Origin of the sequence: Massilibacillus massiliensis, from assembly GCF_900086705.1 — a bacterium.
In the GTDB taxonomy this organism is placed as follows: domain Bacteria; phylum Bacillota; class Negativicutes; order FLKF01; family FLKF01; genus Massilibacillus; species Massilibacillus massiliensis.
In genome coordinates this window covers 1076735-1134405 of the sequence record NZ_LT575483.1, presented here as the reverse complement: position 1 = coordinate 1134405, position 57671 = coordinate 1076735, and the positions used below count along the sequence as shown (strand labels likewise).

The 57671-nt window shown below is 39.5% G+C and carries 50 protein-coding genes, 4 tRNA genes and 1 riboswitch (1 of these 55 cut by a window edge); of the genes, 41 read left to right on the top strand and 13 right to left on the bottom strand.

Annotation, left to right across the window (positions count from 1 at the left end):
• The 4 genes from BN6559_RS05785 to pfkA form a co-directional block, all read left to right on the top strand.
• Nucleotides 1-32, top strand: partial view of a mannose/fructose/sorbose PTS transporter subunit IIB gene (locus tag BN6559_RS05785; RefSeq protein WP_110953833.1) — the 3' end only. 445 nt of this gene lie to the left of the window's left edge; the window shows 32 of its 477 coding nt (coding positions 446-477); its start codon lies off the left edge, out of view; it ends in the stop codon at nt 30-32.
• Between the two features lie 91 nt (nt 33-123).
• Nucleotides 124-939 carry a PTS mannose/fructose/sorbose transporter subunit IIC gene (locus tag BN6559_RS05780; protein ID WP_110953832.1) on the top strand — a complete coding sequence of 272 codons (816 nt, stop codon included), beginning with the start codon at nt 124-126 and terminating at the stop codon, nt 937-939.
• Nucleotides 940-968: 29 nt separating this feature from the next.
• Nucleotides 969-1796 carry a PTS mannose transporter subunit IID gene (manZ, locus tag BN6559_RS05775; protein WP_110953831.1) on the top strand — a complete coding sequence of 276 codons (828 nt, stop codon included), beginning with the start codon at nt 969-971 and terminating at the stop codon, nt 1794-1796.
• A gap of 279 nt (nt 1797-2075) precedes the next feature.
• On the top strand, nt 2076-3035 hold the full coding sequence (pfkA, locus tag BN6559_RS05770) for a 6-phosphofructokinase (RefSeq protein WP_110953830.1): 960 nt from the start codon (nt 2076-2078) through the stop codon (nt 3033-3035).
• A gap of 52 nt (nt 3036-3087) precedes the next feature.
• Here the strand turns inward: pfkA and BN6559_RS05765 are convergent, their stop codons facing one another.
• The gene (locus BN6559_RS05765; protein ID WP_110953829.1) at nt 3088-3762 is read right to left on the bottom strand and encodes a hypothetical protein; all 675 of its coding nucleotides are present in this window, start codon (nt 3760-3762) and stop codon (nt 3088-3090) included.
• 200 nt (nt 3763-3962) lie between these two features.
• Here BN6559_RS05765 and BN6559_RS05760 point away from each other — a divergent pair, with 200 nt between their 5' ends.
• The 3 genes from BN6559_RS05760 (at nt 3963) to BN6559_RS19710 (ending at nt 5962) form a co-directional block, all read left to right on the top strand.
• Nucleotides 3963-4487, top strand: coding sequence for an ECF transporter S component (locus tag BN6559_RS05760; RefSeq protein WP_110953828.1), 525 nt, complete (start codon nt 3963-3965; stop codon nt 4485-4487).
• A 15-nt stretch (nt 4488-4502) separates the two neighbouring features.
• On the top strand, nt 4503-5018 hold the full coding sequence (locus tag BN6559_RS05755) for an isochorismatase family cysteine hydrolase (protein WP_110953827.1): 516 nt from the start codon (nt 4503-4505) through the stop codon (nt 5016-5018).
• A 149-nt stretch (nt 5019-5167) separates the two neighbouring features.
• Nucleotides 5168-5962 carry a 3D domain-containing protein gene (locus tag BN6559_RS19710; RefSeq protein WP_199883780.1) on the top strand — a complete coding sequence of 265 codons (795 nt, stop codon included), beginning with the start codon at nt 5168-5170 and terminating at the stop codon, nt 5960-5962.
• 232 nt (nt 5963-6194) lie between these two features.
• Here BN6559_RS19710 and BN6559_RS05745 read toward each other — a convergent pair whose 3' ends face one another.
• Nucleotides 6195-6728, bottom strand: a complete 534-nt coding sequence (locus BN6559_RS05745) for a hypothetical protein (protein ID WP_110953826.1) — start codon at nt 6726-6728, stop codon at nt 6195-6197.
• A gap of 71 nt (nt 6729-6799) precedes the next feature.
• Nucleotides 6800-8044: a diaminopimelate decarboxylase family protein gene (locus BN6559_RS05740; protein ID WP_110953825.1), complete on the bottom strand. Its 1245-nt coding sequence runs from the start codon at nt 8042-8044 to the stop codon at nt 6800-6802.
• 102 nt (nt 8045-8146) lie between these two features.
• Nucleotides 8147-8319, bottom strand: a riboswitch (Lysine riboswitch).
• 278 nt (nt 8320-8597) lie between these two features.
• Here BN6559_RS05740 and BN6559_RS05735 point away from each other — a divergent pair.
• The 4 genes from BN6559_RS05735 (at nt 8598) to BN6559_RS05720 (ending at nt 13921) form a co-directional block, all read left to right on the top strand.
• Nucleotides 8598-8969, top strand: coding sequence for a YkvA family protein (locus BN6559_RS05735; protein WP_199883779.1), 372 nt, complete (start codon nt 8598-8600; stop codon nt 8967-8969).
• A 30-nt stretch (nt 8970-8999) separates the two neighbouring features.
• Entirely contained in the window at nt 9000-11132 is a 2133-nt protein-coding gene (locus BN6559_RS05730) for a DNA topoisomerase 3 (RefSeq protein WP_110953823.1), read from the top strand.
• 15 nt (nt 11133-11147) lie between these two features.
• Nucleotides 11148-12374 carry a DEAD/DEAH box helicase gene (locus tag BN6559_RS05725; RefSeq protein WP_110953822.1) on the top strand — a complete coding sequence of 409 codons (1227 nt, stop codon included), beginning with the start codon at nt 11148-11150 and terminating at the stop codon, nt 12372-12374.
• A 134-nt stretch (nt 12375-12508) separates the two neighbouring features.
• Nucleotides 12509-13921 (top strand): hemolysin family protein, encoded by a 1413-nt coding sequence (locus BN6559_RS05720; RefSeq protein ID WP_110953821.1) that lies wholly within the window; start codon nt 12509-12511, stop codon nt 13919-13921.
• Between the two features lie 92 nt (nt 13922-14013).
• Here BN6559_RS05720 and BN6559_RS05715 read toward each other — a convergent pair whose 3' ends face one another.
• Nucleotides 14014-14208: a hypothetical protein gene (locus tag BN6559_RS05715; RefSeq protein WP_110953820.1), complete on the bottom strand. Its 195-nt coding sequence runs from the start codon at nt 14206-14208 to the stop codon at nt 14014-14016.
• Between the two features lie 661 nt (nt 14209-14869).
• Between BN6559_RS05715 and BN6559_RS05710 the strand changes: the two genes are divergently transcribed.
• The 10 genes from BN6559_RS05710 to BN6559_RS05665 all read left to right on the top strand — a co-directional run bounded on the left by BN6559_RS05710 (nt 14870) and on the right by BN6559_RS05665 (nt 26115).
• A complete protein-coding gene (locus BN6559_RS05710) occupies nt 14870-16144 on the top strand; it encodes a [FeFe] hydrogenase, group A (protein WP_199883777.1) in 1275 nt (424 codons plus the stop codon).
• Nucleotides 16145-16160: 16 nt separating this feature from the next.
• Nucleotides 16161-16472: an iron hydrogenase small subunit gene (locus tag BN6559_RS05705; protein ID WP_110953818.1), complete on the top strand. Its 312-nt coding sequence runs from the start codon at nt 16161-16163 to the stop codon at nt 16470-16472.
• A 30-nt stretch (nt 16473-16502) separates the two neighbouring features.
• Nucleotides 16503-17171 carry a cytochrome b/b6 domain-containing protein gene (locus BN6559_RS05700; protein ID WP_110953817.1) on the top strand — a complete coding sequence of 223 codons (669 nt, stop codon included), beginning with the start codon at nt 16503-16505 and terminating at the stop codon, nt 17169-17171.
• 166 nt (nt 17172-17337) lie between these two features.
• Nucleotides 17338-19230, top strand: a complete 1893-nt coding sequence (locus tag BN6559_RS05695; RefSeq protein WP_110953816.1) for an ABC-F family ATP-binding cassette domain-containing protein — start codon at nt 17338-17340, stop codon at nt 19228-19230.
• Nucleotides 19231-19296: 66 nt separating this feature from the next.
• Nucleotides 19297-19662, top strand: a complete 366-nt coding sequence (locus BN6559_RS05690; protein ID WP_110953815.1) for a VOC family protein — start codon at nt 19297-19299, stop codon at nt 19660-19662.
• A 162-nt stretch (nt 19663-19824) separates the two neighbouring features.
• The gene (locus BN6559_RS05685; protein WP_110953814.1) at nt 19825-21090 is read left to right on the top strand and encodes a hexokinase family protein; all 1266 of its coding nucleotides are present in this window, start codon (nt 19825-19827) and stop codon (nt 21088-21090) included.
• 21 nt (nt 21091-21111) lie between these two features.
• Nucleotides 21112-22476, top strand: a complete 1365-nt coding sequence (gene rpoN, locus BN6559_RS05680) for an RNA polymerase factor sigma-54 (protein ID WP_110953813.1) — start codon at nt 21112-21114, stop codon at nt 22474-22476.
• A gap of 423 nt (nt 22477-22899) precedes the next feature.
• Complete coding sequence (locus BN6559_RS05675; RefSeq protein WP_199883776.1) at nt 22900-24153, top strand: NAD(P)/FAD-dependent oxidoreductase; 1254 nt, start codon at nt 22900-22902, stop codon at nt 24151-24153.
• A 70-nt stretch (nt 24154-24223) separates the two neighbouring features.
• Nucleotides 24224-25495, top strand: coding sequence for an SGNH/GDSL hydrolase family protein (locus BN6559_RS05670; RefSeq protein ID WP_110953812.1), 1272 nt, complete (start codon nt 24224-24226; stop codon nt 25493-25495).
• Nucleotides 25496-25707: 212 nt separating this feature from the next.
• Nucleotides 25708-26115 carry a VOC family protein gene (locus tag BN6559_RS05665; RefSeq protein ID WP_110953811.1) on the top strand — a complete coding sequence of 136 codons (408 nt, stop codon included), beginning with the start codon at nt 25708-25710 and terminating at the stop codon, nt 26113-26115.
• Between the two features lie 300 nt (nt 26116-26415).
• Here BN6559_RS05665 and BN6559_RS05660 read toward each other — a convergent pair whose 3' ends face one another.
• Together BN6559_RS05660 and BN6559_RS05655 are read right to left on the bottom strand one after the other, a co-directional pair.
• Nucleotides 26416-28125 (bottom strand): putative bifunctional diguanylate cyclase/phosphodiesterase, encoded by a 1710-nt coding sequence (locus BN6559_RS05660; RefSeq protein WP_110953810.1) that lies wholly within the window; start codon nt 28123-28125, stop codon nt 26416-26418.
• A 60-nt stretch (nt 28126-28185) separates the two neighbouring features.
• A complete protein-coding gene (locus BN6559_RS05655) occupies nt 28186-28827 on the bottom strand; it encodes a YigZ family protein (protein WP_199883775.1) in 642 nt (213 codons plus the stop codon).
• A gap of 196 nt (nt 28828-29023) precedes the next feature.
• Between BN6559_RS05655 and BN6559_RS05650 the strand changes: the two genes are divergently transcribed.
• The 4 genes from BN6559_RS05650 to BN6559_RS05635 all read left to right on the top strand — a co-directional run bounded on the left by BN6559_RS05650 (nt 29024) and on the right by BN6559_RS05635 (nt 30907).
• Entirely contained in the window at nt 29024-30400 is a 1377-nt protein-coding gene (locus BN6559_RS05650) for an amino acid permease (RefSeq protein ID WP_199883774.1), read from the top strand.
• A gap of 265 nt (nt 30401-30665) precedes the next feature.
• Nucleotides 30666-30740: transfer RNA gene (locus BN6559_RS05645), tRNA-Gly, on the top strand.
• A gap of 4 nt (nt 30741-30744) precedes the next feature.
• Nucleotides 30745-30819: transfer RNA gene (locus BN6559_RS05640), tRNA-Ile, on the top strand.
• A gap of 11 nt (nt 30820-30830) precedes the next feature.
• Nucleotides 30831-30907 (top strand) — tRNA-Arg (locus BN6559_RS05635).
• Between the two features lie 230 nt (nt 30908-31137).
• Here the strand turns inward: BN6559_RS05635 and BN6559_RS05625 are convergent.
• The 7 genes from BN6559_RS05625 to BN6559_RS05595 all read right to left on the bottom strand — a co-directional run bounded on the left by BN6559_RS05625 (nt 31138) and on the right by BN6559_RS05595 (nt 39943).
• Nucleotides 31138-34251 (bottom strand): efflux RND transporter permease subunit, encoded by a 3114-nt coding sequence (locus tag BN6559_RS05625; protein ID WP_110953808.1) that lies wholly within the window; start codon nt 34249-34251, stop codon nt 31138-31140.
• Nucleotides 34248-35366: an efflux RND transporter periplasmic adaptor subunit gene (locus tag BN6559_RS05620; RefSeq protein WP_110953807.1), complete on the bottom strand. Its 1119-nt coding sequence runs from the start codon at nt 35364-35366 to the stop codon at nt 34248-34250. Before BN6559_RS05620 ends, BN6559_RS05625 begins: the two co-directional genes overlap by 4 nt.
• Before the next feature lie 45 nt (nt 35367-35411).
• Nucleotides 35412-35954 carry a TetR/AcrR family transcriptional regulator gene (locus tag BN6559_RS05615; protein WP_110953806.1) on the bottom strand — a complete coding sequence of 181 codons (543 nt, stop codon included), beginning with the start codon at nt 35952-35954 and terminating at the stop codon, nt 35412-35414.
• A 349-nt stretch (nt 35955-36303) separates the two neighbouring features.
• Nucleotides 36304-36831: a Fur family transcriptional regulator gene (locus tag BN6559_RS05610; protein ID WP_199883773.1), complete on the bottom strand. Its 528-nt coding sequence runs from the start codon at nt 36829-36831 to the stop codon at nt 36304-36306.
• Nucleotides 36832-37114: 283 nt separating this feature from the next.
• Nucleotides 37115-37573 carry a MarR family transcriptional regulator gene (locus BN6559_RS05605; RefSeq protein ID WP_110953805.1) on the bottom strand — a complete coding sequence of 153 codons (459 nt, stop codon included), beginning with the start codon at nt 37571-37573 and terminating at the stop codon, nt 37115-37117.
• A 290-nt stretch (nt 37574-37863) separates the two neighbouring features.
• Nucleotides 37864-39279 carry a sensor histidine kinase gene (locus tag BN6559_RS05600; protein ID WP_110953804.1) on the bottom strand — a complete coding sequence of 472 codons (1416 nt, stop codon included), beginning with the start codon at nt 39277-39279 and terminating at the stop codon, nt 37864-37866.
• Entirely contained in the window at nt 39263-39943 is a 681-nt protein-coding gene (locus BN6559_RS05595; RefSeq protein WP_110953803.1) for a response regulator transcription factor, read from the bottom strand. The genes BN6559_RS05600 and BN6559_RS05595 overlap by 17 nt, the downstream gene beginning before the upstream one ends.
• Before the next feature lie 214 nt (nt 39944-40157).
• On the opposite strand from BN6559_RS05595, the gene BN6559_RS05590 reads away from it, so the two are divergent.
• From BN6559_RS05590 to BN6559_RS05525, 16 genes are all read left to right on the top strand, one after another.
• Nucleotides 40158-40877, top strand: a complete 720-nt coding sequence (locus BN6559_RS05590) for a TVP38/TMEM64 family protein (RefSeq protein ID WP_110953802.1) — start codon at nt 40158-40160, stop codon at nt 40875-40877.
• A gap of 401 nt (nt 40878-41278) precedes the next feature.
• A complete protein-coding gene (locus BN6559_RS05585; protein ID WP_110956281.1) occupies nt 41279-42592 on the top strand; it encodes a hemolysin family protein in 1314 nt (437 codons plus the stop codon).
• A 454-nt stretch (nt 42593-43046) separates the two neighbouring features.
• Nucleotides 43047-45485 (top strand): heavy metal translocating P-type ATPase, encoded by a 2439-nt coding sequence (locus BN6559_RS05580; protein WP_199883771.1) that lies wholly within the window; start codon nt 43047-43049, stop codon nt 45483-45485.
• 254 nt (nt 45486-45739) lie between these two features.
• Nucleotides 45740-46015, top strand: coding sequence for a hypothetical protein (locus tag BN6559_RS05575; protein ID WP_110953800.1), 276 nt, complete (start codon nt 45740-45742; stop codon nt 46013-46015).
• Between the two features lie 111 nt (nt 46016-46126).
• Nucleotides 46127-46633: a DUF6803 family protein gene (locus BN6559_RS05570; protein WP_110953799.1), complete on the top strand. Its 507-nt coding sequence runs from the start codon at nt 46127-46129 to the stop codon at nt 46631-46633.
• Nucleotides 46634-46789: 156 nt separating this feature from the next.
• Nucleotides 46790-47485 (top strand): response regulator transcription factor, encoded by a 696-nt coding sequence (locus BN6559_RS05565; RefSeq protein WP_110953798.1) that lies wholly within the window; start codon nt 46790-46792, stop codon nt 47483-47485.
• The gene (locus tag BN6559_RS05560) at nt 47478-48623 is read left to right on the top strand and encodes a sensor histidine kinase (protein WP_110953797.1); all 1146 of its coding nucleotides are present in this window, start codon (nt 47478-47480) and stop codon (nt 48621-48623) included. Before BN6559_RS05565 ends, BN6559_RS05560 begins: the two co-directional genes overlap by 8 nt.
• A 215-nt stretch (nt 48624-48838) precedes the next feature.
• Complete coding sequence (locus BN6559_RS19205) at nt 48839-48997, top strand: hypothetical protein (protein ID WP_199883770.1); 159 nt, start codon at nt 48839-48841, stop codon at nt 48995-48997.
• Nucleotides 48984-49253, top strand: a complete 270-nt coding sequence (locus BN6559_RS05555) for a DUF2933 domain-containing protein (RefSeq protein WP_199883769.1) — start codon at nt 48984-48986, stop codon at nt 49251-49253. Before BN6559_RS19205 ends, BN6559_RS05555 begins: the two co-directional genes overlap by 14 nt.
• 129 nt (nt 49254-49382) lie before the next feature.
• Entirely contained in the window at nt 49383-49559 is a 177-nt protein-coding gene (locus BN6559_RS19200; protein ID WP_199883768.1) for a hypothetical protein, read from the top strand.
• A 191-nt stretch (nt 49560-49750) separates the two neighbouring features.
• Nucleotides 49751-51055 carry a TolC family protein gene (locus BN6559_RS05550; RefSeq protein WP_110953795.1) on the top strand — a complete coding sequence of 435 codons (1305 nt, stop codon included), beginning with the start codon at nt 49751-49753 and terminating at the stop codon, nt 51053-51055.
• Between the two features lie 30 nt (nt 51056-51085).
• Entirely contained in the window at nt 51086-52348 is a 1263-nt protein-coding gene (locus tag BN6559_RS05545; protein WP_110953794.1) for an efflux RND transporter periplasmic adaptor subunit, read from the top strand.
• 11 nt (nt 52349-52359) lie between these two features.
• The gene (locus BN6559_RS05540) at nt 52360-55554 is read left to right on the top strand and encodes an efflux RND transporter permease subunit (protein ID WP_110953793.1); all 3195 of its coding nucleotides are present in this window, start codon (nt 52360-52362) and stop codon (nt 55552-55554) included.
• 131 nt (nt 55555-55685) lie between these two features.
• The gene (locus BN6559_RS05535; RefSeq protein WP_110953792.1) at nt 55686-56246 is read left to right on the top strand and encodes a C40 family peptidase; all 561 of its coding nucleotides are present in this window, start codon (nt 55686-55688) and stop codon (nt 56244-56246) included.
• A gap of 178 nt (nt 56247-56424) precedes the next feature.
• Entirely contained in the window at nt 56425-56991 is a 567-nt protein-coding gene (locus tag BN6559_RS05530; protein WP_110953791.1) for a biotin transporter BioY, read from the top strand.
• Nucleotides 56992-57365: 374 nt separating this feature from the next.
• Nucleotides 57366-57440 (top strand) — tRNA-Gly (locus BN6559_RS05525).
• Nucleotides 57441-57671 lie beyond the last annotated feature (231 nt).

Genomic DNA, 57671 nt, shown 5'->3' with positions numbered 1-57671 from the left:
CAAAAGTAGATTTAATGAGTGTATTAAAATAGTTTATCTTAAGTGATAAATGATTCTGATGTTTCATATGAATTAAGGGTTCTCTAAAATGTATTTATAAATTCTATATTGGAGGGGTAACTTATGGAACTTAGTACTTTTCAGATTATTGCAGTTTTTTTAATGTCTTGTATTTGTGGGATGGGAAGTATATTAGATGAATTTCAAACGCATCGTCCACTGATTGCATGTACGTTAACAGGTCTTATTTTAGGTGATATAACCACCGGTATTATCATTGGCGGTACATTGGAAATGATTGCACTTGGCTGGATGAATATCGGAGCGGCACTTGCACCAGATGCGGCGCTGGCTTCTGTTATTTCGACAATTCTGGTCATCGCTGGTAAACAAAGTATTGGTGCTGGGATAGCAATTGCAATGCCACTTGCAGCAGCAGGGCAGGTACTTACAATTCTCGTAAGAACAGCAACGATTTTTTTCCAGCATAAAGCAGATGAGTATGCACGAGAAGGCAATCTAACAGGAATCGATGTATGCCATTTACTAGCTTTGGGAATTCAAGCATTACGCATATCTATTCCTGCTGTTTTAGTTGCAATGTTTGTCGGTACTGGTGCAGTACAGTCCATGCTTGCGGCAATTCCGCCTGTAATTACTGGTGGTTTGCAGGTCGCTGGCGGATTTATCGTAGTTGTTGGGTATGGAATGGTGATCAATATGATGGGGGCAAAATATTTAATGCCTTTCTTCTTCTTAGGTTTTGTTTTTGCGGCATTTACAAATTTCAACTTGGTTGCTTTTGGTGTGATTGGACTTGTCATGGCGATTATTTATATCCAATTGAACCCTAAGTATCAAGCTCCAAGTATTGCTGCGGCAACTGCTGCAATTGCAAGCACAAAAGATGATGATTTAGACGACGATTTAGACGACTAATAAATTAATTTTGGAGGAGGAAGATAAAAATGGCAAATCAAACAAAAAAATTAACCAAAGGTGATATGTTGAATGCATTTATCCGGTCAAATTTTCTACAAGGTTCCTGGAACTTTGAAAGGATGCAGGCATTAGGGTATTGTTTTGGCATGGTTCCTATCATTAAAAGACTGTACGAAGGACAAGAGCGTAAAGATGCAATGAAACGGCATTTAGAATTTTATAACACGCATCCTTTCGTTACAGCGCCAATCATTGGCATTACTGCAGCAATGGAAGAACAAAGAGCAAATGGTGCCGATATTCCTGATAGTGTCATTAATGGAGTTAAGGTTGGTATGATGGGGCCTTTGGCCGGCGTGGGAGATCCGATTTTCTGGGGAACTCTTAGACCAATGACAGCGGCATTGGGCGCATCCATCGCATTAACGGGCAGTATATTTGGTCCGATCCTTTTTTTCCTATTATTTAATGTAGTTCGCTTAGCTGTGCGTTGGTATGGCATACAGTATGGGTATGTGAAAGGTACAGATATTGTGAAAGACGTTGCAGGAAATAGACTGCAAAAAATCACAGAAGGTGCCTCAATTCTAGGATTGTTTGTCATGGGTGCGCTGGTTTGTAAGTGGACTTCGGTTAATATCCCCTTGGTAGTTTCGACAATTACGATGCAGGATGGTTCGGTTGCTGTTACTACAGTACAAGATATTTTAAATCAATTAATGCCAGGTTTGGTTCCATTGATTTTGACGTTTATTTGTATGGATTTATTAAAAAAGAAAGTCAATGCACTTTGGATTATTTTTGGATTGTTTGCTGTCGGTATTGCAGGATTTGCAGCAGGTGTGTTAAAATAATATCTATAAGCATGAAGTAGAAGCTTTATAAAATCATATGGTAAGACTGTAAAGGAAACAGGCTATTAATAATGAACGTATATTAATAGCCTGTTATCTATTTTTAGATCATTTAAAGACTGGCCATTTTTAATTTTGTAATATAATGAACAGCTTTAAGATAAGCTATACTTATCGTAGATGGTACTTTACAATAATTCACCTAGTAGATAAAATAAAGCTAATAGTCTATGTTTTTATTTTCACAAATATATTTACTTGGTAAGGGGAAGTGACTACATGTTAAATTGTATTGCAGTAATGACGAGTGGCGGAGATAGTCCGGGAATGAATGCAGCAGCTCGTGCTGTTGTTCGAACAGCGTTATATGAAGGTGCAACAGTGTATGGGATTTATAATGGTTACCAAGGGATCTTAGAAGACGATATGAAAAAATTAGAATCACGTGATGTCGGTGATATTATTCAGCGCGGCGGTACTTTTCTTGGTACAGCACGTTGTGAAGAATTTAAAACTCCGGAAGGTCGCCAAAAAGCATTGGCACAATTAAAAAAACGTGGTATTCAAGGTTTGGTAATCATCGGTGGTGATGGCAGTTTAACCGGAGGCAAATTATTAAGTGAAATGGGAATGCCTGTTGTTGGTCTTCCCGGAACGATTGATAATGATGTGTGGGGAACGGATTATACGATTGGTAGTGATACTGCAGCGAATACAATTGTAGATGCAATCAATAAATTACGTGATACTGCTTCGGCACATCGTCGTATTATCATTATAGAAGTTATGGGGCGCAAGTCCGGTTGGCTCGCAATGCAAGCGGGGATTTCCGGTGGTGCTGAACATATACTTGTACCAGAAGCAAAATTTGATATTGATGAAATGTGCCATGAACTTAAGGAATCTTACGAAAGAGGCAAACGTTACAGCATTGTAGTAGTTGCTGAAGGCGCAGGCAGTGGGGTTGAGATCAGTAAACTCGTGGCGGAAAAAACAGGAATCGATACGAGAGTTTCCGTACTTGGGCATATCCAACGCGGTGGTGCACCAAGTGTTGAAGATCGCATTAAAGCAAGTATTCTTGGTGAAAAGGCAGCCCTTGCACTACTGTCTGGTTTATCAAATGTTGTCTTTGGTTTTGATGCGGGGAAACCTGTGAGTATCGATCTAAACGATGCAGTGAATAATAGCAAAACTCTTGATCCGGAATTGATTCGCTTAGCGAAAGTTTTGGCATAAAGAAAAATAGGACAAGCGAAGGTTTTTCGCTTGTCCTATTTTTGAGTTGTTATTACAATTTTATACCGTACATTACGGCAATACCTGTCATTTTATAGTCGATTTTATTTGTATAATTTACGGCAGGGATTTTTACATCCATATCATTTACACGACGATCGATATAAGAAATAGCGAGTGCGCTTTTTTTATCTAGGTCGATGTTGAAACCGATTTCATTCGATCTCATTTTGTTGCCGTAAATATGATTTGTAAACAAAGCCGTTTTTTGACTTAATGGGTAAGTAGTATTAAGTCCGATATGCATACCGGATCGTGTTGCTTTAGTTACGTAATCATCATATGTGATTTTATTATGTTCATACCCGACGATCAATTTCGCATTTTTATTGAGCTTATAGAGCAAATTATAATCAGATAAATCTGCATTTGCTTGCGTTGTTAAATTATATCCTCCTAAAGAAACCGTTTTTTCTTCAGATGTAAACATATTTTTGCGATATTGTATCGAAAGGTTATCGTCAATTGCATAGGTAATTGCGGATTTGAACCCGGATTCTCCGCCGGCTTCTAAAGGTAGAGCACCTTCGCCCTTTACTTTGGAATTGAGTGAAGAGCCGATTTCTAACAAAGTTTCTCCTTTGCCCAAGTCCGCTCCAGCCCAAGCCGCAGGCATTGAACTCATCAATAATGTACTGCATACTAAAATTTTAATACTGTTTTGCATGAATCCTCCTAAAAATGATTTATAGCGATATTTCTACATTCTATCATAAAAAACAACAATGTAAATGGAGACTATGCAGTCTCTTCTGCAAAAAAATTTAAAGATTTTTAAGAGTATAAAGTAAACAGTAGGAAATAAAAAATAAATGACGAATATTATAAGCCTATATAGTAAGGGAATTGAAAGTGGAGGCGTTTGAAATGCAGAAGAAGAAAAGATTAGAGTTACGTGATATGGCGATGATTGGGATGCTGGCTGCCATATGTGTAATTGCAACATCGATTAAAATACCATTTGGAGTAGGCGCAATGATCCACTTAGGAACAGCGGCAGTTTTTTTGATCGGTATCTTGTTTGGCGGGATTTACGCAGGTCTTGCTGCGGCGATTGGATCAGCTTTTTTTGACTTGTTATTAGGATTTTCTCCATATACGTTGTGGTCGTTTGTGATTAAAGGAGCAGCAGGATTTACTGTAGGTTCTGTTGCGCATGGTTTATGGCCGGAAAAAATGATAGAGGAAAAGTGGGTGTTTCGTGCAGTATTAGGAATGGCACTCGCTGCATCTTGTACGCTGGGGGGTTATGTGATTGCTTGGTGGGCAGTGAGCGGCAGCATCAGTGTAGCACTTGGCAATATGCCGGGATCTTTGATGACCTCAGGGGTTGGTGCGGTGATTGCCATGCTGCTTGCTCCAAAATTGCGGAAAATTTTAACTAAACGATGATTGGGGAGAGGTTTTATGCGCAAGGCTTTATTAGTCGTTGATATGTTAAAAGATTTTATTGACTGTGATGGTGCTTTGTTTTGTGGAGAGCAAGGACAGGCAATTGTACCGTTGATCAAAGAAAAAATTGCAGAATTTCGTGCAGCGGGTGAAATGATTATTTTCATTTGTGATCGGCATAAAGAAGATGATGTGGAATTTCATCGTTTTCCAAAACATTGTATTGCCGGAACAAATGGGGCAGAGATCATTGAAGAATTACGTTTTGACGGATATGAGGAGAATATCACAGGAAAACAACGGTTCAGTGGTTTTTATAACACCGATTTAGAGGAGCAGCTTGAAGAAATTGATGAAGTGACTGTAGTCGGTGTTTGCACAAATATTTGCGTGTTATTTACAGTCGAAGAACTTTGTAATCGTGATAAAAAGGTGATCGTGTATCGTGGCGGTGTTGCTAGTTTTGATGTTGAGGCGCATCAATTTGCCCTCAAACAGATGGAAACAGTACTCGGTATCGAAATTCGATAAGGTTATTGCATAGTTTCATAGGATAAGGACAAACTAAAAATATTCGCTAGGCGGCGATGGGAAATTCGTATCACTTATGTACGAGTATGAAGATGGGCTGACAATTCATAGCTTGTCCGTCCTTATTTTTGTGAAAAGAGTGTGATGATATGGAACGTCGAGGATATAAAAAACCAAAAAGAAAATATGGTCGTGTTATGGCCTCTTTGACGGGGGCGATTCTTGCATCTTCTGCAGTACTTGCGGCGCAGACACCTGTAGCAGATGCTAGTCCAAGTCCAGACAGTCTGATGAAATCTCTGCCAGATGCTGTGACAGATGCGGTGTTCAATTCAAAAGGCGACATGAGTGAGACCTTGAAGGATAATATCACCGAGAAGATTAAAGACAGTGTGAATGAAACGTTAAAGTCTAAAACCGGCATAAATTTCAAAGATAGTGTGGATGAAACGGTTAGGGAAACCATCAAGGACAAAATCAAAGACGGTGTGAATGATAAACTTGAAGGTAATGTGAATGATAAGTTAAAGGACCGTATTAATAAGGAATTAGATAAAAAGCTGGTCGAAAAAGATGACGAATTGGCAAGCGCGATCAGCGAGAGACACAGACCGCATAAAAACAATGCGAATAAAATCATGCATAGTGTGGCTACGGCTTATGCATCCGGATATGAGGATAATGGCAAATGGAATGATAAAACCCATATTGGGACGAAAGTTCGTCCGGGGGTTATAGCCGTTGATCCGGATGTCATACCACTTGGCAGTAAAGTCTATATTGAATTTGAAGATGGCCGAGGGATGTATGCCGTTGCTGAGGATACAGGCGGTGCGATTAAAGGCAATCGTATTGATATCGTGATGAGCAATCGGGATAAAGCAAAAGATTTTGGGATTCAAGATGTGAAAGTTCATGTTTTAGATAAAGTCATTGATGTGTAGGAAAGAGACAACAGGCTGTATTTTTGTTACGCTCACCAATGATGTCAGATCGCATATACTACATTAATATAAGCCGAATGGAAGAGGGTGCGATTGGTGTTATGGGAGAGAGAAAATAGCCTTGTATTGTTTGTTGTTTTGCTGTTTTATATAGGCAATGATTGTTGTAATCATGCAAGCTCGTATGATGAATGAAATGATGAAAAGATGGGCGTAGGTTTACGCCCATCTTTTATGCTTTCACCGTATTTTCGTTTGTACATAACATAATAGCTTTCCACAGTTCAGCAAGATGGACTTTTTCATCGTTGGCATTATCACAGAATAGGACTTTTACATCTTTATTTTTCGCACATGTGTAACTTTCCTGATACTGATTGATCGCGGCTAGTTCATTGTTGATTGCCTGTGTTAAGAGCTCAAGAACTTCGAAGTTACAGCAGTTTTTGTTGCTCTTACGGAAACTATCAATAGATGGTAAGTTTATCTCAACATCATTAAAAGCACAGTTTTGAACAGGATCTAAACATGCCAACACTGTCATTGTACGACGAAAATGAACCATTTCGTCTTGTGCAATTTCGGTAAATAACTTACAAAGTTCACCGGAAGTCTGTTCTGCAGCGCATAAGTAAAAGTAAATGGCCATGCGTTCGCCGATTGCATTTTTTCTAAGTAACAGCAAGTCTGGATCTGTTGGACACATGCAAGAAGAATCCGGTTGATTTGGATATAATCCTTTATAAGGAACATGTCTTTCATCCATAATAAAAAGCCTCCCATATTCATTTTTATATAATATGAATATGGGAGGCGAGATGTGCGCAAGAAAAAGTATTAGAATTTCAATGTTGCAAAATAATCTTCCATTGTTTCAGCACGGCGAATCATTTCTACATCGCCATCTGATTTTAATAATAATTCCGCACTGCGAAGTTTACCGTTATAATTAAAGCCCATTGCGTGACCATGTGCGCCAGCGTCGTGAATGATGAGGACATCGCCGATCTCGATTTTTGGCAGTGCGCGGTCTACTGCGAATTTATCATTGTTTTCACAAAGTGAACCCGTAATGTCATAAATCTGATCACAAGGCGCATTTTCTTTTCCAAGAACCGTGATATGGTGATAAGCACCATAAAGTGCAGGACGCATTAGATTTGCCATGCAGGCATCTAAGCCGATATAATTTTTATAGATTTCTTTTTTGTGAAGTGCTGTGGAAACAAGGTATCCGTAAGGGCCAGTGATGGAACGTCCTAATTCAAGGGCAATCGTAAGTGGCGCAATACCGTTTGCTACAATGATTTTTTCGTATGCTTTTTTGATGCCTTCGCCAACATACTCTAAATCTACGGCTTCTTGTTCCGGGCGATAAGGAATACCGACACCGCCGCCGAAATTGACAAACTCTAATTGAATACCGAGTTTTTGATGGATTTCAACAGCTAAATTAAACATAAGCTCGGCTGTGCCAATGAAACAATCCGGATTGAGTTCGTTGGAAATTACCATTGTATGCAGACCGAATCTTTTTACGCCTTTTTCTTTGGCGATTTTATAAGCCTCAAAGATTTGTTCTCTGGTCAAGCCATATTTTGCTTCTTCCGGTTTGCCGATAATCGTGTTGCCATTTTCGAGTAAAGGACCAGGATTATAACGGAAGGATAGAATTTCTGGGAATCCAGCATGTTTTTCTAAGTAGTCAATATGTGTAATATCATCAAGATTGATCACAGCACCAAGCTCAATTGCTTTTTGAAATTCATTTGCAGGTGTGTCATTTGACGTAAGCATAATGGATTCACCACGAATGCCGGACATATCAGCGAGCAGTAATTCCGGAAGGGAACTGCAGTCCGCGCCGACGCCTTCTTCACGAAGAATTTTTAGTAAAGCTGGATTTGGTGTTGCTTTCACTGCAAAATATTCTCTGAAGCAAGGTGCCCATTCAAATGCTTTAAATAATCTGCGTACATTGTTTCTGATTGCTTGTTCATCATAAATATGAAAAGGGGTTGGATATTTTTTTATAATTTCTTGTAATTTACTGCGGTCAATAGGAAATACTTTTTCTGCCATGACGATACCTCCGTATTTTGAAGTTAAATCTTATTTGGGAAAATAAAAAGCGATTTGGAAGTTTCGATACCTCGCAAATCGCTAAATCAGTTTAAACTAGCAATGCAAGATAGCACTCCACACCTAAGTATGACAGTCTTGTGTTTCTTCAACCCAAGACCAACGATCGTTTTCTGCCTGAAACAAATCGTTTCGGCGACGATCCCTTTGAATACACATCTACGCTGGCAACTCCGTGTAGCTACTCTTGATCAGCCGCAACCTCTATCTGTAATTATTAAGTTTGCAACATTATATCAATATTAAGATAAAGTGTCAATTGAAAAAAGTTCTCAATCGACAAAAAATTAACAATTTTTAATTGAATTACGTAAGAAAAAAATATTTTTGTAACTTGCTTGTTGCGTAAAAAGGTCAAAGCATCATAAAGCAGCTAGAACCGAATTTTGGTTTAATGGATTTTTTGTAATAATAAATAATATTATGGAAGTAAGATAGAATATGGTACAATAAAGGTTAAATAAGTTTTAGAGCGTAAAGCGGGGTGATGTTTATGTGGCTAAAATTATGGACATGGATGCGTTTATTCAGAGAAAATTTTGTGCTCTTATATTTTGCATGGAAAAATCCTGCGACACCGCGATATCTGAAAACGCTGCTGCTGATTGTGATTGGTTATTTGCTGAGCCCAATCGATTTGGTGCCAGATTCGCTGCCTGTGATTGGCCTGCTAGATGATATGACGATCGTTCCGGCTGCACTTTATTTATTAATGCGCGGCTTGCCAGAAGATGTTCGGATAGAGTGCCAGCGTGATATGAAGAAGTTAGAAAAAAGAATGCCATATATTTTAACTGCCATTGCAGTGATAGGCATACTTTGGGTGGCATTTTTGATATGGGGCGTGTATTCGTTATGGAAATGATTTTGTTTTGATTGGTATGGGGTGTAAAATTTGAGATTATATATTGCCGAAAAGCCTAGTATGGGGGCAGAAATTGCGAAATGTTTGACTGGTCCGATTCAACGTAAAGATGGTTACTTAATAACGAAAGATGGTGTAGTAACCTGGGGATTTGGTCATATTTTAAGACAAGCCGAGCCAAATGAATATGATAGTAAGTATCAGAAATGGCGTATGGAGGATTTACCGATTATCCCGCAGGAGTGGAAGCTTTTAATTGATAAATCTTGTGAGAAACAATTTTATATTATCAAAGGATTAATTGATCAGGCGACAGAGATTGTGCACGCAGGTGACCCGGATCGCGAGGGTCAGTTGTTAATTGATGAAGTGCTTGATTATCTTCATAACGCTAAGCCGGTAAAGCGTATTTTACTCAATGCATTGGATGAAAAGAGTATCCGGAAAGCAATTGCGAGTTTACGTGATAATCAAGAATTCTTAAATTTAAAGCATTCCGCATTGGCGAGAGCGCGGGCGGATTGGTTGATTGGAATGAATTTATCAAGGGCATATACACTGGCTGCCCAGCGTGCCGGACATCGGATTACTTTACCGATTGGCAGAGTTAAGACGCCTACCCTTGCCTTGGTTGTTAGACGTGAGCGTGAACTCAAAAATTTTGTTCCGGTGGATTATTTTACGATTAAAGTTGATTTTGCCCATGAAAATGGCACAGTCACTGCAAATTGGAAACCCAAGGATGAGCAGATCGGTTTGGATAGTGAAGGCAGACTGCTGGATCAAAAGATTGCGGAAGCGTTGGCACAAAAATTTGCCGAGCATGAAACGCAAGGCGGACAAGTTGCTTTATACGAAACCGCAGAGAAGAAAGAATCACAAAGACTACCTTTTTCCTTATCTGCACTGCAGGTGCTCGCGGGAAAACGGTTTGGCTATGAACCGCAGCAAGTATTGGATACGGCACAGCGTTTGTATGAAAAGAAAATCACGTCTTATCCGCGTTCAGATTGTGATTATTTGCCGCAGAATCAATTTGATGATGCTAAGATTATATTGAGAAATTTAATAGAGATTTCTGATGCAAAATTGGCAAAATTGGCGCAGCAGGCAGATCCAAAGATTAAAAGCCGCGCTTGGAATGATAAAAAGATTTCAGCCCATCATGCAATTATTCCTACGCAGGAAAAATGCAATTTAAACACATTAACAGAAGTTGAGAGGAATATCTATTTTTTAATTGCACAAGCTTATATTGCACAGTTTTATCCCATCTATATTTATGATCAGACTAAAATTGAGCTTCATTATAAAGAAGAAACTTTTACGGCAAGCGGCAGGGTGATGAAGCAGCTTGGGTGGAAAGAAGTTTATGGTGCTGAGGCAGACGATAAGAAAGAGGAAGCGCAGGAAGTATTACCGGCAATGTCTAAAGGGGATTTGGTAGAATATATAAAGACGACGATTGATAAAAAATCTACCAAGCCGCCAACTCGATTTACGGCAGCAACATTGCTGGCAGCGATGAAAGAAATTCATAAATATGTTAAAAATCCTGAGCTAAAGAAAAAGTTGAAAGATGTGTATGGCATCGGGACGGAAGCGACACGTGCCACAATCATAAAAGAATTGATGTCGCGTGGGTTTATGGTGACAGAAGCAAAGAAAAAATTCTTGGTGCCTACAGATGCGGCATACTTGTTAATCGATGCTTTGCCTGATGAGGTGATTTATCCGGATTCTACAGCGATTTGGGAGAATAATCTGCATTCAATGGCTGAAGGCGATGCCGAATTGGAGCAGTTTGTGAGTGAACAAATTGGTTTTACTAAAATGCTTTGTGAAAAAGCAAATCAAACGAGTTTACCTTTGAATGGAGAACATCCGTGTCCGCGTTGCAGAAAAGGCGTATTGCAATTGAAAAATGGTAAGAACGGACCCTTTTGGGGCTGTAGCAATTTTCCTCGTTGTCGGGCGACTTGCGATGATGAAAATGGAAAGCCGAAGGAGATGGAGAAACTCGCATTGTGTCCGCGCTGTAAAGAAGGCAGTTTACGATTGATCAATGGGAAAAATGGCTCTTTCTGGGGTTGTACAAATTATCCGTCATGTACGGCTACATATAATGATCTAAATGGTAAACCTAATATAGGGACCACATGATAAAAGGAGAAATTTATGAGTGAAAAATTTTTGCATTTAGGGATTAGCCCGGTGTTAGAACAATCTTTAGAGAAAATTGGTATTGTCGAACCTACACCAATTCAAGCGAAAGCGATACCGGAGGCATTAGAAGGAAAGCATGTGATTGGGCAGTCCGCGACTGGCACGGGGAAGACTTTGGCGTATCTGTTGCCAATGCTGCAAAATATTGAAGCAGCGAAATCAGACGTGCAGGCTGTTGTTTTAGCACCCACTTATGAATTAGCCATGCAAATTTATCGTCAATTGGAAATCGTACTGAAAAATACAGAGCTTATGATACGCTGTACTTCTTTAATTGGCGGAGCGAATATTGCGCGGCAAATTGATAAATTGAAAAGTAAACCGCAAATTATTGTTGGTTCGGCAGGTCGTATCATTGAATTGCAGAAAAAGGGTAAAATAAAATTACAAAATGTAAAAACTTTGGTGCTGGATGAGGCCGATCGATTGTTAGACGATCAAAATTTACCGAGTACGCGTACAATCTTGAGCAGTGTGGCAACAGATTGTCAGCATTTATTGTTCTCCGCGACGATTTCTCCGCGTACAATTCGCAGAACTGATTTTATGAAAAATCCAGTGTTTATGAATTTGAAAGAGGACGTTATCGCAAAACCTAATATTGAACATTTGTATTTTATTGCTGATTTTCGTGATAAAATAGAGGTACTACGTAAATTAACACGAATATTAAATGTAAATCGTGGCTTGGTTTTCGTAAATCGCAGTGATGATATTGCGATTACAACGGAAAAATTAAAGTTTCACGGGCTTAAAGTGTCTGGTTTAAATGGAAGTGCCAATAAGCTGGAGCGGAAAAAAGCATTGGATGATTTCAGCAAAGGGCGGATTCAATTGTTGGTTGCATCTGATGTGGCTGCACGTGGATTGGATATTCAAGATATTGATTTTGTTATCAATCTTGATTTGCCGGAGGATGAAAAAGTATATTTGCATCGTGTAGGCAGAACTGGACGTGCCGGTAAATCTGGTTCGGCAATTTCTCTGGTTTCACCAAAAGAAGTCATAAAGTTAGGTGAATATGCAAAGAAAATCAAAGTTGATTTACAACCAAAGAAAATGCTGCATGGGGAAATTGCGGATTTTTTAACGAAACCAAAACCTAAAAATCGTAAAAATCCATTTCGTAAGACCGATGCAGCGGATGGATCACCGATGAAGAAAAAGGACAGAGTATAAGAAGGACTGTGTTGAAATAATACGTGAATCGCAGGTGGAGACATTTTTATCAATTATACTTACAAATATAGCAGAAGAAGAAACAAGTATAGGATGTTATTGAATTTAGGAGGTGAACTTATTACTCAACTTAGATGGGTAATGAGGAATTTTTGGAGTCTTCGTCAGTAGTGTTTAATTTATTTTTGGTGTTTATTTTAGTGTTGTTGAATGGTTTTTTCGTTGCAGCTGAGTTTGCAATTGTAAAAGTACGTGCATCACGAATTGATATTTTATTACAAGAGGGCAACAGCAAAGCAAAATATGCAAAAACTTTAGTGGATAATTTAGATGCTTTCTTATCTGTAACACAGCTTGGGATCACCTTGGCATCTCTTGGTCTTGGCTGGATTGGTGAACCGGCTGTTGCAAGACTTATCCATCCATTGATTGTGGCATTTGGAATATCTCCGGAAATCGGGCATACGATTGCCTTTGTTGTAGGATTTTCTTTGATTACTGCGCTGCATATTATTTTAGGGGAGCTTGCGCCAAAATCACTCGCTATACAAAAGGCAGAAGCAGTTGTATTATTTGCGGCTGTACCAATGATCGGTTTTTACAAACTGATGTATCCTGTCGTATGGTTTTTGAATCATGTTGCGAATTGGATTCTAAAGCTTGCAGGAATTCAAGTAGCGACTGAAGGTGAAGTGGCACATACCGAAGAAGAGATCCGCATTTTAATGGAAGAGAGTCATAAACAAGGGTTTATCGATAAAACAGAGTTGACTTTTGTAGACAATATTTTTGATTTTGCTGAAAGAAATGCACGTGAAGTTATGATTCCGCGAACGGATATGATTTGCTTATATATAGAAGATTCTTTTGAAGAAAATCTGAAAGTTGCTTTAGAGGAACATTTGACACGTTATCCGATCTGTGACCAAGATAAAGATAATATTATTGGATTTTTGCATATGAAAGATTTATTACGGGCACTCGCAAATGGAGAAAAGCCCGATATTCGTACACTGGCAAGAAATGTTGTAGCTGTACCAGAGTCTATGCCGCTTAGCAATTTATTAAAAATGCTGCAAAAGCAACGCGCGCAGATTGCGATTGTTGTAGATGAATATGGCGGAACTGCCGGTATGGTAACAGTCGAAGACATTCTCGAAGAGATTGTAGGAGAAATCCAAGATGAATTTGATGAGGAACGTCCATTTGTAGAAACCAGAGAGGGGAATATGTACTCTGTCGATGCGAGACTGTTATTAGAAGAAATTAATGATATGCTGGAAATGAAACTTGATTCGGAAAGCTTTGATACGATTGGCGGATGGCTTTATTCTCAGATTGAAATACCTCCCGTCGTCAATGAAAAAGTCGATTATGACGGTGATGAATTCATTGTAGAAGAAGTCGATAATGTTCGTATTACACGCGTTTTAATCAAGGTCAACCACCAGTTCTCCGAAGAGCATGAAGAATTAGAAGAATTAAAAGATGCAACTACGCAAGAAGAAAAACAAGAAAGTGAAAATAACATCAAACAGACGAATTAACATAAAAGATAAAAAAGACCGATGGCGTTACCGCAGTTCATGCGGCAACACCATCGGTCTTTTTTTATCTTTTGGAGGGGGGAGCTCCATAACTACAAGTTCTTATTTGCATGTCTGATTTCTAATTCGGTAACAAGATCAAGTGCTTGAATTTTACAAAGTAGTTCTTGTTTATTGATTATATTTTTGTCACAGAGGAGCTCAATGAAACTTGATAACACCAAATTCGTTTTATAATCGACTTCTTTTAAGTCGGCAATTTGTCCTAAAATATCAACTTCAGTCATAAATTATAATGACCTCCTTTGTTTTAGTATATCCAAAATTTTCAATTGCAATGCATAGAAAAGAAAAACGTATAAAAAATACAATTAAGTTTATTTATTAAAATATTATTAATTTTTATGCATGATAGAACAAGAGAAATACAATTAATTTATTTAATTATTTGATAAATATAAACTATGATAAATATTTCACATTATCTATAAAATTTATTCATAAGTATGTACTTTGTAAGAATTAAATTGTATAATAGAGTCGAATAGTGGAGCGCAAGTACTTGAAAAAGGCATATTTTATTGATAAATAGCTTCGAAGGCTGAATGTAAACAGATTGATTTTGCCAAGAAGATATTTTTTTTGTGTGAGCATCGAAAAGTATCGAATTTGGTATCTGTCTTAAATGATCAATGTGCTTAAGTTTATGCAAGTCAACGGAAGACTTTTATTTTTTTGAATGACGATCGTATTTTATATTGCAATTATTTTTTTATGAAGCGGATGTTGTTTTATATAAAAGCAAAGTGGACTCGGAATATTCGGCTTTGTTAGCTGCGCTGAACTGTTAGGTGTATTATCACAATGTTTAAGTGAATCGCTGTTGTTTACGGAGTGAAGTTTTTCATTTTAGATTGCTTAACATTCAATTTTTAGATGTATGAAGGATTGGGGGAGATTACTATTAAAAGTTATCAAGCAAAAGAGTTGAGTGAGATCATTCAAATCGATGCAAAAGAATGCAAAGGTTGTGATTCATGTAAGTCTTTTTGTCCAACTGGTGCAATCAATGGTAAGTATGGTGCCACACACAGTATTGACAATTCAAAATGTCTGCAGTGTGGACAATGCTTAGTAAATTGTCCGTTTGGTGCAATCAAAGATATTGTGGATCCTGTAGAAATGATTGAGCAAAAATTGAAAGACAAAAAAATAACCGTTGTTGCAACAATGGCTCCTGCAGTACGTGTAGCTCTTGGTGAAGAGTTTGGCATGGAACCTGGCACAATCGTTACTGAGCAAATGTATGGAGCCCTTAGGAAGTTAGGCTTCAAAATTATTGATACAAATTATGGTGCGGATAATACCATTATGGAAGAAGGCACTGAACTGATTGAAAAAATCAGACATTATGTTTTAGGTGAGCCTACGCAGCATCATCTTGGTGCACTTCCGCAATTTACTTCTTGCTGTCCGGCATGGGTACGTTTTGTGGAACTTGAATATCCTGATTTAATACCGAATTTATCATCGGCGAAATCTCCGATGCAAATGGCCGGACCGGTTGCGAAAACTTACGGGGCTACAAATGTTTGGCAAACAGAACCGGAGAATATTTTTGTTGTCGGCATTATGCCTTGTACTGCGAAAAAACTAGAGGCTTCGCGTCCGGAATTTAATAGCGCGTCTACCTATTGGAAAACAAAAGGCAGAAGTGCAGATTACCCAGATATTGATACTGTTATCACAACAAGAGATTTAGCACGTATGATTAAAAGTGCCGGAATAGATTTAAACACAGTAGAACCATTCACTGACAGCGATAATCCTTTGGCAGAATATACTGGTGCGGGTACGATCTTTGGTGTAACAGGCGGTGTTATGGAAGCAGCGCTTAGAACAGCATATTTTGTTATTACCGGTAAGGAATTAGAGGGCGTTGATTACAAGCCGGCACGTGGTCTGCAAGGTGTAAAAACGGCCGAAGTTCCAATGAAAGATGCAAAGACTGGTAAGGAAATCGTATTGAAGATCGCAATTGCCCACGGTACGAAACAGAATGTCAGACCACTTCTTGAAGAAATCAGAGCTGGTAAATCACCATATCATTTTATTGAAGTGATGAACTGTCCTGGTGGCTGTGTAAACGGCGGCGGACAACCAATTAATCCAATGGGGACTTCTTGGATTGATAAAACAAAAGCAATCTTCCCATGGTCTTAAGGAGGCGTAGTAGAGAATGGCAAATTATAATTATGTCGAAAAAGCAGTAGAAGTAACGCGTCGTGAATTCATTGCACTCGCTGGTGTAGCTGGTGCGATTCTTTGGACGGGCGCGTATGCGGTTACAGATGTTGTACAAGACCGTAATAAATATATTAAAATGCGTACAGCGGGGCTTTATAGAGACGATGCGAACGCTAAAAAACGTCAAAGCCATAACAATGCAGGATTACAAGATATGTATGATAAATTAGCCGGCAGACCTTTAAGTGATTTGTCTGAACACTTATTTCATACAAAATATGTTGATAGAACAAAACTCGGTTAATTGAAAAACATAATAAAGGGGGCCGTTTGAATGGCACATCATGAATATGATGATCAAGCAGTTGTACTAAAGCATGGTTTAAGTACACGAATCTTTCACTGGGGCTTGGTTCTAGGCTTTTTACCAGCTGCGTTAACGGGAATTATTATTTGGTTAAAACCAGGCAGTGAGGATTTTGTTAATTTAGCGATGAAAATACATATTATTGGCGCGTGGATTTTGTCAGTGTCTTGTGTATATTTCTTTCTTTTTTGCTATAAACGTGTTGTTGCGTTTTGGAGAACTGCATTTCAGTGGGATGCGGATGATATAAAATGGATGTCAGTATCAGGCGGATATCCGCATAAAATTTTCTTAGGTAAAACAATTCCGGTTCCACCTATGGGGAAAATGAATTCTGGTCAAAAAATGCTTGGAATTATGGTGTTTTTCGGCACGATTGTTGTAATTGTCACGGGGTGGCTTTTATATGCCTTCCTTCCGATGCTTCCAAAACAAGTTGCGCAATATGCAGATTTACTGCATTTGTTTATCGGCCTTTTCTTAACCTTAGCAATTTGCTTCGGACATATTGTACTCAGTGTTTACAACTGGGGTGAATGTGTATGTATGTTTGGTGATGGAACAATGAAGGTTTCTGAAGCCGCACATCATAACGAATTATGGGTAAAAAATGAAATTGAGCCTGTGAAAAAATAAAGCTAAGCGGACTCGCTTAAAATTAAATCGCCTTTTTATCAGTATTTTTGCTGATAAATGGGCGATTTCTTTGTATAATAAAGAGAGCATCGTTTGCAGAGAAAATAAAAAAGCGGAGACGCAGATTGCACTGCAGCAATTGTAGATGGAAAATGAGGATACAGATATGATTTTATCAATTGAGCATTTAACAAAAACTTATGGTGAGAAAACCTTATTTGAAAATATTAGTTTCGGTATCGAAGAAGGAGATAAAATTGGTATTGTAGGTGTCAATGGGACGGGGAAATCAACGTTTATTAAAACGGTAGCGGGTTTTTTACCAGCAGATCATGGAACCTTTATAAAGATGAAGAGTATGCGGATTGAATATTTATCGCAAGAAAATGAATTAGAACCGGAGCATACTGTTTTAATGGAAGTTTTCAAAGGGAATTCACCGATGATGCATGCACTACGTGAATATGAGCTGGCATTGGAGTTGAGTCAGTCAGAACCGGAAAATCAAGAATATCAGATGAACATTCTCCAATATAGTCAAAAGATAGATGCATTAGATGGCTGGAAACTGGAGAGTGATGCAAAAACTATTTTAACAAAATTGGGAATTTATAATTTTTCAGCGAAAGTAGGCGCTTTATCAGGCGGACAGCAAAAACGTCTGGCTTTGGCAGGGGCCTTAATTCAGCCTTGTGATTTGCTAATTTTGGATGAACCAACAAATCATCTCGACAGCGAAACGATTGCATGGCTTGAAGAGTATTTACATAAGATAAAAGGTGCGTTGCTTATGGTCACGCATGATCGTTATTTTTTAGATCATGTTGCGACAAAGATTTTAGAATTAGATAAAGGAAAAGCATATACCTATACAGGCAATTATACCAATTTCTTGGAGCTAAAGGCGGCACGAGAAGAACGAGAAGAAGCGAGTGAACGTAAACGACAGAATTTATTGCGTACTGAATTGGCGTGGATGCGTCGCGGTGCGCAGGCGAGATCGACCAAACAGAAAGCACGGATTGAACGATTTGAAGATCTGCGCAATCAGAGCAGTGATTTGACGAAAGCGAAAGTTGAGATGGGACTTGGTGCCGCGCGATTGGGCAGAACAGTGATTGAGCTTGAGAAAGTGTGCTTTACGATTGATGATAAAACCATTCTTCGTGATTTTGATTATGTCATACTTCGTAGGGATCGCGTCGGTATCCTTGGCGCGAATGGATCGGGTAAATCGACATTACTCAATTTAATTGCCGGTAAATTAAAACCGTCGTCAGGCAATATTTTGGTTGGTCAAACGGTGAAAATCGGTTATTTCTCGCAAAGTAATATGGATATGGATGAACGTCTTCGAGGAATCGAATATATTCGTGAAGAAGCACATTTCATGACCATGGCAGATGGCAGTAAATTGAGCGCGTCTCAGCTCATGGAGCTTTTTTTATTCCCAAGTGATTTACAATGGACACCCATTGCGAAACTATCTGGCGGAGAAAAACGGCGGCTTTTTTTACTGCGTATTTTGATGAGCGAACCAAATGTGTTATTACTTGATGAACCAACCAACGATCTTGATATTCAGACATTAGGGATTTTAGAAGACTTTATTGATCAATTTCAAGGGGCGATTATTTTTGTATCACATGATCGTTTTTTTGTAGATCGTTTGGCACAGAAAGTTTTTGTGTATCAAAAAGATGGCAGTCTGCGGCAATATGTTGGTGGTTATTCAGATTACCAAGCAGTTGTAGCACTTGAAGAAGAGCAAAATAAAGTAAACGAAGAACCGCAAATTGAATCATCAGCGAAAGAAAAGCCGCGTCTTAGCTCAAAACGTAAATTATCTTTTAAAGAACAGAAAGAATACGAAGAAATTGAAGGCGTAATTGCAAGTGCTGAAGGTGAGTTGGAAGTCGTTCGTAAACAAATCAATACGGCAGGGGCTGATTTTACGTTATTACAAGAGTTGACGAAACAAGAAGAACTGCTGAGCCAAAAAGTTGATGCATTAATGGAACGGTGGGCGTACCTAGAGGAAATTGCACAAGGTAATTAGCAGGAATCTGCAGAGATTTCGTAGAATAATTTTCTTTGAGAACTGAATCTATGAGGAGTGAACATAATGAAATTTAAATTTTTGCATAACAACTTAAATGTATTAGACTTGAAAAGAAGTTTAGCGTTTTATAAACAAGCATTAGATCTTGAGGAAGTACGTCGATTGGAGAGACCCGAGTTTACCTTAGTATATCTTGGCGATGGAATTACGCCGCATCAACTAGAGCTGACCGAAATTAAAGGACGCAAGGAACCTTATAATTTGGGGGAAAACGAAATTCATCTTGCTTTCAGTGTAGAAGATTTTGCTGCTGCATATAAATTGCATGAGGAAATGGGCTGCATTTGCTACGAAAATAAAGAAATGGGTATTTATTTTATTTCCGATCCAGATGGGTATTGGTTAGAAGTTTTACCGGCAAAAAGATAATTGTAAAGAACAAGGCTAAAAACTGCTGCCAACCATGAACACAGTTTTTAGCCTTATTTATTAACCGATTTTATGATTGCATAAATTAACTAGTTTATGCTTTGTTTTTTTTGTGCTACAATATGAGTATTGGTAAAGTAAAAGTAGGAGATGACTATTATTTTGAATAACAAGAATTTTCAGGATATTATAGATGCATTTACTGTGAAAAAAGAAGAACTAGATCAGATTGCTGCAGCTTTTAGACGAGATATTGTCTTAGGCTTAGAGGAAAAAGATGTATCTTCTTTTAAAATGCTAAAATCTTATTTACAATTACCGACTCGTGATGAAAAAGGTTTTTTTATTGCACTCGATTTTGGCGGAACCAATATTCGTGCTTTGTTAATTGAGTTACTTGGCGATGGAAAAGTAAATATTGTAAAAAAAGCTGCAAAACAACTTGTCACAAAAGAGTATAATTATATCTCTGCGCAAACTTCTGCTGAAGCGCTGTTTGATTTTATTGCGTGTTTAATTTTGGAGGTTGCAGAATCAGACAAGGACTATTTACTAGGGCATACTTTTTCCTTTCCATCCGTACAGACTGATTTAAACAATGCTGCATTGATTACGTGGACAAAGGAATTTGCTGTCCAGGGTGTAGAAGGAAAAATCGTAAATGATTTACTGGCGGCTGCGCTGAAAAGACGCGGCATAAACAATATCAAGCCTGTTGCTGTTATAAATGATACGGTAGCTACTTTACTTGCAGCAGCATATCGGTATGATCATACTGATATCGGCTCTATTTGCGGGACTGGTCATAATACCGCCTATTTAGAATCTTATCGTGGTTACGGAAAGGCAAGGATGATTCTGAATTTAGAAAGCGGTAATTTTGATAAACTCGTGCCAAACAAATATGATAGGATGATTGATGAACGAAGTGACAAACCAGGACAACAGCGGCTGGAGAAGATGGTTTCGGGAAAATATCTAGGGGATTTATTTTTCACTGCAATTGGTGAGGTGCTTACAGTGCAGGAAAAAGAAAATCCATTCGACGGGGCTGATTTATCGATCATTCTTTCAGATCAAAGCCAAAATTTGGGTGCAGTTTCTAAGTTAATGAAGGAAAAAATCTTCCTTGACTTAGATGAGAAAATCTGTGTATGGATAAAAGCGATTGCAGAAACCATCGTCATTCGATCGGCGCGTCTGATTGCCGCTTCTTATGTTGCAATTATATGGCATATAGATGGAGATGAATTTTTAAATCATCATACGATTGCAATTGACGGTTCATTGTTTGAAAAGATGCCATACTATAAAGAGGCTATGCAACAAGCTATCTATGAAATTCTTGGACAAGATGCGCAAAAAGTACAGCTGGTTTTGGAAAATCAAGGTTCCGGCGTAGGCGCAGCGATCGCGGCAGCAATTTAGGTTTAGTGAGGAGCGTTCTTTATGGAGCAAAATTTAAGCTTGCAGCTTGGTCAAAAATTGGCCATGACTGCACAACTCCAACAAGCGATTCGTATATTACAACTATCAGCGCAGGATTTAAGGGCGTTAATTGATCATGAATATTTAGAGAATCCGGCGCTTGAAATGGATGAAACCCATCTAGACAACGAAACAACGGAAAAACTTACAGATCAATTCAGTTTTGATGACATTCGTGCACTTGCAAATTATCTTGGCGATGAGACTGCAGCCACGAGCAGTGTAGTGCGGGATGAAACGAAACAAAGCTTTGAAGCTGTAGCCGTAATTAAACCAACCCTAGAAGAAGTATTAGAGGAACAGGTTAATCTGACATTTTCTCATGTGAAAGAAAATGAGATTGCAAAATATATCATTGGGTCTATGAATGATAAAGGATATCTGACTTGTACAATCGAGGAAATCTCTAAAGCGATGAATGAAAGTCAGCAGCGCATTGAACAGGTGCTGACGGTTATTCAGACTTTCGAGCCCGCGGGCGTTGGCGCGCGTAATCTGCGAGAATGTTTAACAATTCAAGCAAAGCAGCAGGGGATTTACCATGGACTCGTTGCAGCAATTCTAGAGCATTATTTAGATCAGATCGCGCATTCGCAATATAAAAATATTGCGGATCAGCTCGGCTGTCTGCCAAGCGATATCCAACTTGCTGTAGACATGATTCGCAGCTTAAATCCAAAGCCGGGACTGGCTTATAGTTCAGATCAGGCAGATTATATTGTCCCCGATGTTGTGGTGAGAAAAATTGATGATGCATATATTGTCTTAGTGAATGATTACGGAATTCCAAGACTAAATATTAGCAATATTTACAAGAATGCGAGTAATTTCGATCAGGAAACCAAAAAGTATATTGAAGGAAGAGTCAATTCAGCGGCATGGCTGATTAAAAGTATTGAACAACGCCGGAATACTTTATATAATGTGGTACACGAAATTGTGGAACTGCAAAGAGAGTTTTTTGATAGAGGCCCTAAATTTATCAAGCCGATGGTGATGAAAACCGTAGCGGATCGCATTGAAGTGCATGAATCAACCGTCAGCAGAAGTGTAGCGAATAAGTATGTAGAAACACCGCATGGCGTAATGAGCTTGAAAAGCTTTTTCAATGCAAACTTAAGTGTAAATGGAGAAGAATTGGTTGCGGGGCAAGTAAAAGCAAAAATTAAAGCTTTTATTGAACAGGAAGACTCTAAAAAACCCTTAAGTGATCAACAAATTAGTGAGTTATTAAAAGCAGAAAATATGACAATTTCAAGACGAACTGTCATGAAATATAGAGAACAACTAGGATTTTTATCATCGGTAAAACGAAAACGATACTAGAAAGGACGGTCTTTTTCCGTCCTTTTTTTGGTTCTAAAGAAAGTTAAAAAAATCACAAAAAGGGATTGTTATTTTTGTAACTTTCTTATATAATAGAAAATGTAATGAACAAAAGGGGCTTATCAAAGGGGAATAGTTAATAAATTCACATATTCAATTATCACATTTATATAGATAACTCGGTGATTGAATCATTTAAAAAGTTTGAATAGGTATTTTTTTCTGAAAAATGAAATATTTTAGTTACAGCGTGTTTATTTAAACATAATTGCAATATTTTCAGTCATAGAATGAAATAATAAATATAATTGATTGAAAAATGAAATAATTTATAATGCTGTAGTTTTAGAAGAAGAATCTGTTACAAACGTTTGGATTTATTGCTTATCGTTTTATATTATATTTTGGGAGATGAAGGATAACATGAGTGAAAATAGTGTAAAGAGACCTCACGTAGTAATTGTTGGCGCTGGATTTGGCGGTGTTAAGGTTGCGCAGACTTTAGCGGATAAGAATGTGGATGTAACTGTAGTAGATAAACATAATTTTCATTTGTTTCAGCCATTATTGTATCAAGTATCTACAGCATGTTTAGCAACAGATGAAATTGCATATCCAATCAGAGCTTTTTTCCGCAAACATAAAAATATCAATTTTTATATGGGCGAGGTTACAGATTTCGATCTAGAAAATAAAACAGTGATTACTTCTAACGGTAATATACAATATGACTACTTGGTAATGGCTGCTGGTGCAACAACAAATTACTTCGGCATGAAATCTGTTGAAGAAAATTCTTTCGGGATGAAAACATTAGAAGAATCCGTGACGATTCGCAATCATATTTTAGGTATGGTCGAAGCGGCTTCACGTGAAGAAGATCCAGAAAAACGTAAACAATTATTAACATTTGTTTGTGTTGGCGGTGGCCCAACTGGCGTTGAAGAAGCAGGCTCAATCGCAGAATTGATGTATAGTGTAATGTCAAAAGAATATCACAATCTTGACTTTAGCGAAGTAGATGTTAAGTTAATTGAAGCAACAGACAAAGTATTGCCAATGATGCCAGAAAGTCTTCGTGAAGTAACGGTTAAAACCCTACGCAAGAAAAAAGTCGATGTTCGTTTAGAAACACAAGTTATGGATTATGACGGCGAAGCTTTGACTTTTAAAAGCGGTGAAGTAATTCCAACGAAAACTGTAATTTGGGCGGCAGGTGTTAAGGCAGTTCCGGTTGCAGCTAAATTAGGCGTAGAAATGGATAGAGCCGGTCGTGTAATTGTAAATGAACATTTGCAGTTGCCAAATCACCCAGAAGTTTATGCAATTGGCGATATGGCACATTTTCTGCAAGATGGACGTCCTCTAGCAACTATCGCACCTGTTGCAACACAACAAGCTGTTGTTTGTGTTGATAATATTATGAGTACGATCAAGGGCAGCGGCGCAATGAAAGGCTTCCATTATGAAGATGTTGGCAGCATGGCAACAATTGGTCGTGGTGATGCCGTTATGTGTAAAGGCAGTATGAAAATGGACGGCTTTATGGCTTGGTTTGCTTGGATGCTCGTACATCTAATCCGTCTGGCGGGTTTCCATACCAACGTAACAGTTGTATTAAAATGGACCTGGAATTATTTTTCTGATACGCGTTTAGGAAGAATCATTACCCGTTAATTAAAAATTTGTAGTATAATGTAAACTGGGTTTAAAAACCCAGTTTATTTTTTTATAGGGGTTTTATTGAATGATGAAATTTTTTCTCAAAACGATTCACGTATCTTTGCTTTTTATGCTGCTTTCAATCGGTTTCCTTATCGCTTCTCCGGCAGAAGCTGCAAATTTAAATTCACCTCAAAAGATTCGAATTAGCTGGGATTCGATACCGAATGCCGTGATGTATGAACTTGTTGTTACGAATGGAAAATCAGAAGAAAGCAGACATATTGTAACGACGAAAAGAAATATTTTTACGACAGGCTATGAACTCGATGTTTCAATTTTTAATGTTGAACAGAATCATTTCTATTGGAAGGTCAGAGGAATGGATATTAACGGCCGGCCAATGTCGCAATTTACAGAGCCTAGGCTTCTGCTTCAGCAGGAAATTAATCCAATTCGACCTAAGGTAACGACACAGTTTAGTAAACTTTCCTATGCAAAGCTTTATCCGGTGTATTCTTGGATACCAGTTTTGAGAGCAACGAATTATGATTTGCAAGTGTTCTATGACGCAGATAACAATCCGTATACACCCGATACTTTAATTAAAATTGACTCTCTCTCAGGGCAAACTTCCTATGATTATTATGATGACAGGCCCTATCGGCAAGAAGGTACATACTGGTGGAGAGTCAGAGCAAGAAATTCTGAGCGGCAGACAGTAGGAGAATGGTCGGACCCAGATCGTTTTAGCGTGCAGCATGATGGAGCGACTGTTGCAGCGCTTGGCGATAGTATTACACATGGTGGGGGCGCAGTATCAACTCCGCCGAGTGATGTTATGTACGATTGGGAGACCTATGCAGCTGTTCCAATACGGAATTTGGGATTAAGCGGTAATACCGTTGAAAATATGGTAAATCGGTTTAACGATGATGTGCTACCGTTTCACCCTAAAATTCTTGTTGTATTCGGTGGCATTAATAACATTCGATTAGGTGATAAAGCAACACAGGTGATTACTGGATTAAATCGGATAAAATATAAGTGCTTATATAATAATATTACACCAGTATTTGTTACGATAGCGCCTATTAATCCACAAGCAATGAAAGAAGTATCAAATATTAATGTTGCACCTAATTGGCGAATGGAGCAGCAGCAAGTAAATGCCTGGATTAAAGAGCAGCGGTATCATGTAGATATTACAGGCCCGCTTACTGATGATATTGGATGGCTTCCGCGCAGACTTGCGGTAGATGGATTGCATCCTGATGTAGAAGGCAAGAAGATCATTGGTGAAGCGATTGGCAATTATTTAAAAGAAAATTTTGAAGTTGATATAAAACAAAAATAAAAGGCAAACAAAACGTATGCATACTTCTAAACTGCATGGTAATGATATTTCTAGAAGTAATGCATACGTTTTGTTTTTGGTTATTCAGCGTGTATCAAATATTGTGGCGCGGTTAAAACGCGTTTCAAATATGGGAATGAATAGCAGGTATTTATATAAAGATATCGAAGTAAATAATAAACGCTGTTGAATAAGGTTAGGAGTGAACTTATATGAAGATAAAGCGTATAGATACAACATTTAGTACTGAAAAACTTCAAGAATCAAAAGAATTCTATATGAATAATTTTGGTTTTCAATTGGCATATGAGAGTGATTGGTATGTTGAGCTGGTAACGCCAAAGAAGGATGCCGGCATTAGTTTTACCTTGCCACAAAGAGAAGAAGGCGAATTTTTTAGCGGCAGAGGGTTAATTTTATCCTTTGAAGTGGATCATGTAGAATCAGAATATAAACGGTTACAAGATAACGGTGTCTTAATTTATCAGGACTTGCAGGATAAACCATGGGGAGAACGCAGTTTTGTTGTAGATGATCCAAATGGGGTACATGTTTATATTTATGAATTGATTGAACAGACAGATGAATATAAAGCGCTTTATGCACAATTTAAGGCGTAGGTGATACTGTGGACAGATAGGTGTCCTTCGGAACGTTTTTTCCCGGAAAAGGCCAGGGGCGCAAAGAAAAACTATCACACTTTTAGTGCGATAGCAAGATGTTCGTACCACTTATAAACTAGTACGAAGATAGGTTGCCGGTTGGTGAGAAGTGTTCAGATGCTAGGCACAGTAAGGGGTTGTGAAGGAGTCGTACTTCTGTACGTCGACGAGCAGCACCTTGCTGTAACGACGCAGATGAGTGCTGCTCGCCGACCCGCTGCCTATCTGTCCATAGTTTATCTACAATAAGAAAAACCGCTAAACAAAATGTTTAGCGGTTTTTAGTATGTGTTGAAAACGATAAATTGCTTGTGTCTTGAATCTGGCGGTGATTTCTTCATAGGGAACTGGTTTGCCAAATAAATAGCCTTGGATATGGGAACAGTTTTCATTGCGTAGGAATTTTAGTTGGTCAATGGTTTCTACGCCTTCGGCGACGACTTCTAATTTAAGATTTTTACCCAGACCTAAAATCGCTTTTGCAATGTGAGCACCATCAGAATTATCGCCAATATCACTGATGAAAGAACGATCAATTTTTAGCATGTCAACAGGAAAGCGTTTTAAATAAATAAAAGAAGAATAGCCCATGCCGAAATCATCTAAAGATATTTTAATTCCTTTATTTTTCAAGTCCTGTAAGACCTGCATTGTATAGTTTGCATCATTCATCGCTGCCGTTTCTGTAATCTCAACGGTTAACCATTCAGGATTTAATTGAGATTCGGCTAAACATTCAAAAATGAGATCTTTTAGATCTTCCTGTTGGAACTGCTTGGCTGATAAATTAATTGATACCGAGATTGGCGGAAGCCCCATATCTTGCCAACACTTATTATGCTTGCAAGCGGTCTTGATCACCCATTTACCAATGGGGATGATCGCGCCGCAGTCTTCGGCTATTGGTATAAAATCAGCTGGTGAAATGCGCCCTTTTCGTGGATGATTCCAGCGAATTAATGCTTCTACGCCGACGATAATTCCATTTACATCTACTTGAGGTTGATAATATAATTCAAACTGATCGTGGAGCAAAGCTATTTGTAAGTCGTTTTCGATTTCTAAACGTTTGGCGATATTGAGCTCCATTTCATTCATATAATACTGATATCGGCCTACATCTTGTTCACGGGCACGTTGCATGGCAATCTCTGCCATTTTAATCAAGGTATTTGTATCTTTGGCATCATCAGGACATATCGCAATTCCGGCATTCGCATTTAATTTGAATGTTTTATCATTTATAGTCCATGATTTTTGAATCAATCCGATCATTTTTGTTACTTTATTGGTTATCATATCTAAAGATTGAATATTTGGTAAAACAATGATAAAATCGTCACCGTTCAACCGACAGAGATGATCAGAATCTTGAATTTGTTCTTTTAGGCACTCGGCAACTCGAATTAGTAAATGATCAGCAAAATCATGTCCCAAAGTACTATTAATCATTTTAAAACCAACTAAATCAATAAAAATGACAGCCGTTAGCTTGTCCTTTGCCGAATCTGTCTGGAGGTAAGCTTTTAATTTATGAGTAAACAATTTACGGTTTGGTAATTTGGTTAAGGGATCATGGCTTGAAAGAAAAGCGACTTCCTTCTGGTAATGGCTTTCTTCGGCTTTGTATCGCGCGATTTCATTAGAATATTTTGCACTAGAGGCGTTTAATTTTAAATTTGCCAGACGTAAGGCATTTGTACTGTCCTTACAATTTTCTTGTAACAGGTTTAACTTTTTCGTTAATAATTTAATTGGCAAATAGATAAAACTTGTTGTTAAAGCAAGCAGGATAAAAATTTGATAAAGTGTAACCATTGCCTCAGGTAATGAGAGGAACGGTAAATTTATTCTAGGAAGGGTAATGATAGCAATGCAACAAATGAAATATGTACTAATCAATAAAAGCGGCAGGTTAGAGAAAGTATAATTTGTTAAAAATGATTTCTTAAAATTGATATTTAACACGATATTTGCACCTTTTCATTATATTTTGCATAGCATTGAACGACACTAAAAGATTTACTGTTAATCTTGTATTTTATCAATAGGAATTTCTAAATATAATGTATCTAGCGTTGTTAGTGTACAATTAGACGATGTCCAATTCATAATTGCCTGCATAAAATCTGTTTCCAGCCCCTTTTTTACAAATACTAAAATACGTACTTTATCAGTAAATATTTTTTCATCTACAATATAGTCATGAAGACGTAAATTATTTTCGACTGTACCAAGCAGTGTATAATCAATATCCACAGCAATGCGTACATATTGCTGCTTCTCAACGATTTGTGCTGCAGAAAGTCCAAGTGTAGCAGCTTTTCCATAAGCGCGGATTAAACCACCGGCACCTAGTTTAATGCCACCAAAGTAGCGGGTCACTACGACTACGATATCTTTTACATCATTTTTTTTCAGCACTTCTAGGATTGGTTTACCTGCGGTACCGCTTGGTTCACCATCATCATCAGCTTTTTGCAGTTGTCCCTGTTCGCCAATAATGTAAGCGGAGCAATTATGCCGTGCTTCCCAGTGCAGTTTTTTAATTTTGTTGATAAATTGGTTAGCCTCAGCTTCTGTATTGACGCGTTCTATAAAAGTTAAAAAGCGAGATTTGCTAATTTCGTATTCTGCTTCGGCATATCCTAAGATTGTTTTATAATTCATATAGATTTGTCCTTAAAATATGATTTGCTACTATGAAATTATACATGAAAACGTCAGTGTTTGTAAGAGTTTTTATTCATAAATTTAGCAATTTTTTAACAAAAGATTTTGTTGAAAAATTTTTATAGCAATCTTAGATAATTTGTAGTATCCTGTATATACTTATAAAATATCGAAAGGGTGTGTTAAGAAGGTCATGAAAGAACCGTCAATGAACAGAGGGCTAAAAAATAGACACTTGCAGCTGATTTCTCTTGGAGGAATTATTGGTAGCGGATACTTTTTAGGCACTGGATATGTATTGGAAAAAGCTGGTCCAGCAGCGATATTAGCGTATTTACTAGGAGGACTTATCGTGCTATGTGTCATGCTCTGCTTAGCAGAATTAGCAGTCGCAAAGCCGATATCAGGTTCGTTTGTTACCTATGCGAGAGATCACATATCATCGACTTGGGCGTGTGGTGTGGGATGGGCATATTGGTTGAATTGGATTGCATATGTGCCATCAGAGATGATTGCTGCAGGAATTATTATGAATAAATTTATTCCAGAGGTTAGTCAAGTTTGGTGGGCGGTTCTATTTGGTTTAATCGTGACGATGATCAATCTTTTTCACGTAGAAAAGTTTGGCGAAAGTGAATTTTGGTTAGCGATTATCAAAATTGTAGCGTTGATTATGTTTGTATGTGTCAGTAGCTTGATTTGCTTGGGATTGATTGGCGAACAAGGTGCGATCGGTACTAGCGTGTTATTAGGCAGCGGTGGTTTCGCCCCCAATGGATATTGGGCAATTGTTTTAACCATGGTTATTATATTAGTCAATTTCCAAGGGTCAGAAATTATTGGGCTTGCTGCAGGCGAATGTAAAGAACCAGAAAAAAGTATACCGATTGCAGTACGAAATGTTACTTGGCGCATTATCGCATTATATATTATACCGATTTTTTTATTGGTATCTATTCTGCCTTGGGACAGAGCATCTTTAGAAGAAAGCGTGTTTGCCGTAGCGCTGAATGACTATGGCTTTGGCTGGGCGGGAGATTTATTTGCTTTTGTTGTACTGACAGCGGCGATCTCTTGTTCTAACTCTGGCTTATATGGCAGTGGCCGTGCACTTCATGCATTAGCAAAAATGGACATGGCACCCAAATGGCTGGGGGCTCTAAATAAAAATGGTATGCCGCAAAATTCAATTATCGTGTCTGTATTGGGATGTTGGATCATTATTGCACTCTATACTTTGGATGCAAGTGCTACGGCATATACCTATTTACTCGCAGTTTCCGGTTTTACAGGCGCGATGGCATGGATTTCTATCTGTTGGAGTCAATACAATTTTCGTAAGCAATTAATTGCACAGAAGTTAGAACATACTTTAAAATATAAAACACCATTTTTCCCATATGTAACTTTATTCGGAATTTGGGTTCAGGTGATTTGTCTGCTTGTTATTGCTTTTACAGATGATTTAAGATCAACCTTATATGCTGGGGTTCCAATGCTTGTGATTCCTATGTTTTGGTATCAAATTAAAAAACGTCGCTGCCGGGAAACTGCAATTGAGCATAGATAGCACATTGTAAACAAACTGTAGACAGGATCCGTTGGCAGGTTGGTGAGAAGCACGCATCTGTGAACTTCTCACCAACCTGCAATCTATATTCATATTAGTTTATAAGTGGAACGAGATTTTGTTATTTTGAGATAGATTTCATCATTGAAAATGAAATCTATCTTTTTTATAGGTAGATGAAAGCTTGCTTACGGATAAATAATTGACAAAAGACGAAAAAACATGTAAAATATATAAATGTCGCTAGAGATAGCAGAAACTAAATGCGGAAATAGCTCAGTGGTAGAGCATCGCCTTGCCAAGGCGGGGGTCGCGAGTTCGAATCTCGTTTTCCGCTCCAAAATGGGCCTATAGCTCAGCGGTAGAGCAACCGGCTCATAACCGGTCGGTCCCTGGTTCGATCCCAGGTGGGCCCACCATTTTATTACATGACTCTGTAGCTCAGCTGGATAGAGTGTTTGACTACGAATCAAAAGGTCGCAGGTTCGACTCCTGCCAGGGTCACCATAGATATTTCAAGGGTTTACGATATATTTCGTAGATCCTTTTTTGTTGTCTTTATCATAAATTGGCAACAATGTAGTCCAGTTATTGTAAACAAGTAAATCTAAAATATAAATTTGGGCATAAACATAGTGCTATTAAAAAACAGATATTAACAGACAAATACCTCGAATCTTTAGGCTATATGAAAATAGCGAAAAAATTCGAGGTATTTAATTTATGATTCTGCTGTTTTAAGTTGATTTTTTAGAAGCATTTAAAGAATTGTTTTTTATATCATCAGATGGTTGTGCTTTGTACCAGGCAGCGTACATAACTGGCAGCACCAGTAAGGTTAAAATCGTTGCTCCCAGTAACCCGCCGGCGATGGCAATTGCCATGGAGCCCCACAAAGTACTGGGTACCAGCGGAATCATGCCTAGTATAGCCGCGGCAGCTGTTAACATAATAGGGCGGAAACGGCTGATCGTTGCTGACACAATAGCGTCCCATACCGAGTCGCCGGCCACCAGATGTTGTTCAATCTGGTCCATCAATATAACGGTATTGCGCATAATAATACCGAACAAGGCCAGAATTCCTAATTGGACGACAAATCCCATTGGACTCCCGGTGAGCAGGAGGCTGATGGATACACCGATAATTCCAAGTGGTGCTGTTAAGAGGGTTAACAGCATTTTCGGTGTACTTTGCAACTGCGTCATGAGCAGGATCATAATGATCAGCATCATGGCCGGGATGGGTTCTGCTAGGAACTTACTGCTTTTAATGCTGCGTTCCGTTGCACCGTCAAATTCAATAGAATAGCCGGCTGGCAGACTGCTTCTGAGTTCTTGGAGGCTGCCGTAAACTTGCTTGGTCACGTCCGAGCCGGTTAGCTTAGACATGGGCTTCAATTCTGCCTGTACTAGAATCATGGGTAACAAGTCGCGCCGGTAAATTAAGCCTTCTTCGGCGTCATAACGAATGGTGGCGATTTGGTCAAGCGGGACATATTTGCCGTTGCCGATATGGATGTTGAGATCTTTTATCCGCTCTGGGTTATTACGGTCTGTTTCTGCAAACCGGAGAACCATGCGGACGGTTCTATCATGTTCACGAAATTCGGTAATCGGTGCTCCGGACAACTGGGTCTGGAGCGATGTGGCCAATTCATGGGAACTGAGCCCGAGCGCTTTTGCCTTTGCCTGATCAACCTCCAAGTGCATCACTTTACTTTTCTCATTCCAGTTAAGGTTTACGTTTTGTGTAGCCGAATGAGCGGTCATAACAGTACGAATTTGTTCAGCGATTTCACGAACTTTTTCATGGTCAGGGCCTTTTACCCGCAACATCACAGGGTAATCGGGTCCCGTTCCGGTGAATAATAATTTGATATGTCTCCGAACACCAGTAAATTCGGTGTTTAATAATTGCTCTGCTTTTTCGGCCAGTGCATTACGGGCTTGTACATCCTTGGTGACTACAATGAATTCGGCGAAATTTGATTTATTAAAGGTTGGTTCAAAGCTAAGCACAAAGCGGGGCGCTCCTTCTCCTACATGATAGGTATAATAGGAAATATTCGGGTCGCCGTCTAACTCTTTCGCAAACTGACGGGCCACTTCTTCAGTGTTGGTCAGGGAAGCACCTTCCTGTAATTTGAGCTGGATGATGAGTTCTGGACGACTTGAAGGAGGAAAAAATTCCTGTTTGACAAATCCAAGGAGAAAGATAGAGCCGATAAATGTGGCCGCAGTAGCTGTTAATACGGCTTTTCGATGACACATGCACCACAGCAGCAAGCGTTTAAATCGCCGATAAAACGGTGTGTCATAAAGGTCATGAGGTGCATGCCCTTCACTGGTTGCCTGCTGGTTCGCGTTTATTTTAATAAACTGGTAGCCGAGCAAAGGTGTGACTGCTCCGGCTACCAGCCAAGAAGCAAGGAGGGCGAAGAAGATAACCCAAAAGAGATCGACGCAAAACTCGGCGGCAAGCCCTTTGGAAAAACCGATGGGAATAAAGCCTGCGCAGGTTATTAATGCACCAGTCAAACGAGGATAGGCGGTAGATGTATAGGAAAAACATGCAGCGTCGAAGCGGCTCCAACCTTGCTCTAGTTTGACGATCGTCATTTCAGTGGCAATGATGGCATCATCCACTAGTAAACCTAGTGCAATGATGAGTGCTCCCAATGAGATGCTCTGTAGGGCGATGCCTGATAAGTACATTAAGGTAAAGGTAATGGCAATGACCAAAGGAATGGTTAGAGCCACGACCACGCCGGACCTCATACCCAGACTGGCAAAACTCACGATCAAGACAATGATGATCGCTTCGACCAGAGATTCCACAAATTCGCCAATGGAGGATTCTACAACATTTGGCTGATTGACTGTTTGATTGATTTCCAGCCCGGCCGGCAGTTCTTGTTTTATTTGGGAGAGCGTATTATCAAGATTTTTACCCAGTGTCAGAATGTTGCCGCCAGGTTCCATCGCCAGCGCAATACCGACGGCTGGCTGACCGTTATAAAACATTTTCGGGTCAGATGGTTCGGCATAGGCGCGCGTTACTTTGGCGATGTCTCCCAGGCGGAAGGTACGGTCACCTGCCTGAATGGGCGTCGTGCGGATGTCTTCCAGATTTTCAAACATTCCTGAAATACGTAAGTAAGCATTATCGGATACTGTTTCCAGCATGCCGGCAGCGGCCATGGCATTTTGCTCTTTTAAAGCGGCTGTGATTATGGACGGATTAAGACCTAAGCGAGCCAATTTGCTATTTTCAATTTCGATGTAGATTTTTTCAGTTTGTATCCCCAAAAGCTGGACTTTGCTCACGCTGGGAACGCTTAAGAAAATACGACGGATTTTTTCAGCTTTTTCCCGCATTTCCTCGTAGGTATACCCATCTCCTGTTAGCGTATAGACTACACCATATACTTCGTCAAATCGGTCATTGAAGCTGGGCTCTGAAACGCCCTCCGGCAAGGTTCCTTTGATATCATTTACCATATTGCGAGCTTCCACCCATCTGCCTCGGAGCTCTTTGGCAGGTACTTGATCTTTGAGATTGATATAAATCACCGTGCGTCCCGGTGTAGAGTAACTTTTCAGATAGTCAAGTCCAGGCAGGTCCTGCAGCTTTTTTTCAATTTTATCCGTAACTTGCTCTTCCATTTGGCTGGCAGTGGCTCCTGACCAGGCAACGCTGACAATCATTTGTTTAATGGCGAAATCCGGGTCTTCCATGCGTCCAACATTTTTGTAAGAGAAAAGACCGGACACAAAGAAGAGAGCAATAAAGAAATAAATGAATTGCTTGTGTTTTAATGACCAGGCGGTAAGGTTAAAATGGTTCATAGCGTATCACCGGCTATTTTTACCCGCTGCCCTTCTTCTAATTTATGAACGCCGGCACTGACAATTCGGTCACCGGTCTGCAGTCCGGCCAGCACTTGCACCGTGCTATCACCGAAAGCCCCAGTTTGGATAGGGCGCAGTGTCAGGATATTGTCGTTTACAATCCACACTGCAGGCGTATCACCAGTCTGATAGAGTGCAGACAATGGAATAGAAACTGCAGGCTGGGCAGAGTCGCCAGCTAAGACAACGGTGGCCGTCATACCCAGTTTGATAGATGGCGGCGGATTGAGCAGGCTGACGCGTACTTTGAAGGTACGCGTTGTTGGGTCAGCCATGGGTGAGATTTCCCTCACTTTACCGTTCAATGTCAGGTTGGGCAAGGCCCAGAATGTAATGTGGAGCTGCCCGGCATCTTTTAGTTCTTCCAGTCGATTTTCTGGGACGTTGATTTCAGTCTCCAACTCTCCGTCCTGGACAATGGTAATCACCGTTTGACCGGCGCTGACAACCTGACCAGCCTCAGCGTTGATCGCCGATACAACGCCTGCCTGTCCCGCAGTCAATACAGTGTAATCCAGTTGATTTGTACCTTGTGCATATTGGGCTGTCGCCTGCTGCACCGATGCCGTTGCGGCATCATAGGCATTGACGTACTGGTCATATTGGGCATGACTGATTGCGCCGACGCTCAGTAATTGCCGGTAGCGGTTTAAATTATTTTCGGCAAGTTTAAGCTGTGATTGAGCCGAATATACTTGCGCAGAATTACTGTTTACAGCCTGTTGGATGTCTTTGGCATCTATTTGCATCAACATATCGCCTGCATTGACTATGCTGCCTAGCTGAACATTGCGTTTCATGATTTTGCCAGCGACCTGGAAAGCCAACTGACTTTCATAGCGACCGCGTACTTCCCCCGCATAGGTGTAACTCTGTTCCGTATTATCTGACTGAATCAGCTGGGTGCGGACTACGGGGAGGTTTTCCGATTTTATTGGCGCCTTTGCGAAATGTGTTTTTGCCATGAACCCGGCCAGTAGGCAGACTGCCGTTAAAGCGGCCAGGGCATAATAGTATTTTTTTCGGCTGAGATTCAGTCGCATATTGAACATATAAACACTCCTTATTATATACGATTTGTTTTTCCGGAAGAGAATTTATGGTGCTCGCCGGGCAATGCCAAACAACAGCATATCCAATAACTCAGCTAGAGAGAGGGGCACCTGACGAAAGGGGTCGAGAAGCATTCCGTCAGTCATTATTTGCACTAGCTTGGTATCGACAGGGCGCAGTTGCCCGCTGGCGATGCCCGAATTAATGGCGGCTGCAATTCTTTTCCATTGGCTCTCGCGTAGTTCCATGAGGTTGCCCCATTCCTCAGGGGAATGCAGTTTTAAATCAAGTAGGGCAATATGACTGAAAACGGTGAGTAATTCACGGTATGTAGCGAGTAACTCCCATAGTTCCTCGGTAAGGGAAAGAGGAGCTAATGAAAAAGTTGGTTTCCTAATTCTGGTTAATGTGAAACTAACTAACTGTCGGATTAATTCTGTTTTGTTGTTAAAATAGGGATGCAGGCTATTGGGACAGGCAGACAGGCCACCTGTCAATTGGTCCATCGTTAGGGCGTTTCCATACTGATTAAATGCAGTCAGGGCTATCATTAAGATTTGCTGGCGCATGTTTTCATGCTGTGGCACAGGAAGCTTCCTCCTTTAGTAAAGTAAGTAGAATAAGATTGATTGCAGACCAACCATAGCAAAAAGCATATTAAGAAATCTCAATTGATCTGCAAATAAAAGATAAATCATTGTCAGAGAAGCCTGGGGAGGGGGCAGAAATTTATAAAAAGATTAACCAGGTGAACGATAACTTAAAAAATAAGGATGTCGATCGCATACTTTCGCAAAGGATATCCTTGTTGCTGAAGTATCACATTTTTAACTGTAATCAGATATATATAGTAGTTATACAGATGGATCGTTGCTTTTAATAAAAAGTAAGGGGGATTATTTGTGATCATATTGTACACCAGGTGAACGATTGGCTTTACTCTAGGCAATAAAAATGGATGGACAAAGAAATGTGATTAGACAACCTTGCTACGTGACAGCGTATTCTGATGAGGGGACTTGGGAAGACTCGCGTGGTCTCGATTGACTTGGCAATCCCTACAATATCCATATATATATATAATTGATAATTCAGAACTGAAAAATCTGTCATATCATCTATAGCAGCATCCATAGCAGTATCCGCAAGCTTCCCTCTGGCTTCAATAACCTTGCCGCAGGCATTGCAAATCAGGTGATGATGGTGGAGTGGGTACAGTTCATAACGCTGACATCCATCGCCCAAATCGAGCTTTTGCACAACGGCCAAAGTACTGAACAATTCCAGGGTACGGTAGATGGTAGCCAAGCCGATTTCTGGATATTGTTCATGGACAATTTTATAGATATCTTCGGCACTAAGATGGTGGCTTGTGTAACTGCTAAGAATGTGATAAATAAACTCCCTCTGCCGGGTTAATTTATATCTGCCATCGAGTTTTTTCCGTAATTCAGAAGTATTCACTAGTAAACCCTCCTTTCTCTAGATTGGTTTTGGTTAAGAGAAAATGAATGTTGTAGCCCGGCATTTAAGCATAGTGAAATGCATGCTTGGCTTCTAAGTCTTTGGGAAAGTCATATTGAAAGAGCTTTTAATAAAGAAAGTTTATTTCCCTAATAACGTTAACTAGGTGAACAATAATGGAAAGTAATAAGAATGCTGATGGAGAAGGTTTATTTACCGGTTTTTGTTGCTAAGCATACCAGTATTTTAATCGTCTAACAGGGGAAGCTATAAAGCGAATTTTTTATTCCTGTTGCTCCACTTGGTCAATATACTGTTCAAGATTTTGCACGATATCGTTAAGAAACAAATATTCTTCCGGCGTTAATGCGTTAATTTTTTTCATAATGCCGCTGTCAAAGATTTCGTGAAATTCGAAGTGATGTTGAACAGCAATCCGGCCTTTGTCGGTCAATTTCAAAAGAATATTTTTTTTATTGCCGACTTCTTGATAGCGATAGATCAAATCTTTTTGGATAAGTTTATAAATGATTTTTGGCAGGGCACTTTTGGAAATACCTTGTCGATCTGCTAGTTCGGTTACGGTTATGCCTGGATGTTTACCAATCATTTCGAGCGTGTGAATTTCTGAGGAGTATAACAGTTTATCTGTGCCAAATTTTTTTGGTTTGTTCATTGTCTCCAAAAATTTCTTTGACAATCTGAACATGGATTCTAACATTTTTTTTCTTTGTTCCGCCATTGTTTTAACCTCATATCGTTATTAAAATATCATGTCTCATTCTCTATGATCATATTGTACACTAGGTTAACGATTTGTCAAGTGCTGATTCTGTAAGAAATGGAAAAGAACGCGGAAGCAATTTACAAGTGGAATCCTTGTACTCGGAAACGTTGTGATGCGTTATTCGATATTTATCCAAGGCCGCTATTAAGTTTAGGGAGTGTGTAATCAGGTATTATGCCGAATAGATGTTACTATATTTTTAGAGGCTGGCAATTATGAAGATTTCCTTCATGATTGCCAGCCTCTTAGTTATTTATAATTTGTCTGCAAAGTTGCAGCGTAATGCTTGTACCTTTGTTTGGCGTACTGGTTACGATAATATGGCAGTCGTGCTGGTCGGCGATCCAACGGGCGATGGATAAGCCTAATCCGTTGCCGCCTGTAGTTTTGGAACGAGATTTATCGACTCGGTAAAAGCGATCAAAAATTTTAGGTTGGTCTTCATAAGGGATACCAATACCTGTGTCGGCAATGGTAATTTCGAGAAATTGTCCATTTTGCTGTGAAGCAAGGGTGATGGTACCTCCGGGCGGTGTATATTTGATGCTGTTTTCAATGAAAATGCGAAGCATTTGTTTGATTGAAGATTCATCAGCCGTGATGATGACGGGTGCATTGGCAGCGAGGATAACGCGGTGCTGGGAAGCGATCATGCGGGTTTCTTGAAAAATGTTTTCAAGAAAAGGAGCAAATTCTAATTCAGTTTTTTGGAGGTGTTGCTTGCCTTGATCGGCTCTGGCAAGATACAAAAGTTTTTCAATCAGATTGTTCATATTGGCGGCTTCCGACTTGATTGCATCCAATCCTTCTTCTAAGACCTGCGGCTCTTGTTTGCCCCAGCGATCCAGCATATTGACATAGCCGCTGATGACAGTAATCGGTGTTCTGAGTTCATGTGAGGCATCGGCGACAAAACGTTGCTGTTGCTTAAAACCTGTTTGAAGGCGAGTAAGCATATGATTGAAAGTTTTTGCCAGTTCATCGAATTCGTCACCGCTATGACTAACAGGAATGCGTTTTCCCAAGTCGTCTACCTGAATTTCTTGGGCGGTGGCAGTGATATTGCGCAAGGGATGCAGAATTTTGCGGCTGATGAAAGTGCCGGAAAGGATCGCAATCAGCAAGCCGATTAGATTGGTCGCGCTAAGAATTTTGGTTAAGGTTTTCAAAAAATGCGTTTGTTCAGTCAAGGCCGTTAGCAGATGAAGTTGATAGACATGGTCATTTTGCTGAATGGTATAAGCAGCATCATAATAATAAGTATTCCCAATATAGACAAGACGGAGATTGGTACTTTGTGTTAAGAAAAATTCGAGCAGATCCTGTGCGGTGACTTCTTTTCCAAGAGGTTCGGTACTGCTGGAAAGATCGGGGGCACTGTCTACGACTAAATGCTGTTGTTCATCGAGTATTTTTAAAATTACATTTGGCACGAGTAGGTTTTCAGCTAAAAGGGTTTGATCCACGGGATTGCCTTCATCTAAGTGTTGTTGCAGCTGTTTTGCACTGCTGGCGATATCAGTGCTTGCTTGGGTATATAAGACATGGTATAGACCAACCACAGTCAGTACATTGGTCAATAATAAAATGAAAAACAACATTGCGGCGTATAAAAGTGTTAATTTTATCGATATGGATAATTGTTTATTCTTTAACAACATAGCCGACTCCCCGAATTGTGTGAATGTACTTTTCTTGGAAGCGCTCGTCTAGCTTGCTGCGCAGATAGCGTACATAGACATCGACAACGTTGGTGTCACCGGTATAATCATATCCCCAGACTTTCTGGAGAATTTGTTCACGATCCAATACGACATGTTTGTTGCGGATAAGATATTCCAAGAGATCATATTCTTTTTTTGTTAATTCTACAGTTTGTTTGTCGACTTGTATTTCATAACGGCTGGGAAACAATACAATGTTTTTTAAACGAAGTTCATCTACTTTTTGTTGAGATTTCGTATGTTTGCGCAGGGCAGCCCTCGTGCGGGCAAGCAATTCCTGAATAGCAAAGGGTTTGGTTAAATAGTCATCAGCACCAGTGTCGAGTCCATGGACTTTATCTTGGATATCGTCTTTCGCGGTGACCATAATAATTGGAATGTCAGAAACCAGCCGTACACGCCGGCAAATTTCTACGCCATCCATTTCTGGCAGCATAATATCTAAAAGTATCAGACTGAAATTTTCTTGTATAATGCGATCTAATGCACGGCGGCCATTTGTTTCAATCTCAGTGTGGTAACCTTCATGAGCCAGTTCCATTTGCATGAAGCGGGCAATTTTCCACTCATCTTCAACGATAAGGATAGTCTCTGTTTTCATGCGGGACCTCCTAAAAAATTGTTTATATATGTATTGTACTATATCTAAATTTATTTTTTCTCTATCTAGCAGCATTTTTAATTCAATTTTAATCTTCTTCTAATAAGGATGTAATGTTATCTGTTTATGCTAAAAGAGTATAATGTCAGTAAGTTTCTGTCGGTTGCAGGTCTTGACCTGAAAATCGATTATTTATAGAGCTGAGGTGTGTGCCATGAATGATAAATATAAATGTTTACAGGCAGAAACCTATATCAAACTTGGAGTGGGCACGTTGCTCGTTGTTGTGTTGGGTGCCCTTCACTGGTTTAATCCGGATCTTTATCTGCAGATAGGATATCTTTTAACTAGTGGCGATATTCAAGCGATTGTCGATATATTACGGTCTTATGGTATATGGGCCATGATCGTCAGCATTTTAATTGATGTATTCATTAATGTGTTAGGTTTTTTGCCGACTATTTTTATCTCTGCTGCGAATGGGGTAGTATTCGGTCTGCTTCCCGGCGTGATCATATCTTGGTTGGCGGAATGTATAGGGGTAATCATCAGCTTTTGGCTGATGCGCCGTTTTTTACGACAAACAGCGGAGCGATTAATCGCCAATAGCAAGTATCTGCAAAAAATTGATACCTTTAGTGGAGCCAATGGTTTTAAGATGATGTTGGCAGCACGGTCGCTGCCATATTTCCCATCGGGAATTATTACGGCGTTGGGGGCGTTGAGCAGCATTCGTTTCCGAGACTATGTGTTGGCAACGATGATTGGAAAATTTCCAGCTGTGACTTTAGAGGTCGTGATTGGGCATGATCTTATTACCTATGAGCAGAATTTAGTTAGACTTTCCTTGGTGATTTTGGTAATCATAGGCATCTATTTAGGGAGTTGGTGGTGGAGGCGGCGAAAGGCAGTGAAGAATAGGATGAATGAATAGAAGGTGCAGGAACAAAGCAGTGAAATTTTGCGGCAGTTACATCCTATGGCTAAACGAAAGTTACGTATAGCGAACGGTATATATTCCTTTGCAGTAGGCATATTAAGATAGGATTGTTGTAGAAAAGTTGAATATTGCTAGTTATACACATGGCGTTTTTCAGTATAAAAGAAATCAACGATTCTAATTTAATTTTAATCTTGGTCTAATGGTAAATTAATGTAAGGTTGCTATCCTAATATAGAGGAACTACGATACTTTTGTTTCTCGAGAAATATATATCGAGTTTTTAGGATAACAATTTATACATGATTGAGATATAGGGAAATTTTAAGATAGTTTATTCGACTTACAAGAGGAGGTGAACCGATTTTACCTAAAGTTAGGTGAATCGGGATTTATTGGACCCAGTGTCTATTTTGTGGAATCTATTTCTAGTTATTTTTCTAGTTTTATTAAATGGTTTCTTTGTTGCCGCAGAATTTGCGATGGTTAAGGTACGCAGTACGCGTATTGATACTTTGCTGCAGGAAGGGCATATGCAGGCAAAATACGCGAAACGATTGGTGGATAATTTAGATGCCTATTTATCGGCTTGTCAGCTGGGGATTACGCTGGCATCTCTGGGGCTTGGCTGGATTGGGGAACCAGCAATTGCGTTGTTGATAGGACCGATATTGGTAGAGTTCGGTTTATCAGAAGCAATGATTCATACCGTTGCTGTTGCTGTTGCTTTTTCAATTATTACGGCACTGCATATTATTCTCGGTGAATTGGCTCCAAAATCGTTAGCTATTCAAAAGGCGGACAGCGTAACGATATGGACAGCAGTACCGCTTATTGCGTTTTACAAGTTAATGTTTCCGATCATTTGGATCTTAAATAGTATTGCCAACAGAATTTTGCGGGCAGTAGGGATTGAAGTGGTCGGTGAACATGAGGCAGCGCATACAGAGGAAGAAATCCGGATTTTGATGGAAGAAAGTCATCAACAGGGATTTATCAATCATACAGAGCTGACTTATGTAGATAATATTTTTGACTTTGCTGAACGACATGTAAACGAGGTTATGATTCCGCGTACCGACATGGTTTGTCTTTATGTGGAGGATTCGTTTGCTGTTAATATGGAAAAGGCTTTAGATGAACAGCTTACTCGCTATCCGGTTTGCGATCCGGACAAAGATACCATTATCGGCTTTGTGCATATCAAGGATTTTATGGCGGTGCTGGCCAAAGGTGAAGTGCGTGAATTACGGACAATGGTACGAGAGATTTTGGCTGTACCGGAAACGATGCCAATCAGTAAATTGTTAAAATTAATGCAAAAGAAGCGCGTGCAAATTGCGATTGTTATTGATGAATACGGCGGTACGGCTGGACTGGTCACGGTCGAAGATATTTTGGAAGAAATCGTTGGTGAAATTCAAGATGAGTTTGATGAAGAGCGTCCTGCGATTGAGTTGCGAGATGATGCGCTTCATTCAGTAGATGGACGGCTGCTGCTTGGGGAAATCAATGAAGTGTTTGCGTTGGATCTGGAGGCTTCGCATGTTGATACATTTGGCGGCTGGATGTCATCCCGCGTGGAAATGCCGCCGCGTATTGGGCAAGAAGTTGATTACGCTGATTACATGTTTGTAATTGAAGAAGTGGATAATATGAGAGTAACGCGTGTATTAGTGAGAAAAGTGGTAAATGATAAGACCGAATAACTATGGTATGAAGAATAGCCGAATCTGCATGATTTGAAACTTTATACGATTAAGAAGTACAACAGAATTCGAATTCATAATGTTGGGGTAAGCGAACATCGATGCTTGCTCCAACATTATTTTTATGAAATAAAAGACTTGACAAAACTATTTGTGGTCTATTACTATATACATATGAACATATAATCATATGTTAAGGGATGAAGTTTAGCCCAAATATATATTGTAATTTTGACCGTATTCAAGATGAATTTCAATCCTGTAATAGGTCAAACGTGTGAGGCGAGGAGAATATGTAAATGCTGAACAGGTATTGTTGTACGGCAATAGGGGTGGCAATATCCATTATATGGTCATTGCAATTTGCTTTGAAGCAAATCTGAAGGTTGGTTGAATATTATATAGGTAGTTTAACAAAATAATAGATACTGGTTTAGACAAGGAGATGAGTGGAATGACAACGAAACATGAGGCATGCCATTGCGGCTGCTGCCATAATTCTCATGAAACTATTGATAATGAGAAAGAGGTCATAGCCCCAGAAGGGGATAACTTTATCAATGCTACGTTTGCTATAGAAGGTCTTGATTGTGCTGATTGTGCGGCCAAATTGGAGAAGGGACTAAAAAAACTTGCTGGCGTAAACGAAGCACAGGTGAATTTTGCAACGGCGAAGTTGAAAATTGTGTATGATAAAACGATTTTGGGCGTAGAGCAGATTACAAAAACGGTCAGCGGTTTTGGCTATAGTGCGGTGATGCCGCAAACAGGTAGAGAAATAGCAACAAACCAGGATATCTCTGTATTTAGAATTGAAGGCATGGATTGTGGTGATTGTGCAGCAAAATTAGAGAAAAAAATAGCAGCTTTATCAGGTGTACGGACTGCTACGGTAAACTTTGGTGCAGGAAAATTAACAGTTGAGCATACTTTAACCAATGCTGACATTATCAAAGCTGTAGAGCAAGCTGGTTATCAGGCAGTTGAAGATGGTCAGAGTGCTATAGCAGGTGTGCAGACATCTAGCGTTTGGTGGCGTAAACCAAGAACTTTGGCGACAATTGCATCCGGGATATTTTTATCGATCGCGATGGTGTTAGAATGGCTTGGAATCAATGAAACTATCTGTATTGTCTTATATTTAACAGCCATGGTTTCCGGTGGGTATCATGTGGCAAGAAGTGGTTTGTTTGGTTTAAAAAGTTTGACAATGGATATGAATTTTCTTATGACGATTGCAGCGATTGGTGCGGTGGCGATCGGAGAATGGAGTGAAGGGGCGACTGTTGTATTTCTGTTTTCATTAGGAAATGCTTTGCAAGCTTACACTTTAGATAAAACGCGTTCATCAATCCGTGCGCTAATGGAACTGGCGCCTAGAGAAGCATTTGTAAGGCGAAATGGTGAAGTAGTGAGATTAGCGGTAGAAGAAATTTCTGTAGGTGATGTCATCATTGTGAAACCGGGTGAACGAATTGCGATGGATGGCAATGTGCTGAGTGGTATTTCTACGGTAAATCAAGCTCCAATCACAGGGGAATCCATGCCGGTGGAAAAGCAAACTGGCGATGTAGTATATGCGGGAACAGTCAATGAACAGGGGGCGTTGGAAATTACCGTAACAAAATTAGCGGCGGATTCTACGCTGGCAAAAATTATGCATATGGTTGAAGAAGCCCAAGCGGAAAAAGCGCCTATGCAGCAGTTTGTAGATGTATTTGCTAAATATTATACCCCGGCTGTTATTCTTATATCGCTAGGCTTGATGTTTATTCCTTCCATGGTATTCAATCAGCCGTTTGATGTTTGGTTTTATAGGGCACTTGTATTATTGGTTATTTCTTGCCCTTGTGCTTTAGTGATTTCAACGCCCGTTTCTATTGTGTCTGCGATTGGAAATGCTTCACGTCATGGTGTACTGATTAAAGGCGGAGCGCATTTGGAGAACATGGGGCGCATTCAATCTGTAGCCTTTGATAAAACAGGCACACTGACGATTGGCAAACCTCGGGTAACTGATGTAGTCACGTTCTCTAGTCTGTCTAAGGAGGAAGTATTAACTTTGGCAGCTGCAGTGGAAAAATGGTCAGAGCATCCATTGGCAAAAGCTATAGTTGATGAAGTAGGTGCTAAAGCTTGGCAAGCATCTACACAATTTAAAGCACTTGTCGGTAAAGGTGCGCAAGGTGATGTAGATGGAAAAACCATTTATGTTGGAAATCATCGTTTATTTGAAGAACTTGGACTCTCTATTTCTGCTTATGAAGCGCAATTATTGCAATTGGAACAGCAAGGTAAGACAGTGATGTTGATCGGTACAAAAGAGCAAATCATGGGGATGATTGCTGTTTCCGATACGTTACGGAGCAATAGCGCAGAGGCTTTAGCTGCCTTACGTTCTGCGGGTGTGCATAAATTGGCAATGCTAACCGGGGACAATAAAAAAGTCGCTGCAACGATTGCGGAAAAACTTCATATCGATGATTTTTATAGTGAATTGCTGCCAGAGGATAAGGTAACTGCTGTGAAAAAAATGGCAGAACAATATGGCAGTGTAGCTATGATTGGCGATGGCGTCAACGATGCCCCGGCTTTGGCTACGGCTTCTGTTGGTATCGCTATGGGGGTAGCAGGGTCGGATACGGCGTTGGAGACAGCGGATATTGCACTTATGTCTGATGACTTGAGTAAATTAGCGTATGTCATGAACCTTAGTCGAAAAACGATTGATATTATTAAGCAAAATGTAAGTTTTTCGTTAGCGATTAAACTGTTATTTGTAATTGGTACTTTCTTTGGTTTTGTAAACTTATGGCTGGCTGTGCTGGCAGATACAGGCGCTTCAATTTTAGTAACACTCAATGGGATGCGTTTGGCAAGAGAAATAAAATAAGGATAAAATGATCGATCCTATGGATGAGCACATTTTCTGCAGTTTAGAACTGTTTGAGGATGTGCTCATTTTACGTTTTAGATAAAAGCGGATTTAATTAGAAAAAACTGGGCGGCAAAGCGGTATTTGCCTGCCAAAAAAGCAGAGTTTCTTCACAAGTTCTTCACAGGTTCTTCACATTTTATTGGTAAGATAAAAACAAGTTAAGTGATGAAAATAAAATCTTAGCTGAAATAAAAGGAGCGTGAGCGTTTATGAAAAATAAATTTACAGCATGGATCGTTGGCGGCTTGATCACAGCGTCTGTATTAGGAATATCGTATGGAGTTAGTAGTGCAGCGGAAGCTGAAACTACACCAGCAAAACAGACACAGATGACGCAGCAGGAGCAAACGAACTGTGGGGAAATGATGGCGAGTCCGGAAATGCAAAACAATATGAGAACAATGATGAAAGACATGATGGCAAATGATCCGGAAATGAAGCGAATCATGATTGATATGATGCAATCTGAAAAGAATGCACGTTAGGGAAAATGAGAATCACAAAAATTTTTAGTTAGTTTAGGATCGAAGCATTGTGCAGCCTCAATACAAGTTGAAAAATTTGTATTGAGGCTGATATAGGAGGAGATTTAGAATATGGTTATGACACATTATATGGAATTATTGGCGACCAATCAGCCATGGAATCTTATTATGTATATGGTAATTCCGGTAGCATTAGCAGAAGCTCTTACGATCACCGAGCTTTTTACAATATTTTCGCGTAACTCTAATCCAGGAGCATGGAAAACTTGGAATAGATTCTTGGGTATTGTTTTAGGTTTCTATTTTTTAGGCATTTTTATCAATCTTACGACTACGGTTGTTCCTAATATTGTATGGCGTGGACCGGCGGATATACTTGCAGTAGGTGCGTATCTCAGTGGTGTAATTCCATTGTTCACGATTGCCTTAATCGACCTTGGCCTGATTTTCAAAAATAAATCAGAAAGTGAAAAAATGAAACTTCATTTCATTATTTTAGCTGTATTTCTTGTTGTGACGCACATCGCTATGGTTTTTGGTATGGTCGACCCAACGATTATGGGATGGAATCCAACTGAAACCGGACAACAAATGCAACATATGCAGCATAAGATGTAATTTTCGTAAAATTTTATTTAAAGCGACACTTTCAAAAGAAAGGGTCGCTTTATTGCTTAGTATAAGCAATAAAAATTTGAAAATCTTATTGGTAGAAGGATAAAATTGCTGAAGCAAGAACTATAAAATAGCACGATCTGTGAAAGGATGATATTGATGGCACAATATTCGGTATTAATTGTTGATGATGATATAAAATTAGTGCAGCTGCTGAAAACCTATTTTGAAAAAGATGGATTTATTACCTATACAGCCAACGATGGTTTAGCTGCAATGCAGGAAGTCAAGCAAAGAAAACCAGATATTATGATTCTTGATTTAATGCTGCCAGGACTTGATGGCTGGGAAGTATGTCGGCGAATTCGACGTGATAATGATATTCCGATTATTATGCTGACAGCGAGAGATGAAGAAAGTGATCGATTGATTGGCCTTGAAATCGGTGCGGATGATTATGTCAGCAAACCTTTCAGCCCCAAGGAAGTCGTTGCGAGAGCAAAAGTAATTTTGCGCCGAACTTATAAAAATTTGACCCAAGTCAGCATGATAAAATCTGGCGATCTTACGATAGATTTAGAACGTTATCAAGTAACACGCAAAGAGCAGATCCTGGAATTAACTCCTACAGAATTTAAACTTTTGGAACTACTGGCAGGTAATGCAGGAAAGGTATTTAGCCGTTTGCAAATCGTCGAACAAACGCAAGGGTATACTTTTGAAGGATATGAAAGAACGATTGACGCGCATATAAAAAACTTACGTCGTAAATTGGAGTTAAATCCAAAAGAACCGCAATATATCATCACGGTATATGGGATCGGTTATAAATTTGTTGGTGATAAAAATGAATAGTATTGTTTATCGTATTACTGGGTTAATGTTTTTATCTATTGCGATTACTGTTTTTTTGCTGATTTATTTAGCAAATGAACAAATGTCTGGTTTGTTTCAGGAATATTTAGTTGTACAACATATGGGAATGAACCACGGAATTATGGGGCAAGCTGCAAATTCATCGGAAATGACAGTTGTCATGGGGCCTTTAGAGGAAACGTTTCTCGCTTCTGTGCATCAATCTTTAATTTGGGTAGGCATTGGCATTATGGCAATCGGCTTAGCAGCCAGTTATGCTCTTGCACGCAGTATTACAATTCCACTTCGTAAATTAGGTCATGCCGCAGAAGAACTTGAAAAAGGCAACTTGGGGCAAACTGTCATAACGGAAACCAATGATGAAGTAGGCAATTTAGTCGTTATATTTAATCGGATGTCACAAACTTTAGAGACAAATACGAAACTTAGACGGCAGCTCTTGGCAAATATTGCCCACGAACTCAGAACCCCATTGGCTGTCATCCAGGGAAACTTAGAAGGAATGATGGATGGTGTCATTGAAACCAGTAAAGAACAATTAAGTTCGCTTCATGAAGAGGCGGTACGTTTAAATCGTTTAATCAAAGATTTGCGAGATTTATCTTTGGCGGAGGTTCGACAGTTGGCTTTGGAGAAAGTTCCAACAGATATGAATCAGTTGATCGCACGGACGATTATAATGCTTAAACCTCTCTCAGATGAGAAGCAGATTCCCATAGAATGTGATCTAATGGACGATTTGCCAGAGATATCAGTCGATGCAGATCGGATGAATCAGGTTTTTTATAATATTTTAGTCAATGCAATTCGTTATTCTCCGATTCAAGGGCGCATTTTAGTATCTACGGCAGTTTTAATGGAGAACGGCCAATCGTGGCTAAAAATCTCTATTCAAGATAACGGGCAAGGAATTTCTCACGAAGATTTGCCGTATGTTTTTGATCATTTCTATCGAGGGGATAAATCCCGTGATCGCAAAAGCGGTGGATCGGGAATTGGATTGGCGATTGTCAAACAATTAGTGGAAAATCACGGAGGAAAAGTCACGGTTGACAGCAACGTTGACGCCGGAAGTATTTTTCAAGTGCTATTACCCATTGAAAAGACGGTAAAGTAATAGCGTTAATTTAAATGAAAGCAGCGAATAAAATGAGCAGGAATTGTAAAATGACTGCAGTTTATTCGCTGTTTTTTTATGAGTAGAATGAAGCGGTGGTCTATGATAAAAAACGCATGAGTTCTTCAACGGATTTTCATCATATCTTCACAACAGCTTGGTATGATAAATACAAATAAAGTTTCCTGTTACAGAGGAGCCTAGTAGCATAAAAGATGATAAGACGACAGCGGCATCAGGATAAAATACAGAATTCTATGCGGGGGTGTCATTTCTTTGAAAATTTTACAATTGACGCTGGAATGACGAATTTTGCGGCGCACTGTATGATGTCCAATCGTAATGAAGGAGGAAAAAAGAATGGAATGTTGTAAGAAAACGCCACAACATAATCAGAAGGAAAATCATGCGACACAGCAGCAAGAGAACGGCAGGGGATTGAAACACTTGCTCATGATGCTCGCTTGCTGTTTAGCGCCAATTGGTATACTGTTGCTTTTCAATATAAGTGGTTATACCGGGGCCGCCAATTATTTAGTATTTTTACTCTGTCCGTTATTGCATATATTGATGATGAAAGGGATGCTACATAAGAAGAAAGAGTCGACAAGCGAATATGAAACCAAATAACATCAGTCAAAGTTTTACTAATTATACGTGGTGAAGAGGTATAAAGAAGCGAACCTAAATGAAGTAAAAAAAGTAAAACGGGCTGTTCAGATATATAAGTAGAAAATAGACGATGGAAGGATGAATCGCATGAGGAAAAAAATAACACGTATTGTTTTTGCTATGATCATGGGAAGTATAATAGCAGGCTCTGCCGCTACACCTCTAATGACGACAGCATTTGCTGCTGAAGGACAACAGGAACAATCAACTGATCAGGCGCAAAGCAGTACAAATGACCACGCAGCACATCATCAAATACAATAGCAGATACAATAAATAAGGCTCTTCCAATCGGAAGAGCCTTATTTATTGTATGAAGATAGAAAACTAGATAAAATTCATAACTTATTCGAAATATCTTCATCGTTTCTTCAAATTAGGTCTGTATAGTAGTAAATATATATAATACAGAGATCTGTAACAAGGGAGTTTGTTCACTAAAAAGGAGAGAAGAAATGTTAAAGACGACAAAATATTTAACATCAAAAGCGCTCGTATTGACAGGCGTTTTGGCCGTCTGGATGGCAATGCCTTCTGCTATGGCGGCCGAAAACCAAGAGACAATGACACTGCAAGAGACTATCGATACCGCATTAGAAAACAATCCATCCGTGATAGAGAGTCAGAAACGTTGGGAGGAAAAACAAGCGCGTATTACATTGGCGACAGCTTTAGAAAATCCTCAACTTGGAATTATGAAAGACGATATTCCTAAAGATAGCCTAAATCCATTTGATGGTATGATGACTGAATATAGTCTAACGCAGGATATTATGAACCCCGCTAAACGTAAGGCTATGGGGAAAATGGCCGGTAGCGATGCAGAGATGGCCAAAGCAAATTATCAAGACAAACGAATGGAAATCTATACATCGACGAAAGCAGCTTATTATGACTTGCTCTATGCGAGTAAAGCACTAGAAATCGGGAAGGAGAGCCAACAACTTATGGGACAGCTTGCCCAGATTGCCCAAGTCAATTACGCTACAGGGATGGTGTCTATGCAAGATACGCTAAAGGCACAAACCGAATTTTCCAAAATGACCACGGATTTATTAAATATGACTTCGATGGAAGCAGTCGCCAAAGCGAGTTTAAATACTTTAATGGGGCGGTCGGCGGATACAATCTTGACGGTACAAGAACAATTCACTGCACCAGATCCTAACTTTAACTTTGCTGATTTACAAAAAGAGGCGCAAGAATCGAAGCCTTCGGTAATGAGTATGGAAAGCCAAGTCAAAATGGCGAAAAACGGTATAGAATTAGCCGAAAAACAGCAATTACCGGATTATCAGTTTAATCTTTCCTACAAACAAAGAAAATCAGACGGAATGGGGGCGCAGCCCGATACGTGGCAAGTTGGTGTCATGATTATGCTGCCAATCTGGCAAGATAAAAATGCCGGAGAGGTTAAAGCGGCCACTGCCAATTTTGATGCCGCTCAAGCTTCTTTAAATAATATGAGAAATATGAGTGAATTAGATCTGCAAATGGCGTTGACCGAAGCACAATCTGCATGGCGTCGTATCAAGTTATATAAAGATACAGTGATTCCTCAAGCGGAACAAAGTTATCAGGCGGGTGTCGTCGGGTATACCAATGGAAAGGTTGATTTTATGGCAATTTTAGATAGCCTGAATGCCTTGCAAAATGCGAAGGCGGATTATTATAAAGCACATGTAGATTATGAAAAAGCTGTAGCAAATATAGAAAAATCAGTAGGAAAGCCACTGTTTGACGGCGGGGTAAAGCCATGATAAATGATCTGAATGGAGGAAACATGTAGCATGATAAAAGAACTTTCAAGAAAAAAGAAGCTGATTATCGGTGTCACTGCTGGTGTATTAGTTGCTGGTTCAGCAGGATATTACGCTTATAGACAGCAACAGCCTGCGGCGATGATGGACCACTCCGGACATCAAATGAGCGGTAGTTCTGTGATGGCGATGGGCGATACCGTAACACTAGATGCAAAAGCCAGACAGTTAGCAGGGGTGCAGACGGTACAAGTTGCAATGAAACCTCTGATTAAAAACATAAAAACTACCGGTAAGATTGCGATGAACGAGACTGGAAGAACTTATATTACCTCCAGAGTCGAAGGTAGAATTGATCAATTATATGTGGCTGCTGAGGGAGATGTGATTGCAGCAGGACAGGCGATTGCCTCAGTATATAGTCCCACTTATATAGCAGCGCAAGAAGAATATCTGTTAGCGATGCGTAGTGTAGAAAAACTCAAAAATGCCGGTAAAGATGTAGTGCAAATCAACAATCAATTGTTGGAGTCGGCACGGCGGAAACTGCAATTGTTAGGTGTATCCGAAGATCAGATTTATCAGTTAGAACAGACTGGACAGGCAAATGATAATATGACCGTTTACGCACAGTTCGGCGGCACTGTTTTAGAAAAACTTTTATTGCCGGGCGCCTATATTATGCCAGGTGAAAAACTATATAGTTTATCTGATTTATCTACAGTTTGGATGTATGTGGACATCTACGAAAAAGATTTAGCCGATATTCAGATCGGACAACCGGTTGTAGTAACGAACGGAGCGTATCCGGGCGAAACTTTTAATGGACAAGTGAGCTTTATCAACCCTATCCTTGATGATGCCACAAGAACAGTCAAAGTGAGAGTCAATATGATAAATGACAGTGGAAAGTTAAAGCCAAATATGTTTGTAAATGCTGACATACAAATACCATTGGGAGAAAGTATCGCCATCCCGGAATCTAGTATCCTTGATACTGGTGATCGCACAATTGTTTTTGTTGCCCAAAGTGAGGATACTTTTGTGAAGCGCGATGTAGTTGTCGGCAAAGAGGCAGAGGGGGATGTTCAAATCTTGTCCGGACTGCAACCGGGTGAAACGGTGGTGACTGCTGCGACTTTCCTTATTGACTCACAAACTAAACTTGGCAATTTTGGCAGTCATGCTGGACACGGCGGACATGATGGTGGAGAAAACGCGAAGCAGGCAGAACCTATGTCAACACCTTCTACTGCTGTTGGAAATGAACACAGTAATCATGGTGGACAGTAAGGAGGAACAGTATGTTAAATAGATTAATCGAGTTTTCTGTGAAAAATCGTATGATTATTTTGGTAGCTACTGTACTGGTGATTGCTTGGGGCGCCTTTACAGTACGAGACACCTCTATTGATGCGTATCCTGATTTAAGTGAAAATCAGGTGCTTGTTTCAGCCGACTGGATGGGCCGCGGACCACAAGAAATTCAAGATCAGGTTACCTATCCGCTGGAAACTGCTTTGAGAGGTTTAGCGAAGGTTAAAGAAGTACGTTCATCTTCGTCTTTCGGAATGTCGCTTATTACGGTAATTTTTGAAGATGGCGTTGATCCTTATTTTGCGCGCCAAATTGTGAATGAAAAGGTGCAGCAGGCGATTCCAAGGCTGCCTCGTGGCGTACAACCTTCCTTAGGACCGGTCAGCACACCGATGGGACAGGTTTTTATGTACACCTTGGAAAGTGACCGTCATAATCTGGCAGAACTGCGCACCATTGAAGATTTCACCATAAAACCGCAGTTAAGTGCCGTAGATGGAGTAGCTGAAGTTGCCAGTATCGGCGGCTATGTGATGCAATACCAAATCAATCTGGATCCGCACTTATTACAAAACTACCGTGTCACTTTTAATCAGGTATTTGGAGCACTTAGCAGTAACAATGCCAACGTTGGTGCCAAAGTTGTTGAGCAAAACGGTCAAGAATTTATTATTCGTGGCTTGGGTCTTATTCAATCCATTGATGATATTAAAAATATTGTTGTTACCCAAAATAATAATGTACCCATTTATATCAAAGATTTAGCGAGTGTAAGCACTGGTCCAGATTTTCGTCGGGGTGTATTGACTAAATCCGGCTATGAAGCAGCGGGCGGAATTGTGATTCAGCGTATGGGAGAAAATACGTTGGATGTAATTGATCAAGTCAAAATTAAAACAGCTGAAATTCAAAAAACATTGCCGGAAGGTATGCGCATTGTACCATTTTATGATCAAACTGAGTTAGTAAAAAAGGCAGTGAATACTTTAACACGGGCATTAATTGAAGAATTTATTTTAGTATCTGTTATCGTTGTTATCTTCTTGGGGAACGTTCGCTCTAGTATTGTCGTAACAAGTGCAATTCCGATCGGCATCTTAATTGCATTAATCGCCATGAAACAAATCCATTTATCAGCCAATTTAATGTCACTTGGTGGAATTGCGATTGGAATTGGAGTTATGACAGATGCGGCCATTGTTATGGTAGAGAATATTTTTAGACATTTAGCGGAAGATCATGGACGACGAAATATTATTGATGTGACACTCGAAGCAGCCAAAGAAGTGGCCGCACCAATATTCTTCTCTATTACCATCATTATTGTTACTTTTTTACCGGTGTTTACGATGACTGGTACAGAAGGAAAATTATATACGCCAATGGCCTGGGCAAAATCTTTTGCTATGGCGGGCTCTTTACTCTTAGCGTTTACGCTTGTACCTGTACTATGCACCTTGTTACTAAAGGGAAAAGTTCAAGAAAAAGATACGTGGATCGTTGCTAAGATGCATCAATGGTATGTGCCGATCTTAAGAACGGTTATGAAGCATTATAAAAGTACGATTATAGTCGCGGTCTTTATTATGCTTGCAGGCTTTTCCTTATTGACACGCATTGGAACTACCTTTATGCCTGAATTAGACGAAGGTACATTTCTAGTTATGCCGACTATGCTGCCGAGTGTTTCTTTAACAGAGGCTCTGGAATCAGCTAAAACTATGGACAAAGTCATTATGGAGATTCCGGAAGTGGATATGTCGGTAGGTAAAGTGGGACGAGCCGAATCTGCGATGGATCCGGCACCGATTAGTATGATTGAAACTATTGTCACGTTAAAACCGAAAGAGCAATGGAGAGCGGGAATGACGAAAGAAATGATCGAACAGGAAATGAAAACAAAACTTGGGAGTATTCCTGGCTTGAATTTAGCATTTACGCAACCTATTTCCGGACGATTGTCTATGCTCACTACCGGGGTTCGAACGGAGCTTGGGATCAAACTTTATGGTGAAGATCTTAAGATTTTGCAGCAAAAAGCCTTTGAAATTGAGAAGGCGTTAAGCACCGTACCAGGCGTCAGCGATTTGCTGGCTGAGCGAGTATTTGGTGCATCCTATCTTGAAATTCAAATGAATCGAGATAAAATAGCTCGCTATGGACTGAATGTTGCTGATGTAGAAGATGCCATTGAGCTGGCTATCGGAGGTAAATCTGCTACAACTACGATCGAAGATCGCAAACGGTTTGATGTCTTAGTGCGTTATAACCGTGAAAATCGAGAATCTATTAATGCTATGCAAAACATCCTTATTCCAGTAACCGGTGGACTTTCTTCATCACAAAGCACTGGCGGGATGGGGGCTGGTATGGGCGCTGCGCCAGCAGCTTCAGCAGCAAAACCAGCAAGTGGTGCATATGTACCATTAGGTGAAGTCGCACAATTTCAAATCGTAGATGGTCCTTCAATGATTAGTAGTGAAAATGGTGTTTATCGAATGAGTGTGCAAATGAACACCAAAGGACGCGACGTCGTTAGTTTTGTTGACGAAGCCAATAAGGTAATAAAAGAGAAGGTCGAATTGCCGCCTGGATATTCTATAAAATGGACAGGACAGTATGAGAATCAGCAACGAGCGAAAGACCGATTAGCAATTGTGGTACCGGCAGTCGTTGTATTAACCTTCTTCTTATTGTATATGACATTTAAATCAGCCAGTGATTCTATCGTCATTTTATTGAATATCCCATTCTCTTTAGTTGGGGGAATTGTTGCTATGTATGTTACGGGCACTTATTTGACAGTCGCCGCAGCGGTGGGCTTTATTGCTCTCTTTGGAATTGCAGTGCAAAACGGTGTAATCATGGTAACGTATATTAAACATTTACGAGATCATAAATCGTTGGAAGAAGCAATCATTGAAGGCGCACATACGCGGTTGCGTCCTGTAATCATCACGGCATTGGTTGCTAGTCTAGGCTTGTTCCCGTTAATCTTCGCAAGTGGGACTGGCGCCGAAGTACAGCGTCCTATGGCTACAGTTGTGGTGGGCGGATTGGTTACATCAACGATTTTGACACTTATCGTATTACCATGTATTTATTTAGTTTGGAATAAATGGCGTGATCGTAAAGAAGAAGTAAACACAGCAGTGCAATCGATTAAACATCATGGATCATAAAATCAGTAGCAATATAAAATGAAAAAATAAATTTATAGTGGGAGTTGTAATTTTGAAATGCACAATACAATTTGTAAAGACTACGGAAAAAAATATACCGCATATGATGGATAGTAAAGAAGGAGCAATTGATGAAGCCTTGGATTTTGATTACGATACTAACAGGAACACTCATTCATGGAACATCATTCGTTGAAGCCTCTGCTTCAACCTCTGGGTATAGCCAGCTTCTGCAATCTATGGATTCTATCCAGGCAAGTGCTGTTATGCCCATTGTCGATGAAGCACAAATCAACGCCCGACTGGTTTCTTTACCAGATAGTCGGGCAGCACAAATTTTAGCTTTTGCAAATGAACTGATTGGTCAACCGGTTGTCTGGGGCGGCGCTTCACCTAATAGTGGGTTTGATTGTTCCGGTTTGGTGCAGTATGTTTATCAAAAAGCAGGCATTCCATTGCCGCGCACTGCCGATTTGCAGTTCTTAGAAGGAAGAACAATTTCAACAGCAGCGCTTCAGCCGGGGGATCTGGTGTATTTTACAACCTATGAACCCGGTGCATCGCATGTAGGAATTTACATTGGCAATAGTCAATTTATCCATACATCTTTTTCTAAGGGCGTAGTGGCGATTGGTGATATGAATGACAATTATTTCGTACAGCGATTCTACGGTGCCAAAAGAGTACTGTAATATAGCCGATGAGGCAACCGCAAAAAAAATAGTGTTTGATAAAAAGTACAGCTCTGATAAAGATAGCTGTACTTTTTATAAATCTATAGTTAACCGGTTGTTTATATGAAGTTGACAAACCTGTACTTAAGGTTTAGAATTTTTCTAGAAGTCATTGAATATGGAGGTATCAGTTACAATGAAATTAACAGTAAAAGAAATGACATTGATTTCTTTATTTGCTGCACTAACTGCAATTGGTGCATTTATAAAAATTCCAACACCTATTGTGCCGTTCACTTTACAATTTTTATTTTGCACTTATGCGGGTTTATTACTTGGTGCAAAACATGGCTTATATTCACAGTTCTTATATCTATTTATTGGATTGATTGGTATTCCGATTTTTGCAAATGGTGGCGGACCTGCATATGTACTACAGCCCACGTTTGGATATTTAATTGGATTTGCAGGTTGCACTTATATAGTAGGAAAGTTTGTGGATCGTAGTGCGGAAATTAAATTTTGGCCGGTATTTGCAAGCATTATAGCTGGTTTAATGTTGATTTATTTATTGGGCGTTGGATATCTTTATATGATGGTCAATTTCTATTTACATAAAGAAATGACACTGATGACGTCCTTGATGGTAGGTTTTGTTCCATATATCACGTTTGATCTTTTACAAAGTATTATAATTGCTTTGACAGCAATACGAATTATACCAATCTTACGTCGAGCTGGTTATTTGAAATTAACTAAATAAATTCCAGAGAAATGCACATACTACAGCATATCGTATGTGCATTTTTTAATATATAATTTTTTTTGAATAAATTCAGAAAAAGTGTTGACATAATAAGAAGATGCATCTATAATAATAAAGGTCGCTGAACGACGACGTTATATATACAAAGAAAAATCAGATAGATATAATCATGTTAAGTTCTTATAAATAAAGAATTTAAAAATTCAAAAAAAGATGTTGACAATGATTTTGAAACCTGGTAACATATATAAATGTCGCAGGGTTGCTAAGGCAACACAGCGCAACATAAAGTGTTCTCTGAAAACTAAACAATGTAGATGTAATAAATGCCAGATGTGCGGTGCTATTCATAGCACAAACATGAATGGAACGCGGAAATAGCTCAGTGGTAGAGCATCGCCTTGCCAAGGCGGGGGTCGCGAGTTCGAATCTCGTTTTCCGCTCCAAAAACAATTTCTTAATTTAAGAAAAATAATTATTGAGCCTTTTGGGCTTTCTAATAATAAATTTATTGGAGAGTTTGATCCTGGCTCAGGACGAACGCTGGCGGCGTGCCTAACACATGCAAGTCGAACGGAGAATTAGCAATAATTCTTAGTGGCGAACGGGTGAGTAACGCGTAGACAACCTACCCTTAAGATGGGGACAACAGATCGAAAGGTCTGCTAATACCGAAT

What these genes read in the sequence shown, in the direction of transcription:
- BN6559_RS05590 (WP_110953802.1), top strand. Translation starts at nt 40,158, where the DNA reads ATGAATGATAAATATAAATGTTTACAGGCAGAAACCTATATCAAACTT.
- BN6559_RS05575 (WP_110953800.1), top strand. Translation starts at nt 45,740, where the DNA reads ATGAAAAATAAATTTACAGCATGGATCGTTGGCGGCTTGATCACAGCG.
- BN6559_RS05720 (WP_110953821.1), top strand. Translation starts at nt 12,509, where the DNA reads ATGGGTAATGAGGAATTTTTGGAGTCTTCGTCAGTAGTGTTTAATTTA.
- BN6559_RS05675 (WP_199883776.1), top strand. Translation starts at nt 22,900, where the DNA reads ATGAGTGAAAATAGTGTAAAGAGACCTCACGTAGTAATTGTTGGCGCT.
- BN6559_RS05650 (WP_199883774.1), top strand. Translation starts at nt 29,024, where the DNA reads ATGAAAGAACCGTCAATGAACAGAGGGCTAAAAAATAGACACTTGCAG.
- manZ (WP_110953831.1), top strand. Translation starts at nt 969, where the DNA reads ATGGCAAATCAAACAAAAAAATTAACCAAAGGTGATATGTTGAATGCA.
- BN6559_RS05760 (WP_110953828.1), top strand. Translation starts at nt 3,963, where the DNA reads ATGCAGAAGAAGAAAAGATTAGAGTTACGTGATATGGCGATGATTGGG.
- BN6559_RS05755 (WP_110953827.1), top strand. Translation starts at nt 4,503, where the DNA reads ATGCGCAAGGCTTTATTAGTCGTTGATATGTTAAAAGATTTTATTGAC.
- BN6559_RS05530 (WP_110953791.1), top strand. Translation starts at nt 56,425, where the DNA reads ATGAAATTAACAGTAAAAGAAATGACATTGATTTCTTTATTTGCTGCA.
- BN6559_RS05545 (WP_110953794.1), top strand. Translation starts at nt 51,086, where the DNA reads ATGATAAAAGAACTTTCAAGAAAAAAGAAGCTGATTATCGGTGTCACT.
- BN6559_RS19200 (WP_199883768.1), top strand. Translation starts at nt 49,383, where the DNA reads ATGAGGAAAAAAATAACACGTATTGTTTTTGCTATGATCATGGGAAGT.
- BN6559_RS05665 (WP_110953811.1), top strand. Translation starts at nt 25,708, where the DNA reads ATGAAGATAAAGCGTATAGATACAACATTTAGTACTGAAAAACTTCAA.
- BN6559_RS05690 (WP_110953815.1), top strand. Translation starts at nt 19,297, where the DNA reads ATGAAATTTAAATTTTTGCATAACAACTTAAATGTATTAGACTTGAAA.
- BN6559_RS05565 (WP_110953798.1), top strand. Translation starts at nt 46,790, where the DNA reads ATGGCACAATATTCGGTATTAATTGTTGATGATGATATAAAATTAGTG.
- BN6559_RS05765 (WP_110953829.1), bottom strand. Translation starts at nt 3,762, where the DNA reads ATGCAAAACAGTATTAAAATTTTAGTATGCAGTACATTATTGATGAGT.
- BN6559_RS05735 (WP_199883779.1), top strand. Translation starts at nt 8,598, where the DNA reads ATGTGGCTAAAATTATGGACATGGATGCGTTTATTCAGAGAAAATTTT.
- BN6559_RS05725 (WP_110953822.1), top strand. Translation starts at nt 11,148, where the DNA reads ATGAGTGAAAAATTTTTGCATTTAGGGATTAGCCCGGTGTTAGAACAA.
- BN6559_RS05740 (WP_110953825.1), bottom strand. Translation starts at nt 8,044, where the DNA reads ATGGCAGAAAAAGTATTTCCTATTGACCGCAGTAAATTACAAGAAATT.
- BN6559_RS05540 (WP_110953793.1), top strand. Translation starts at nt 52,360, where the DNA reads ATGTTAAATAGATTAATCGAGTTTTCTGTGAAAAATCGTATGATTATT.
- BN6559_RS05705 (WP_110953818.1), top strand. Translation starts at nt 16,161, where the DNA reads ATGGCAAATTATAATTATGTCGAAAAAGCAGTAGAAGTAACGCGTCGT.
- BN6559_RS05600 (WP_110953804.1), bottom strand. Translation starts at nt 39,279, where the DNA reads ATGTTGTTAAAGAATAAACAATTATCCATATCGATAAAATTAACACTT.
- BN6559_RS05605 (WP_110953805.1), bottom strand. Translation starts at nt 37,573, where the DNA reads ATGGCGGAACAAAGAAAAAAAATGTTAGAATCCATGTTCAGATTGTCA.
- BN6559_RS05570 (WP_110953799.1), top strand. Translation starts at nt 46,127, where the DNA reads ATGGTTATGACACATTATATGGAATTATTGGCGACCAATCAGCCATGG.
- BN6559_RS05715 (WP_110953820.1), bottom strand. Translation starts at nt 14,208, where the DNA reads ATGACTGAAGTTGATATTTTAGGACAAATTGCCGACTTAAAAGAAGTC.
- BN6559_RS05695 (WP_110953816.1), top strand. Translation starts at nt 17,338, where the DNA reads ATGATTTTATCAATTGAGCATTTAACAAAAACTTATGGTGAGAAAACC.
- BN6559_RS05550 (WP_110953795.1), top strand. Translation starts at nt 49,751, where the DNA reads ATGTTAAAGACGACAAAATATTTAACATCAAAAGCGCTCGTATTGACA.
- BN6559_RS05580 (WP_199883771.1), top strand. Translation starts at nt 43,047, where the DNA reads ATGACAACGAAACATGAGGCATGCCATTGCGGCTGCTGCCATAATTCT.
- BN6559_RS05535 (WP_110953792.1), top strand. Translation starts at nt 55,686, where the DNA reads ATGAAGCCTTGGATTTTGATTACGATACTAACAGGAACACTCATTCAT.
- BN6559_RS05595 (WP_110953803.1), bottom strand. Translation starts at nt 39,943, where the DNA reads ATGAAAACAGAGACTATCCTTATCGTTGAAGATGAGTGGAAAATTGCC.
- BN6559_RS05780 (WP_110953832.1), top strand. Translation starts at nt 124, where the DNA reads ATGGAACTTAGTACTTTTCAGATTATTGCAGTTTTTTTAATGTCTTGT.
- pfkA (WP_110953830.1), top strand. Translation starts at nt 2,076, where the DNA reads ATGTTAAATTGTATTGCAGTAATGACGAGTGGCGGAGATAGTCCGGGA.
- rpoN (WP_110953813.1), top strand. Translation starts at nt 21,112, where the DNA reads ATGGAGCAAAATTTAAGCTTGCAGCTTGGTCAAAAATTGGCCATGACT.
- BN6559_RS05625 (WP_110953808.1), bottom strand. Translation starts at nt 34,251, where the DNA reads ATGAACCATTTTAACCTTACCGCCTGGTCATTAAAACACAAGCAATTC.
- BN6559_RS05555 (WP_199883769.1), top strand. Translation starts at nt 48,984, where the DNA reads ATGGAATGTTGTAAGAAAACGCCACAACATAATCAGAAGGAAAATCAT.
- BN6559_RS05655 (WP_199883775.1), bottom strand. Translation starts at nt 28,827, where the DNA reads ATGAATTATAAAACAATCTTAGGATATGCCGAAGCAGAATACGAAATT.
- BN6559_RS05560 (WP_110953797.1), top strand. Translation starts at nt 47,478, where the DNA reads ATGAATAGTATTGTTTATCGTATTACTGGGTTAATGTTTTTATCTATT.
- BN6559_RS19205 (WP_199883770.1), top strand. Translation starts at nt 48,839, where the DNA reads ATGATAAGACGACAGCGGCATCAGGATAAAATACAGAATTCTATGCGG.
- BN6559_RS05700 (WP_110953817.1), top strand. Translation starts at nt 16,503, where the DNA reads ATGGCACATCATGAATATGATGATCAAGCAGTTGTACTAAAGCATGGT.
- BN6559_RS19710 (WP_199883780.1), top strand. Translation starts at nt 5,168, where the DNA reads ATGGAACGTCGAGGATATAAAAAACCAAAAAGAAAATATGGTCGTGTT.
- BN6559_RS05745 (WP_110953826.1), bottom strand. Translation starts at nt 6,728, where the DNA reads ATGGATGAAAGACATGTTCCTTATAAAGGATTATATCCAAATCAACCG.
- BN6559_RS05670 (WP_110953812.1), top strand. Translation starts at nt 24,224, where the DNA reads ATGATGAAATTTTTTCTCAAAACGATTCACGTATCTTTGCTTTTTATG.
- BN6559_RS05620 (WP_110953807.1), bottom strand. Translation starts at nt 35,366, where the DNA reads ATGTTCAATATGCGACTGAATCTCAGCCGAAAAAAATACTATTATGCC.